This window comes from Citrobacter sp. Igbk 16 (genome assembly GCF_028069755.1).
Lineage (GTDB): Bacteria > Pseudomonadota > Gammaproteobacteria > Enterobacterales > Enterobacteriaceae > Citrobacter.
Window position 1 is genome coordinate 1 of record NZ_JANEWJ010000034.1, and the last position, 48,721, is coordinate 48,721.

58 protein-coding genes, 3 tRNA genes and 1 pseudogene are annotated in these 48,721 nt (G+C 51.0%); 31 read left to right on the forward strand and 31 right to left on the reverse strand.

Annotated features, from left to right (window positions below; translation table 11 throughout):
- Nucleotides 1–214: 214 nt before the first annotated feature.
- The 3 genes from NNO03_RS18765 (at nt 215) to NNO03_RS18775 (ending at nt 2,848) form a co-directional block, all read left to right on the forward strand.
- On the forward strand, nt 215–910 hold the full coding sequence (locus tag NNO03_RS18765) for a phosphohydrolase (protein WP_271450213.1): 696 nt from the start codon (nt 215–217) through the stop codon (nt 908–910).
- 89 nt (nt 911–999) lie between these two features.
- Entirely contained in the window at nt 1,000–2,400 is a 1,401-nt protein-coding gene (locus tag NNO03_RS18770; protein WP_271450214.1) for a DNA cytosine methyltransferase, read from the forward strand.
- Nucleotides 2,381–2,848 carry a very short patch repair endonuclease gene (locus tag NNO03_RS18775; RefSeq protein ID WP_271450215.1) on the forward strand — a complete coding sequence of 156 codons (468 nt, stop codon included), beginning with the start codon at nt 2,381–2,383 and terminating at the stop codon, nt 2,846–2,848. The genes NNO03_RS18770 and NNO03_RS18775 overlap by 20 nt, the downstream gene beginning before the upstream one ends.
- On the opposite strand, the gene yedA is transcribed toward NNO03_RS18775, so the two are convergent.
- Nucleotides 2,840–3,760 carry a drug/metabolite exporter YedA gene (yedA, locus tag NNO03_RS18780; RefSeq protein ID WP_271450216.1) on the reverse strand — a complete coding sequence of 307 codons (921 nt, stop codon included), beginning with the start codon at nt 3,758–3,760 and terminating at the stop codon, nt 2,840–2,842. The genes NNO03_RS18775 and yedA overlap by 9 nt on opposite strands.
- 178 nt (nt 3,761–3,938) lie before the next feature.
- Between yedA and NNO03_RS18785 the strand changes: the two genes are divergently transcribed.
- Both NNO03_RS18785 and NNO03_RS18790 read left to right on the forward strand, forming a co-directional pair.
- The gene (locus NNO03_RS18785) at nt 3,939–4,850 is read left to right on the forward strand and encodes a DUF808 domain-containing protein (RefSeq protein ID WP_271450217.1); all 912 of its coding nucleotides are present in this window, start codon (nt 3,939–3,941) and stop codon (nt 4,848–4,850) included.
- Nucleotides 4,851–4,927: 77 nt separating this feature from the next.
- Nucleotides 4,928–5,110 carry a YodC family protein gene (locus tag NNO03_RS18790; protein WP_061068109.1) on the forward strand — a complete coding sequence of 61 codons (183 nt, stop codon included), beginning with the start codon at nt 4,928–4,930 and terminating at the stop codon, nt 5,108–5,110.
- Between the two features lie 206 nt (nt 5,111–5,316).
- Here NNO03_RS18790 and yodD read toward each other — a convergent pair whose 3' ends face one another.
- Nucleotides 5,317–5,544 carry a YodD family peroxide/acid resistance protein gene (gene yodD / locus NNO03_RS18795; protein WP_271450218.1) on the reverse strand — a complete coding sequence of 76 codons (228 nt, stop codon included), beginning with the start codon at nt 5,542–5,544 and terminating at the stop codon, nt 5,317–5,319.
- Nucleotides 5,545–5,706: 162 nt separating this feature from the next.
- Between yodD and dsrB the strand changes: the two genes are divergently transcribed.
- On the forward strand, nt 5,707–5,895 hold the full coding sequence (gene dsrB / locus NNO03_RS18800; protein ID WP_005127768.1) for a protein DsrB: 189 nt from the start codon (nt 5,707–5,709) through the stop codon (nt 5,893–5,895).
- Nucleotides 5,896–5,949: 54 nt separating this feature from the next.
- On the opposite strand, the gene rcsA is transcribed toward dsrB, so the two are convergent.
- From rcsA to fliF, 14 genes are all read right to left on the reverse strand, one after another.
- Complete coding sequence (rcsA, locus tag NNO03_RS18805; protein ID WP_040232455.1) at nt 5,950–6,573, reverse strand: transcriptional regulator RcsA; 624 nt, start codon at nt 6,571–6,573, stop codon at nt 5,950–5,952.
- Between the two features lie 287 nt (nt 6,574–6,860).
- Entirely contained in the window at nt 6,861–7,646 is a 786-nt protein-coding gene (gene fliR / locus NNO03_RS18810; protein WP_137381522.1) for a flagellar biosynthetic protein FliR, read from the reverse strand.
- An 8-nt stretch (nt 7,647–7,654) separates the two neighbouring features.
- Nucleotides 7,655–7,924 (reverse strand): flagellar biosynthesis protein FliQ, encoded by a 270-nt coding sequence (gene fliQ, locus NNO03_RS18815; RefSeq protein WP_003030425.1) that lies wholly within the window; start codon nt 7,922–7,924, stop codon nt 7,655–7,657.
- A 9-nt stretch (nt 7,925–7,933) separates the two neighbouring features.
- A complete protein-coding gene (gene fliP, locus NNO03_RS18820; RefSeq protein WP_005127763.1) occupies nt 7,934–8,671 on the reverse strand; it encodes a flagellar type III secretion system pore protein FliP in 738 nt (245 codons plus the stop codon).
- Entirely contained in the window at nt 8,671–9,045 is a 375-nt protein-coding gene (gene fliO / locus NNO03_RS18825) for a flagellar biosynthetic protein FliO (RefSeq protein ID WP_271450219.1), read from the reverse strand. The genes fliP and fliO overlap by 1 nt, the downstream gene beginning before the upstream one ends.
- A gap of 2 nt (nt 9,046–9,047) precedes the next feature.
- The gene (fliN, locus tag NNO03_RS18830; protein WP_005127761.1) at nt 9,048–9,461 is read right to left on the reverse strand and encodes a flagellar motor switch protein FliN; all 414 of its coding nucleotides are present in this window, start codon (nt 9,459–9,461) and stop codon (nt 9,048–9,050) included.
- On the reverse strand, nt 9,458–10,462 hold the full coding sequence (gene fliM / locus NNO03_RS18835; protein ID WP_003030434.1) for a flagellar motor switch protein FliM: 1,005 nt from the start codon (nt 10,460–10,462) through the stop codon (nt 9,458–9,460). Before fliM ends, fliN begins: the two co-directional genes overlap by 4 nt.
- A 4-nt stretch (nt 10,463–10,466) precedes the next feature.
- Nucleotides 10,467–10,934, reverse strand: a complete 468-nt coding sequence (gene fliL / locus NNO03_RS18840) for a flagellar basal body-associated protein FliL (RefSeq protein WP_048211308.1) — start codon at nt 10,932–10,934, stop codon at nt 10,467–10,469.
- 104 nt (nt 10,935–11,038) lie between these two features.
- On the reverse strand, nt 11,039–12,256 hold the full coding sequence (fliK, locus tag NNO03_RS18845; protein ID WP_271450220.1) for a flagellar hook length control protein FliK: 1,218 nt from the start codon (nt 12,254–12,256) through the stop codon (nt 11,039–11,041).
- On the reverse strand, nt 12,253–12,696 hold the full coding sequence (fliJ, locus tag NNO03_RS18850) for a flagellar export protein FliJ (RefSeq protein ID WP_005127756.1): 444 nt from the start codon (nt 12,694–12,696) through the stop codon (nt 12,253–12,255). Before fliJ ends, fliK begins: the two co-directional genes overlap by 4 nt.
- A gap of 21 nt (nt 12,697–12,717) precedes the next feature.
- Nucleotides 12,718–14,088 (reverse strand): flagellar protein export ATPase FliI, encoded by a 1,371-nt coding sequence (fliI, locus tag NNO03_RS18855; RefSeq protein ID WP_005127755.1) that lies wholly within the window; start codon nt 14,086–14,088, stop codon nt 12,718–12,720.
- Complete coding sequence (gene fliH / locus NNO03_RS18860; RefSeq protein WP_271442392.1) at nt 14,088–14,795, reverse strand: flagellar assembly protein FliH; 708 nt, start codon at nt 14,793–14,795, stop codon at nt 14,088–14,090. Before fliH ends, fliI begins: the two co-directional genes overlap by 1 nt.
- Nucleotides 14,788–15,783: a flagellar motor switch protein FliG gene (fliG, locus tag NNO03_RS18865; RefSeq protein ID WP_135322317.1), complete on the reverse strand. Its 996-nt coding sequence runs from the start codon at nt 15,781–15,783 to the stop codon at nt 14,788–14,790. The genes fliH and fliG overlap by 8 nt, the downstream gene beginning before the upstream one ends.
- Entirely contained in the window at nt 15,776–17,455 is a 1,680-nt protein-coding gene (fliF, locus tag NNO03_RS18870; RefSeq protein WP_271450221.1) for a flagellar basal-body MS-ring/collar protein FliF, read from the reverse strand. The genes fliG and fliF overlap by 8 nt, the downstream gene beginning before the upstream one ends.
- A 216-nt stretch (nt 17,456–17,671) precedes the next feature.
- On the opposite strand from fliF, the gene fliE reads away from it, so the two are divergent.
- Nucleotides 17,672–17,986: a flagellar hook-basal body complex protein FliE gene (gene fliE / locus NNO03_RS18875; protein ID WP_271442390.1), complete on the forward strand. Its 315-nt coding sequence runs from the start codon at nt 17,672–17,674 to the stop codon at nt 17,984–17,986.
- A 54-nt stretch (nt 17,987–18,040) separates the two neighbouring features.
- Here the strand turns inward: fliE and yedF are convergent, their stop codons facing one another.
- Nucleotides 18,041–18,274, reverse strand: a complete 234-nt coding sequence (gene yedF / locus NNO03_RS18880; RefSeq protein ID WP_000790504.1) for a sulfurtransferase-like selenium metabolism protein YedF — start codon at nt 18,272–18,274, stop codon at nt 18,041–18,043.
- Nucleotides 18,271–19,524: a selenium metabolism membrane protein YedE/FdhT gene (gene yedE, locus NNO03_RS18885; RefSeq protein ID WP_323604746.1), complete on the reverse strand. Its 1,254-nt coding sequence runs from the start codon at nt 19,522–19,524 to the stop codon at nt 18,271–18,273. The genes yedF and yedE overlap by 4 nt, the downstream gene beginning before the upstream one ends.
- 137 nt (nt 19,525–19,661) lie before the next feature.
- On the opposite strand from yedE, the gene yedD reads away from it, so the two are divergent.
- The gene (gene yedD / locus NNO03_RS18890; RefSeq protein WP_271450236.1) at nt 19,662–20,075 is read left to right on the forward strand and encodes a lipoprotein YedD; all 414 of its coding nucleotides are present in this window, start codon (nt 19,662–19,664) and stop codon (nt 20,073–20,075) included.
- Between the two features lie 40 nt (nt 20,076–20,115).
- Here the strand turns inward: yedD and amyA are convergent, their stop codons facing one another.
- From amyA to fliD, 4 genes are all read right to left on the reverse strand, one after another.
- Nucleotides 20,116–21,603, reverse strand: coding sequence for an alpha-amylase (amyA, locus tag NNO03_RS18895; protein ID WP_271450222.1), 1,488 nt, complete (start codon nt 21,601–21,603; stop codon nt 20,116–20,118).
- Nucleotides 21,604–21,671: 68 nt separating this feature from the next.
- The gene (gene fliT, locus NNO03_RS18900) at nt 21,672–22,043 is read right to left on the reverse strand and encodes a flagella biosynthesis regulatory protein FliT (RefSeq protein ID WP_005127745.1); all 372 of its coding nucleotides are present in this window, start codon (nt 22,041–22,043) and stop codon (nt 21,672–21,674) included.
- Nucleotides 22,043–22,450, reverse strand: a complete 408-nt coding sequence (fliS, locus tag NNO03_RS18905; protein ID WP_222186500.1) for a flagellar export chaperone FliS — start codon at nt 22,448–22,450, stop codon at nt 22,043–22,045. Before fliS ends, fliT begins: the two co-directional genes overlap by 1 nt.
- 15 nt (nt 22,451–22,465) lie before the next feature.
- Nucleotides 22,466–23,866, reverse strand: a complete 1,401-nt coding sequence (gene fliD, locus NNO03_RS18910) for a flagellar filament capping protein FliD (protein ID WP_271450223.1) — start codon at nt 23,864–23,866, stop codon at nt 22,466–22,468.
- A gap of 255 nt (nt 23,867–24,121) precedes the next feature.
- Here fliD and NNO03_RS18915 point away from each other — a divergent pair, with 255 nt between their 5' ends.
- From NNO03_RS18915 to sdiA, 9 genes are all read left to right on the forward strand, one after another.
- A complete protein-coding gene (locus NNO03_RS18915) occupies nt 24,122–25,339 on the forward strand; it encodes a FliC/FljB family flagellin (RefSeq protein ID WP_271450224.1) in 1,218 nt (405 codons plus the stop codon).
- Between the two features lie 80 nt (nt 25,340–25,419).
- Nucleotides 25,420–26,616, forward strand: a complete 1,197-nt coding sequence (fliB, locus tag NNO03_RS18920) for a flagellin lysine-N-methylase (RefSeq protein WP_271450225.1) — start codon at nt 25,420–25,422, stop codon at nt 26,614–26,616.
- 195 nt (nt 26,617–26,811) lie between these two features.
- Nucleotides 26,812–27,531 carry an RNA polymerase sigma factor FliA gene (fliA, locus tag NNO03_RS18925; RefSeq protein ID WP_005127740.1) on the forward strand — a complete coding sequence of 240 codons (720 nt, stop codon included), beginning with the start codon at nt 26,812–26,814 and terminating at the stop codon, nt 27,529–27,531.
- 57 nt (nt 27,532–27,588) lie between these two features.
- On the forward strand, nt 27,589–28,140 hold the full coding sequence (fliZ, locus tag NNO03_RS18930; RefSeq protein WP_040232441.1) for a flagella biosynthesis regulatory protein FliZ: 552 nt from the start codon (nt 27,589–27,591) through the stop codon (nt 28,138–28,140).
- 214 nt (nt 28,141–28,354) lie between these two features.
- On the forward strand, nt 28,355–29,155 hold the full coding sequence (tcyJ, locus tag NNO03_RS18935; RefSeq protein ID WP_271450226.1) for a cystine ABC transporter substrate-binding protein: 801 nt from the start codon (nt 28,355–28,357) through the stop codon (nt 29,153–29,155).
- Between the two features lie 155 nt (nt 29,156–29,310).
- On the forward strand, nt 29,311–30,297 hold the full coding sequence (gene dcyD / locus NNO03_RS18940) for a D-cysteine desulfhydrase (RefSeq protein ID WP_271450227.1): 987 nt from the start codon (nt 29,311–29,313) through the stop codon (nt 30,295–30,297).
- A gap of 21 nt (nt 30,298–30,318) precedes the next feature.
- On the forward strand, nt 30,319–30,987 hold the full coding sequence (tcyL, locus tag NNO03_RS18945) for a cystine ABC transporter permease (RefSeq protein WP_061068102.1): 669 nt from the start codon (nt 30,319–30,321) through the stop codon (nt 30,985–30,987).
- The gene (gene tcyN / locus NNO03_RS18950) at nt 30,984–31,736 is read left to right on the forward strand and encodes an L-cystine ABC transporter ATP-binding protein TcyN (protein WP_271442797.1); all 753 of its coding nucleotides are present in this window, start codon (nt 30,984–30,986) and stop codon (nt 31,734–31,736) included. Before tcyL ends, tcyN begins: the two co-directional genes overlap by 4 nt.
- A gap of 230 nt (nt 31,737–31,966) precedes the next feature.
- A complete protein-coding gene (sdiA, locus tag NNO03_RS18955) occupies nt 31,967–32,689 on the forward strand; it encodes a transcriptional regulator SdiA (protein ID WP_137381532.1) in 723 nt (240 codons plus the stop codon).
- A 66-nt stretch (nt 32,690–32,755) separates the two neighbouring features.
- Here the strand turns inward: sdiA and NNO03_RS18960 are convergent, their stop codons facing one another.
- Together NNO03_RS18960 and NNO03_RS18965 are read right to left on the reverse strand one after the other, a co-directional pair.
- Entirely contained in the window at nt 32,756–32,980 is a 225-nt protein-coding gene (locus NNO03_RS18960; RefSeq protein ID WP_005127733.1) for a DUF2594 family protein, read from the reverse strand.
- Nucleotides 32,977–33,130, reverse strand: a pseudogene (locus NNO03_RS18965) (hypothetical protein). Before NNO03_RS18965 ends, NNO03_RS18960 begins: the two are co-directional and overlap by 4 nt.
- A 310-nt stretch (nt 33,131–33,440) precedes the next feature.
- Here NNO03_RS18965 and uvrY point away from each other — a divergent pair.
- From uvrY to NNO03_RS18995, 6 genes are all read left to right on the forward strand, one after another.
- Nucleotides 33,441–34,097, forward strand: coding sequence for a UvrY/SirA/GacA family response regulator transcription factor (uvrY, locus tag NNO03_RS18970; RefSeq protein WP_137381533.1), 657 nt, complete (start codon nt 33,441–33,443; stop codon nt 34,095–34,097).
- The gene (gene uvrC / locus NNO03_RS18975) at nt 34,094–35,926 is read left to right on the forward strand and encodes an excinuclease ABC subunit UvrC (RefSeq protein WP_271450228.1); all 1,833 of its coding nucleotides are present in this window, start codon (nt 34,094–34,096) and stop codon (nt 35,924–35,926) included. The genes uvrY and uvrC overlap by 4 nt, the downstream gene beginning before the upstream one ends.
- A 55-nt stretch (nt 35,927–35,981) precedes the next feature.
- Nucleotides 35,982–36,530, forward strand: coding sequence for a CDP-diacylglycerol--glycerol-3-phosphate 3-phosphatidyltransferase (pgsA, locus tag NNO03_RS18980; protein ID WP_003030490.1), 549 nt, complete (start codon nt 35,982–35,984; stop codon nt 36,528–36,530).
- Nucleotides 36,531–36,681: 151 nt separating this feature from the next.
- A tRNA-Gly gene (locus NNO03_RS18985) sits at nt 36,682–36,757 on the forward strand.
- Nucleotides 36,758–36,808: 51 nt separating this feature from the next.
- Nucleotides 36,809–36,882 (forward strand) — tRNA-Cys (locus tag NNO03_RS18990).
- Nucleotides 36,883–36,894: 12 nt separating this feature from the next.
- Nucleotides 36,895–36,981, forward strand: a tRNA-Leu gene (locus NNO03_RS18995).
- A 169-nt stretch (nt 36,982–37,150) separates the two neighbouring features.
- Here NNO03_RS18995 and NNO03_RS19000 read toward each other — a convergent pair.
- Nucleotides 37,151–37,495, reverse strand: a complete 345-nt coding sequence (locus NNO03_RS19000) for a hypothetical protein (protein ID WP_271450229.1) — start codon at nt 37,493–37,495, stop codon at nt 37,151–37,153.
- Nucleotides 37,496–37,715: 220 nt separating this feature from the next.
- Here NNO03_RS19000 and NNO03_RS19005 point away from each other — a divergent pair, with 220 nt between their 5' ends.
- On the forward strand, nt 37,716–38,186 hold the full coding sequence (locus tag NNO03_RS19005) for an SRPBCC family protein (RefSeq protein WP_271450230.1): 471 nt from the start codon (nt 37,716–37,718) through the stop codon (nt 38,184–38,186).
- Nucleotides 38,187–38,308: 122 nt separating this feature from the next.
- Here the strand turns inward: NNO03_RS19005 and NNO03_RS19010 are convergent, their stop codons facing one another.
- Complete coding sequence (locus tag NNO03_RS19010) at nt 38,309–39,328, reverse strand: patatin-like phospholipase family protein (RefSeq protein ID WP_271442695.1); 1,020 nt, start codon at nt 39,326–39,328, stop codon at nt 38,309–38,311.
- A gap of 319 nt (nt 39,329–39,647) precedes the next feature.
- Between NNO03_RS19010 and NNO03_RS19015 the strand changes: the two genes are divergently transcribed.
- The 4 genes from NNO03_RS19015 (at nt 39,648) to NNO03_RS19030 (ending at nt 42,275) form a co-directional block, all read left to right on the forward strand.
- Entirely contained in the window at nt 39,648–40,790 is a 1,143-nt protein-coding gene (locus NNO03_RS19015) for a transglutaminase-like domain-containing protein (RefSeq protein WP_271450231.1), read from the forward strand.
- Complete coding sequence (locus tag NNO03_RS19020; RefSeq protein ID WP_202038371.1) at nt 40,768–41,124, forward strand: mercuric transporter MerT family protein; 357 nt, start codon at nt 40,768–40,770, stop codon at nt 41,122–41,124. Before NNO03_RS19015 ends, NNO03_RS19020 begins: the two co-directional genes overlap by 23 nt.
- Entirely contained in the window at nt 41,121–41,402 is a 282-nt protein-coding gene (locus NNO03_RS19025) for a heavy-metal-associated domain-containing protein (protein WP_271450232.1), read from the forward strand. Before NNO03_RS19020 ends, NNO03_RS19025 begins: the two co-directional genes overlap by 4 nt.
- A 207-nt stretch (nt 41,403–41,609) precedes the next feature.
- Nucleotides 41,610–42,275: a YecA family protein gene (locus NNO03_RS19030; RefSeq protein ID WP_271450233.1), complete on the forward strand. Its 666-nt coding sequence runs from the start codon at nt 41,610–41,612 to the stop codon at nt 42,273–42,275.
- An 80-nt stretch (nt 42,276–42,355) separates the two neighbouring features.
- Here the strand turns inward: NNO03_RS19030 and tyrP are convergent, their stop codons facing one another.
- The gene (tyrP, locus tag NNO03_RS19035) at nt 42,356–43,567 is read right to left on the reverse strand and encodes a tyrosine transporter TyrP (RefSeq protein ID WP_202038372.1); all 1,212 of its coding nucleotides are present in this window, start codon (nt 43,565–43,567) and stop codon (nt 42,356–42,358) included.
- A 233-nt stretch (nt 43,568–43,800) separates the two neighbouring features.
- On the opposite strand from tyrP, the gene NNO03_RS19040 reads away from it, so the two are divergent.
- On the forward strand, nt 43,801–44,040 hold the full coding sequence (locus NNO03_RS19040; protein ID WP_005127720.1) for a YecH family metal-binding protein: 240 nt from the start codon (nt 43,801–43,803) through the stop codon (nt 44,038–44,040).
- Between the two features lie 45 nt (nt 44,041–44,085).
- Here NNO03_RS19040 and ftnA read toward each other — a convergent pair whose 3' ends face one another.
- Both ftnA and NNO03_RS19050 read right to left on the reverse strand, forming a co-directional pair.
- A complete protein-coding gene (gene ftnA, locus NNO03_RS19045) occupies nt 44,086–44,583 on the reverse strand; it encodes a non-heme ferritin (protein ID WP_005127719.1) in 498 nt (165 codons plus the stop codon).
- A gap of 192 nt (nt 44,584–44,775) precedes the next feature.
- Complete coding sequence (locus NNO03_RS19050) at nt 44,776–45,111, reverse strand: YecR-like lipofamily protein (protein WP_271450234.1); 336 nt, start codon at nt 45,109–45,111, stop codon at nt 44,776–44,778.
- 269 nt (nt 45,112–45,380) lie between these two features.
- On the opposite strand from NNO03_RS19050, the gene NNO03_RS19055 reads away from it, so the two are divergent.
- On the forward strand, nt 45,381–46,019 hold the full coding sequence (locus tag NNO03_RS19055; RefSeq protein ID WP_061068094.1) for an RpiB/LacA/LacB family sugar-phosphate isomerase: 639 nt from the start codon (nt 45,381–45,383) through the stop codon (nt 46,017–46,019).
- 38 nt (nt 46,020–46,057) lie between these two features.
- On the opposite strand, the gene NNO03_RS19060 is transcribed toward NNO03_RS19055, so the two are convergent.
- On the reverse strand, nt 46,058–47,479 hold the full coding sequence (locus NNO03_RS19060) for an MFS transporter (protein ID WP_271450235.1): 1,422 nt from the start codon (nt 47,477–47,479) through the stop codon (nt 46,058–46,060).
- Between the two features lie 131 nt (nt 47,480–47,610).
- Here NNO03_RS19060 and NNO03_RS19065 point away from each other — a divergent pair, with 131 nt between their 5' ends.
- Nucleotides 47,611–47,862: a DUF2766 family protein gene (locus tag NNO03_RS19065; protein WP_005127709.1), complete on the forward strand. Its 252-nt coding sequence runs from the start codon at nt 47,611–47,613 to the stop codon at nt 47,860–47,862.
- An 80-nt stretch (nt 47,863–47,942) separates the two neighbouring features.
- Here NNO03_RS19065 and NNO03_RS19070 read toward each other — a convergent pair whose 3' ends face one another.
- Nucleotides 47,943–48,446 (reverse strand): non-heme ferritin-like protein, encoded by a 504-nt coding sequence (locus NNO03_RS19070; protein WP_271442707.1) that lies wholly within the window; start codon nt 48,444–48,446, stop codon nt 47,943–47,945.
- Nucleotides 48,447–48,721 lie beyond the last annotated feature (275 nt).

The window sequence follows — 48,721 nt, forward strand, 5'->3', positions numbered from 1 at the left end:
TATATATACATATAAATATATTAAATTGGCGTAATTTATGTGTTTTGGATGGTGTGTGTAATTAACGGGTGGTTTGGTTGTTTGAATTGACAACTGACGGACTCTTATATCAAAAGAGATTGAAACATTTATAATAATGGTGAATCTGAGACTGGCAGTGGTCTGTGATGAAAATTGTTGCTAAGGTGGTTCTCTTTCTGCACAGAGAATAAGCGTGAAACTACAATACTGGCAGTCACAATTTGAAGCATGGCTGCGTGAGAATCTTGCAGGGCAAGATGCCGCCCATGACATCTTTCATTTTCGCCGCGTGTGGATGACATCGCAAAAGCTGAGTACTGCTGCAGGTATTGACTGGCTGGTCGTACTGACTGCGTGTTATTTCCACGATCTTGTCAGCTTACCGAAAAATCATCCGGAACGTCATCGTTCATCGGTACTGGCCGCGCAGGAAACCTGTCGCGTACTGTCACAGGACTTTCCTGAATTTCCTCAGGATCGGCTACATGCGGTGAGTCATGCTATCGCTGCGCATAGTTTTAGCGCAAAAATTACGCCCACGACCCTTGAAGCCAAAATCGTTCAGGATGCCGATCGACTTGAGGCGCTCGGTGCCATCGGTCTGGCGCGTGTGTTTGCCGTTTCTGGCTCGCTGGGTGTGGCATTGTTTGACGCGGAGGATCCGTTTGCCCGGCAGCGCAACCTGGATGATAAACAGTACGCGCTCGATCATTTCCAGACCAAACTGCTGACGTTGCCACTGACAATGCAAACCGAACAAGGGCGGCATCTGGCGCAGCATAATGCTGACTTCTTACTGACGTATATGGCGAAACTCAGCGCAGAATTAAAAGGAGAATATGAGATGTTGGATCTTGCGGCGATTCAACCCCTTAAAGCATATCAGTAGTCATCATTGCTGAAACGTCAATCGCGCCAATTTATGTTAACCTGTCGACTATCCAACGTATGCAGGATTATTTTTCAGTAGCAGGCTCCATGAAACCAATGACAGATGATACCGGAGTTACCGTTCAGGTGATTTTGGCTAAGTTGCTTGAAATATATGATGTGAAAACGCTGGTTGCTCATCTCAATGGCGTCGGCGAAAACCACTGGAGCCCGGCCATCTTTAAGCGTGTGGTCGCCAATGAAACATGGCATCGCCTTAGCGATCGTGAGTTTGCTCACCTGCATTCTTTACTCCCGACGCCGCCTGTACATCATCCGCATTATGCCTTTCGGTTTATCGACCTTTTTGCCGGAATAGGCGGGATTCGCCGTGGTTTCGAAGCGATAGGTGGGCAGTGTGTGTTTACCAGTGAATGGAACAAACATGCTGTTCGCACCTATAAAGCAAACAACTATTGCTCTCCTGAGCAGCACCATTTTAATGAAGATATTCGCGATATCACTCTCAGCCATCATGAGGGGGTGAGTGACGAGCAGGCTGCTGAGCATATTCGTCAACACGTTCCCGAACATGATGTCCTACTGGCCGGCTTCCCTTGCCAGCCATTTTCTCTGGCGGGTGTATCAAAGAAAAACGCGTTAGGACGCGCCCACGGTTTTGCCTGCGATACACAAGGCACACTTTTTTTTGACGTGGTGCGAATTATCGACGCGCGGCGACCGGCTATATTTGTGCTCGAAAACGTCAAAAATCTGAAGAGTCACGACCAGGGAAAAACCTTTCGCATCATCATGCAAACGCTGGATGAACTGGGCTACGACGTGGCAGATGCAGCAGATAATGGCCCGGATGACCCGAAGATTATCGATGGGCAACATTTTTTACCCCAGCATCGTGAACGTATCGTGCTCGTCGGCTTTCGGCGGGATCTGAACCTGAAGTCAGACTTTACGTTGCGTGATATTGTCAGCCGCTACCCTCATCGCCGAACAACGCTCGCAGAGCTACTTGAACCGACCGTTGATGCAAAATATGTGCTGACACCGGTTCTGTGGAAATACCTGTATCGTTATGCGAAAAAGCATCAGGCACGGGGAAATGGGTTTGGTTACGGTATGGTCTATCCCGGCAACCCCGATAGCGTAACGCGCACATTATCCGCACGTTACTATAAGGATGGGGCAGAAATTCTGATAGACCGTGGCTGGGATATGGCGCTGGGTGAACAGGATTTCGATGATCCTGCCAATCAGCGACATCGCCCTCGTCGATTAACGCCAAGAGAGTGTGCGCGCCTGATGGGGTTTGAGTCTCCTCAGGGTTACCAGTTTCGCATTCCGGTATCCGATACCCAGGCTTACCGCCAGTTCGGTAATTCGGTGGTCGTCCCGGCATTTGCGGCGGTAGCCAAACTGCTGGAGCCGAAGATCAAACAGGCTGTTGCGCTACGCGAGAAAGAACAGCAGCATGGCAGACGTTCACGATAAGGCGACACGCAGTAAAAATATGCGGGCGATAGGGACCCGCGATACGGCGATCGAAAAACGCCTGGCCGACATCCTGACGGAGCAGGGGGTAACGTTTCGCGTGCAGGATGCAACGTTGCCCGGTCGACCCGATTTTGTGGTGGATGATTATCGCTGTGTTCTCTTTACCCACGGCTGTTTCTGGCATCAGCACAATTGTTACCTCTTTAAAGTTCCGGCAACCCGCACGGCGTTCTGGCTGGAGAAGATAGGAAAAAACGTGGTACGTGATAAGCGGGACTGCGAAAAATTGCAGTCGTTGGGATGGCGAGTCTTGATTGTCTGGGAATGCGCCCTGCGTGGGCGTGAGAAACTGGGTGACGAGGCACTGTCTGAGCGGGTTATCGAATGGATCTGCGGCGGCGGAGCCACCGCGCAGATCGACACTCAGGGCATTCATTTACTGTAATGATTTTTCCGATGGGGTTGCGACCGCGTCCGCTTTAACAGGGAATAAGTATTTCCCCAGCGTCACCAATACCACGGCAAAAACAATGACCCCGAGTGCCAGCCACTCAATCAACGCCAGGCTTTCACCTCCCAGGCCCGTACCTAACAGAACCGCCACCACCGGGTTGACGTAGGCATAGCTGGTGGCCAAAGCCGGGCTTACATTACGAATAAGGAACATATAAGCGTTAATCGCAATAATTGAGCCGAACAGAGCGAGGTATGCCACCGCCATAAAACCGGAGAAGGTTGGCATCGTGGTCAGCTTTTCTCCACAGAGCAGCGATGCGCACATCAGCACAATACCTGCGGCTAACATTTCAATGGCACCGGCCATCATGCCAACGGGTAAGGTGATGCGTGAGCCGTACACGGAGCCAAATGCCCAGCTCATTGAACCAATCAGGATTAATACCGCCCCCCAGGGATTACCACTTAAGTTACCCCCGCTGTTAAGCATGATGATCCCAGCGAGTCCAATTGCGATCCCCATCCATTCCAGTTTGCGTGTTTTGATGCCAAAAAAGTGGCTAAAGCACAAGGTAAACAGCGGGACGGTAGCAACCACCACCGCGGCAATGCCGGAAGGGACGTTTTGATGTTCTGCGACGGTAACGAGGCCGTTGCCCACCGCCAATAGCAGGATACCAATCAGTGCAGCATTCAGGAGTGGGCGCAGTGGCGGCAGCTTATGTCCGCGAATAAGTAAAAATGCGGTTAATAAAATGCCTGCAGAGAGAAAGCGCACGCCAGCCATCATCAATGGCGGCCAACTTTCAACACCAATGCGAATAACGAAGTACGTGGAACCCCAAATGATATACAGCGCGAAGAGCGCACTGAAAAGTGGTAACAATTGCCTTAAACGCATAATCCCTCACGGTGGAAATAAAAAGGTGCAACATAGTAAACGTCAAAACTATCATGCTGGCGAGATTTATAATTGCCTGCCGTTGTTAAATATTTGTTGACCAGAAAGGTCTGTTTCAGCATGGCGTGTTTTACTTCATACTTATGACGGCAAAAAAATAATATTGAGGGTTAAAATTTTGGCAGGAAGTAGCTTACTCACCTTGCTTGATGACATCGCCACGCTTCTGGACGATATCTCTGTGATGGGAAAACTGGCCGCGAAAAAAACGGCGGGTGTGCTGGGAGACGATTTGTCGCTTAACGCGCAACAGGTATCGGGTGTGCGGGCGAACCGCGAGCTTCCGGTGGTCTGGAGTGTGGCCAAAGGATCTTTCGTCAACAAAGTTATCCTGGTGCCGCTGGCGCTATTGATCAGCGCCTTCATTCCATGGGCGATCACGCCCTTATTAATGATTGGTGGGGCATTCCTCTGTTTTGAGGGCGTGGAAAAAGTGCTTCACACCCTGGAAGCGCGAAAACACCAGGAAACACCGGAAGAACGACAGCAGCGTCTGACATCTCTTGCCGCACAGGACCCGCTGACGTTTGAGAAAGATAAAATCAAAGGGGCGGTACGTACCGACTTTATTTTATCTGCGGAGATTGTGGCCATTACGTTGGGTATTGTGGCGGATGCGCCGTTGTTGAATCAGGTACTGGTTTTGTCGGGTATTGCTTTGGTGGTGACCGTTGGTGTGTATGGTCTGGTCGGTATTATTGTGAAGCTCGACGATATTGGCTACTGGCTGGCAGAAAAGCGCAGCGCACTTGCTCAGGCGCTGGGTAAGGGATTGCTGGTGGTGGCTCCCTGGCTCATGAAATCACTTTCCGTGGTTGGTACGCTGGCGATGTTTTTAGTTGGCGGCGGCATTGTGGTACATGGCATTGCACCCCTGCATCATGCGATTGAGCACTTTGCCCAGCAACAGAGTTCATTCATTGCCTTCATGCTTCCGACCCTGCTTAATCTGGTGCTCGGCTTTATTATCGGTGGGATCGTGGTAATGCTGGTAAACATGGTTGCCAGATTACGCGGAGTTTCGCACTAATTGTCGCGTGGTAGATTACGCAAAACGTCTCTTTGTCGTCTAAGGTGAAAAGGTTTCTCTTGATACAGGAGGCAGGTATGGTCTTTTCTGTCAGTGAGGAAGTCACCGCGAAAGAGGGTGGCCCACGCATGATCGTTACCGGGTATGCCAGCGGAATGGTGGAGTGCCGCTGGTATGACGGTTTTGGCGTCAAACGGGAGGCATTTCGTGAAGATGAACTGGTTCCTGGCGAACGCAGTCCGCTACGCCAGGATGCCTGAATATCACTGGCTGGCGTAACCTGGTGATCTCTCAACCATTAGTTATATTTATCATTTTGGTGAGAATTATTTACTTGTCAGGCAAAAAAATTGCAGATAAGGTTGGTTTCGCATCAGATTTCCTGGTGTAACGAATTTTCAAGTGCTTCTTGCATAAGCAAGCTTGATCCCGACCCGATAAGGGCCGGGATTTTTTTCGCCCAAAGTCAGCGATTGATCTCCGTCACGCTAAAATCATGGATATCAAGCTCGAACGCGTCGGCCAGCTCATGCCATGTATGATAATCCCGGCCATCAACGCTGACGCGATCGGGGTCATCATGGCTGCGGTGAATTTCGCTCTCGCAGATTTCGTTGATAGCTTTCAATAGCGCGTCCACATCGACGCCGACTTCACGTTTGGCCGTATCGCTGTACTCTTTCGCGGTTTTCATCCTCATACCTCTCAACCGTTAAGGATACCGGGGCACGTATCAGAATCTCTGATGCGTACAAGTTAAGTATAGACCGTCGAGAAAACCCGCAATCACGCGAGCAGGGCGCTGCCAGGAAAAGGAATTTGTTCTACACTGGCACAAAGCCACAGGAGGAAAACGATGAAGGTGAATGATCGGGTTACAGTCAAAACGGACGGCGGGCCGCGTCGGCCAGGCCGGGTACTGGCGATTGAAGAGTTTAGTGAAGGCACCATGTACCTGGTTTCTCTGGAAGACTACCCGCTCGGTATCTGGTTCTTTAATGAGTCAGGCCATCAGGATGGTATCTTTGTGGAGAAAGTGGAGTAATCCAGGTTCCAGGTGCTGATTCTGACTGGTGGCGAACCCACCAGTCAGAACGTCCTAACGCATATTCACAAAGATACCATTGGTGACGTTATCTGTGAGTCGTACAACGTGATAGATAACTTGCTTATTATGTGTCTTGATCTTTCGTTTTATATTCCCCTTATGGGATGAGACTGTCTTCGCCTTGATATTCATTTGATCGGATATCTGTATTGTTCCCTGACCGGCCATCCACATACGTAGCATGCTGGATTCGGTGCGGCTTAATGATAGTGTTGGCAGGTTAACATCAATGACAATATCCACTTCCTTTTTCAGAATATCGCCAAGAAGTTCATCCAGCGAATCTGGTTTAATCGACTTAGAACTGATTAATAAATTTTTTCTTACTAAGAGATACTCATCAAAATGGACATTGGCAATTGCCATAAATACAATAAATAAAGTACTGGGATGTTGATTAATGATTTGCTTAATTCTCTGGCTGTTATCCGGATCGTGAATAAAGCAGTCTTCATTAATAAACACCACAGACGGCTGCAGTGAGACACAGGCGATGCTGAGTTCATCAACGCTTGAAATATCGTTGATTTCCCTTTTCTTCACCCCCCGACTTACCAGATATCCGGTCAACCCTAGCCGGGTGTAACTGCATAAATCCATAATAATCGTTGACATGACATACCCTCACTCAATGCGTAACGATAATTCCCCTTACCTGATTATTTCATCACAACTAAACGGAATAATAACGACCCAATATGACGCTTTCGCTGTTTTCAGGCGAATTTACTATCCCGTAAAGTTGCGTATAATTTGCCAGGAAACATCTTAAAGTAAAGTAAATGTTGCGTTATGTGAGTGAGGCAAAAACAAATAAACCGCGACAGCGTTATCCTGGTGGATGTTGCCTGTATTTGAATTTAGGACAATCCTTAGTAAAACAGGATAAAAAATAAGGGTTATTATTTTGAAGGCATTTCACTGATGATGTCAGCCAACAAATTAAAAATCTCACTGAATAAACGCTCACAGAAGGGGGCAATTAATGGCATGAGCGCAGCCATTAATGAAATACCCACGGTCAGGGTGAGTGGGAAACCAATGACAAATATCGATAGCTGTGGCGCCATACGGTTTAACAAACCGAGTGCGAGGTTGAGTGTGAGCAGCAGCGTCATCACCGGCAGAGCCAGCATCAGGCCATTGAGGAAGATGAGCCCGCCCGCCCGCGCCAGTGCGAGAAAGGCATTGCTATTCACCGGATGGCCACCGATAGGCAGAGTATGGAAGGTATCCACCAACAGCGAGATAAGCCACAAGTGACCATTAAAGGTGAGGAACAGCAGCATCGCCAGCAAATCTATCAGACGTGCCAGAACGGGCATATTCAGGCGGCTGCCCGGGTCGAAGAAAGTTGCGAAGGAGAGACCCATTTGCAGCCCGATGATTTCCCCGGCGGTACGCACTGCGGCAAACGCAAATTGCATGGTGAACCCTAACGCGATGCCGATCAGGATTTGCTGCATCGCCTGCCATATCGCGCCGACAGAAAAGATAGGCACGTTTACGGGAGGAAGCAGCGGCGCGATAACCATGGTAATCATCAACCCCAGCCCCAGTTTTACTCGCTTGGGGATGGCTCGTTCGCTGAGTATCGGCGCCGTTGAAATGAGCGCCAGTATGCGCAGTAGGGGCCAGAAGTAAAGATTCAGCCAGTGGAGCCATTCAACGCTGGTCACCTGCAACATAGCGTCGTTTACCCGATGATGTAGGGGATATTGCTGAACAGCGTACGCACGTAGTCGAGCAGCAAGTTAAGCATCCACGGACCGGCAACGATGATGGCAATAAAGACCGCGACAATTTTCGGAATGAAGGACAGCGTCATTTCGTTAATCTGGGTTGCTGCCTGCAGAATACTGATGATAAGACCCGTGACGAGGGCAACCAGCAACAAAGGTGCGGCAAGGGCAAGGGCAACTTTCATCGCCTCAGTGCCCATCATCATGACCGATTCAGGAGTCATTTCGCGCCTCTAACTGTAAAAGCTTTGTGCAAGCGAGCCGACAAGCAGCTGCCAGCCGTCAACCAGCACAAACAGCATCAGCTTGAATGGGAGTGCAATGGTGGCAGGAGGCACCATCATCATCCCGAGCGCCATCAGGACGCTGGCGATAACCAGATCGATTATCAGAAATGGAATGAAAATGGTAAAACCTATCTGGAATGCCGTTTTCAACTCACTGGTGACATAAGCCGGCAGCAAAATGCGCATCGGCACTGCTTCAGGCCCCTGTAACGGGCCGCTGTTTGCCAGGCGGGCGAACAGCGCCAGATCGGCCTCACGGGTCTGACGCAGCATAAACTCACGCAACGGCTGTGCACCTTTCTCCATGGCTTCCTGCATGGAGATCTTCTCTTCGCTGAAGGGTTGATACGCATCAACGTAGATTTTGTCGATCACCGGCGACATGATGAAAAAAGTCAAAAACAGCGCCAGTCCAAGTAAAACCTGGTTCGGCGGTGCTGACGGTGTTCCCAGCGCATTACGTAACAGACCAAAAACGATGATGATGCGGGTGAAGCTGGTCATCATCAGCAAAATAGCAGGCAGGAACGTCAGCGAGGTGATAAACACCAGCGTTTGGACGGGCAACGTCCAGCTTTGTCCGCCACCGGGTAGCGGTTGGCTAACCAGACCCGGTAGTTGGGCCAGGGCGGCTGGGCTGAAAAGCCACAGACCCGTCAGCGTGAGGGATAACAAACGGCGCATCAGGATCTCCCAGGACGCTTCAGCAAACTCTTCATCATGGCCTGGAAATCCGCAGGGGAGGCCGCTTTTTCTTCTGCACCGACAGGTGCCGGGGGGAGGGTATGCAAAACGTTGATCTGCGACGCTGTAACGCCCAGCACCAGACGCGCGTCTTCGACCTCAACAATCACCACCCGCTCACGTGGACCTAATGAGGTACTGGCCGAAACTTTCAGTCCACGCGTACTGACGCTTTTGGGGGCAAATCCCAGGCGCTTAATCAGCCAGGCGGCTCCCAGGATCAACACAATGATTGCCAGAAGCGCGCCGCTGACCTGCACTAATGGTGAACCGGGTACAGCAGCGGGCTGAGAGACGGTGGCCTGGGTATTCATCGTTAACGGCTCAGACGGCGCATACGTTCAGATGGGGTAATAATGTCAGTAATACGGACACCGTATTTATCTGCGACTACCACAACTTCACCCTGAGCAATCAAATAACCGTTGATCAGAATATCCAGCGGCTCGCCCGCCAGACCGTCCAGCGCGACGACCGAACCCTGCGTCAGGCGCAGCAGTTCTTTGATGGTCATGCGAGTGCGGCCCAATTCAACGGTCAGCTTGACCGGAATATCCATGATCAGGTCGATATCCTGCAGCGCACCGCTGACGTCGCCGCCACCTAACTGCTGGAATACCGCATCGGCCGCACTTTTGGTGGTCGTTGTTTTTTGCTCGTTTAACGCGTCAGCCCACAGATCGTCCAATGCACCAGTGTTTTCATCGGACGGATTATTCATGTCACTCATTTGGGCTGTTCCTCATTCAGCGAATTCAAAATCGGGTTTATCAAATGTTCTACGCGTAACGCATACTGACCATTTACGGTGCCATATTGGCTGGTCAGCACAGGTACGCCGTCCACATGAGCAATAATGCGGTCGGGTTTTTCAATCGGCAGTACATCGCCGGGTTTCAGCTTCAAAATCTGGGACAGCCGCAACGGAATGTCAGCAAAGTTTGCTACCAGTTCCAGCTCAGAATGCTGAACCTGACGCACCAGATTATTGCGCCAGTTCTGATCTTCATTACGCGAGTTTTCCAGCGGTGGGTTTACCAGCAGTTCGCGCAACGGTTCAATCATGCTGAATGGCAGACAGATGTTAAATTCACCGGTCAGGTTGCCGATTTCAACGTGGAATGGGGTGTTCACCACGATGTCGTTCGGGGAAGTGGTGATATTGGTAAACTTCACCTGCATCTCGGAACGGACATATTCCACTTCCAGCGGGTTGATAGCCTTCCACGCGTCGCTGTAGCTTTCCAGCGCCAGTTTCAGCATGCGGTTGATCACGCGTTGTTCAGTGTGTGTAAATTCACGGCCTTCGACTTTCGTCGGGAAACGACCATCACCGCCGAACAGGTTATCAACGGCGATAAACACCAGACTCGGTGAGAACACCACCAGACCTGTCCCGCGTAGCGGTTTAAGGTGGATTAAGTTCAGGTTGGTCGGAACCGGTAAGTTACGCGCAAACTCGTGGTATGGCTGGATACGGATCGCGCCCACGGTAATATCCGGGCTGCGGCGTAGCAGGTTAAATAACCCCATACGGAACTGGCGCGCAAAGCGTTCGTTAATGATCTCCAGCGCCTGCAAACGCTCACGAACGACGCGGCGCTGAGTGTTGGGATCATAAGGACGAATATCGCTTTCTTTTGCGATACCGGAAATGGGTTCGTCTTTAGTTTCGCTATCGCCGTTAAGCAATGCGTCGATTTCAGCCTGAGAAAGAATACTGTCGCCCATGTCTTTACCGCAGAATAAAAGCTGTATAAAGAACGTCGGTGACAACCTGTTTCGGCTGCCCGACAACGAGCGGAGTCGCGAGCGTCTCTTTGATAGCGGCAATCAGTTGCTGTTTGCCTTCTTCTGTTGCGAGCGTGGCGGCGTTCTGGCGAGAGAACAATAACAGCAGACGGCTGCGCACTTCTGGCAGATATTCGTTAAGACGCGAGCGTGTCGCCTCGTCCTTCATGCGCAGAGTGATACCGATATACAGCACGCGATCCGCATCACCTAAATTGACGGTAAACGTATCCAGTGCAAAGAACACTGGGGCTGGTGGTGGAGCCGGTTCCGCTTTTACGCTGGCGGACGGCTGCTGTTGCATGCGCCAGTAGCTATAGCCCGCAGTAGCGAGGGCGGCGAGCGTAATTAACACCAGCAGAGGGATCCAAATAGCGCGTTTACTCTTTTTGTTAATCGCGGAGTCAGTCATCAGATACGGGCTTCCTGTTTCGGTACAGCTTATAGGCTGATTATCCCGTGTCCTGACCACGACAAAGCGTGGAAAAGACGCGGATAATCATGCTACCTCTGGCGTTAGGCGAAGATGTCTACTGCACCATCACCGCGAGCCGCGGCTTGCAGTGCTGCAGGTGTGGCCAGAACAGCATCATCTTCGGGAGCAAAAATATCTTGTCCATGCGCACGCCCAGCCTGTTGTTGCTGTGAAGACGACTGTTGCTGACCCGCGAAGCTTTCGCTACTGATACTGCTTTGCCCCAGTTGGATCCCGCTTTCAGCCAACTGCGTGCGCAGCATGGGTAATGCCGCTTCCAGCGCCGCGCGAACGTGGCTATGAGGCGAGACCATCTGCAGTTGCGCCATGTTGTCATCGAGCTTGAGGGAAATCTGCACTTGCCCCAGATCCTGCGGATGCAAGCGCAGTTCCGCACTTTGCTGACCCTGACGGGTGAACAGCGTGACGTGCTGACTCAGTGATTGCTGCCATTCATGGCTTCCCAGCGGGGCGCTCAATACCGGTGCCGCGGCAGTTGGTAACGGCTGCGCATGTGTCTGTGTGCCAGCCAGCGGAGCTATTGTTGCGCCAACACTGGTTGGGGACGGTGAACTTTCAATCTCCGCGCGCGTGGCTGCCGCTGCCGTTAATGGGGTTAAACCCGCATTGTTGGTCTGATCCGCGCCACTGGCATGCATCGCGGCATCTGCTTTACCTTTTTTCCCTTCACCGGTCAGTAATTCACTGGCGCTATCGGCGGTCGTGTTGGCGGTATTACCACGTAACAGTACTGACAGCGTCGCATCCGCCGGGGCTGGAGTAGCATCAACCGCCGGAGTGGTTACCTGTTGCCCCGGTAGCATAGCGAAAAGCGCACTCAGGTTAGCGAGATCGTCATCGCTCAGATGGGCTATTTTTTCATCCTGCTGTGCGGTTTTGCCCAGTGTCGTCAGGGCATTAACCTTCAGTGAGGGCGTGAGCGCAGACAGCAACTGTTGTGCATCAGTCAGGTCGGCTAGCGACGCCTCGGTTTGGACCTCTTTTTGTGCCAGCAGATCGGCTAATTTTACCGTCTGCGCGGTATCACCATTCTTTTGCAATAACCCTTTTTGCAGTTTGCTACCAGCCGCCTGTAAATCGGCCAGCGATAGCGGGGCACCTTTACCCTGTGCATCGCCTGCACCTAATGCACCTGCCAGCAACGCTAAAAAATCCTCAGGGGAATCTACCGCTTTGCCTGACTGAAGACCTGCGGCTACGTCGGTGTCGGTGGTAATCAGTTGGGGTAACGTAATCATTCGGGTTTCCTCATAGCTGCACGCTGAGCAAATTCATCCATTTTTTTCTGATCCAGACGGTTTTCAGCCAGTAAAGCGGCTGTGGTTTGCCTGTCCTGCAGAGTCTGCCATGCCTGCAGTCGCTGCTTTTTATCGCGCCAACTGCTCAACGCCTGGTCTACTTTCTGCGTCCATTGGTTGAGTTGTTGGCGATGTTGCTCAATCGCTTTTTCCAGCGTCTGAATAAATTGTTGATAGTTAATCCAGCGATTACTGGTAATACCCTGACCCATATCGCTATTAAGGTTGTTGCGATATTCATGCTGATAATCGATCAGCATCTTTAACTGCTCTTCCGCCTGCTGACATCCGCGGCGCATCTCGCCTAATAAGATTGCCGCATCATCGACTTCTTTTTCAGCCAGGTCTTTAAGTGTTGCCAGCGCACCATGTTGTGCCATGACCTATGCTCTCCTGCTTAATCACACACCAGGGAAAATCAAATCCAAAGCCTGCAGGGAGTCTTCCCAGTCGGCTCGTTCAAAGATGCCTTGCTGTAAAAATGCTTCCAGCTGTGGCCATAAGGCAATGGCTTTATCCAACATGGGATCGCTGCCTTTGGCGTAGGCGCCTACGCTGACCAGATCGCGGTTACGCTGGAAACTGGACAGTAGCTGCTTAAAGTTGCGTACCCGCGCATAATGTTTCTCGCTGATTAAGGCGGTCATTGCGCGGCTGATTGAGGCTTCAATATCAATGGCTGGATAGTGACCCGCTTCTGCCAGATGACGGGACAGGACTATGTGGCCGTCGAGAATGGCGCGGGCGGAGTCAGCAATAGGGTCCTGTTGGTCATCGCCTTCGGTCAGTACGGTATAAAATGCGGTCACGGAACCGCCGCCATGAATACCGTTGCCGGCCCGTTCAACCAGTGCGGGTAATTTAGCAAACACCGACGGCGGATAGCCTTTCGTTGCAGGAGGTTCGCCGATCGCCAGTGCAATTTCACGCTGCGCCATCGCATAACGGGTGAGGGAGTCCATAATCAGCAGCACGTGCTGACCGCGGTCGCGAAAATCTTCGGCGATGCGCGTGGCGTAGGCGGCACCCTGCATACGCAACAGCGGGGAAACGTCCGCCGGGGCGGCAATCACTACCGAGCGTGCACGTCCCTCGGCGCCAAGAATATTTTCAATAAAATCTTTAACTTCGCGCCCACGCTCGCCAATCAGACCGACAACAATGACGTCAGCCTGGGTATAGCGTGCCATCATACCGAGCAGAACGCTTTTACCCACACCGGAACCGGCGAAAAGACCCATTCGCTGACCGCGACCGACGGTTAACAGCGCATTGATAGGCCGTACGCCAGTATCCAGCACGTGTTCAATCGGGGTACGTTGCAGGGGGTTAAACGGCGGTGTGATTAGTGCCCCTGTTTCCGTGGTGTCGGGAGCAGGCAGCCCATCAAGCGGCTTCCCGCTGCCATCGAGAACACGCCCCAGCAAGGCAGGGCCCAGCGGTAATTGTTTCCCGCTTTGCAGCCCTTCGCCGGCGATGTTTTTCGCGTAAACGCGCGCACCTGGCAGAACGCCTTCGACCTCTTCGAGCGGCATCAGAAACAGGCGTTGACCATTAAAGCCAACCACTTCGCTTTCGACTTCCTGGGTTTCGTTGCCATCCTGACGCTCAATAACGCAGGTGGCACCCAACGGTAACTGCAGGCCCGTGGCTTCAAGGACCAGCCCGGTGGCGCGGGTCAGACGCCCGTAACGGCGCACCGCAGGCAGCAGCGACATTTTCTCTTCGAAGTTGTCCAGCGTGTTGAGCCAGCGAGTCAGGCGAGTGGTCATTACACGACTCCCGGCGCTGCCAGACGGCAGAGCTCTTGCCAGCGGGTGGCAACACTGGCGTCCAGATCGCCTTCGTCAGCAGAGACTTTACAGCCACCATGATGCAGCGTTGGATCGCCGCGCAGTCGCCAGCCGTGCAGGCTGAGGGTCGCCCCCAGCATCTCTTCCACTCGTTGCAGATCGTCCGGATGGACGCGCAACTGCGGTTTACCGCTAAACAGCGGTTCCTGTTGCAACAGCTGTTGGATTTGCTTAATGAGTGCAGCATTATCCACGATGGGTGTCTGGCCGATAACCTGGCGCGCCGCTTCCAGTGCCATTTGCATCAGGCGCGATGCAATGACGCTGTCCAGGGCATCCAGTGTATTCTGAAACTCACTGACCAGTTGCTGCATGCGGGCATGAATCGGCGCATGTTGGGCGCGAGCCTGGTTCTGGCCTTGTTCCAGCCCCTGGGCCAATCCGTCCTGATAACCTTGTTCGTGTCCTTTTTGCCGACCTTCAGCCAGGCCGGCGTTATACCCTTGCTCATGGGCCTGGAGCTGCAGTTGTGCCAACTGCTGCTCAAGCTGTTGTTCAGCAGATAGCTGTGGCTCTTCTGTCTCGTCGGACGGCTGATCGTCGGTATGATCGGCCAGTACGAACTCCGCCATTGGCGGAGCGAGGTCGTCAGGCGTCCAGACTTTCCATGGCAGATCGTTAGACATAGGTATCCTCGCCGCTGCCGATCACCATCTCGCCGGTTTCGGCCAGACGACGTACGATAAGCAGAATCGCTTTCTGTTCGTTTTCCACCTGCGACAAACGTACCGGACCGCGGTTGGCAAGGTCGTCGCGCAGGATATCGGCGGCACGCTGCGACATGTTGCGCAGGAACTTCTCGCGCAATGGTTGCTCGGCACCTTTCAGGGCTATCAGCAGCGATTCGGAATCCACTTCCTGCAACAGGCGCTGGATGCTGCGATCGTCGACATCCACCAGATTTTCGAACAGGAACATCTCGTCGATAATTTTCTGCGCCAGCTCGCCGTCGAATTCGCGCACTGCGGTAATAACCGCTTCTTCCTGCTGCGTCTTCATCAGGTTGATAATTTCTGCTGCTGTTCTCACGCCGCCCATTTTGCTGCGCTTGAGGTTCTGACCGTCGAGCAATCCGTTCAGCACTTCGGTCAGTTCTGCCAGCGCGGCAGGCTGTACGCCGCCGAAAGTAGCAATACGCAGCATGACATCGTGGCGTAAACGCTCGTCGAACAGCGCCAGAATATCGGCCGCCTGGCCTCGTTTGAGGTGCACCAGAATGGTAGCGATAATCTGCGGGTGCTCGTCGCGAATAAGATCGGCGGCGCTTTGTGGCTCCATAAAGTTGAGCGTTTCAATGCCGCTGGTGGTATCGCGCGTTTCCAGAATGTCTTCCAGCAGGCTGGAGGCTCGTTCTTCGCCCAGCGCTTTTACCAGCACGGAGCGCAGGTATTCGTTGGCGTTGATGTTCAGTGCGGCAAACTGCTCGGCTTCTTGTTCAAATTCGGCCAGAACCTCCGTCAACTGCTTGTTGGAAATCTGACGCACGTTAGCCATTGCCGTACTGAGGGTCTGCACTTCGCGCGTGGAAAGGTGCTTAAAGACCTCCGCCGCGCGATCTTCGCCAATGGTCATCAATAAGATGACGCTTTTATCGGTGCCGCTAAGATTACTCATGTTCGTTATTTATCCACTGGCGAATGACCAGCGCCACGACGCGCGGATCGTTATCAGACATTTCACGGATACGCTGGCTCATGACTTCAGCACCCAGACGCTGGTTGTTACGGCGTTGCTGGGTCTGCTCGTCTTTGCTGAGGCGAACTTCAACCGCTTCTTCCGTTTCCTGGCGAATACGTGTTTGTTCTTGTGCGGCTTTGACCTCTTCGCTGCGACGCATCAACTGCGGACGCACCGCTTTACGCCACAGGATCCAGGCCACCAGCAGAACCAGTAACCAACGACCGGCTACCATCAGCTGTTCAATAAAGGACTGCTGCTGCCAGAACGGAAGCTCTCCGCCCGTGTCATCACTCGCGGTGAAGGGGGAATTCACGACATTCAGGGTATCGCCGCGTTTTTCAGAGAAGCCCATGGCCTCGCGGGTCAGGTCCTCAATTTGTTTCATTTGGTCAGCGGTTAGCGGCAGCGGTTTGCCATCCGGTAACGTTTTATAGTTGACTACTACCGCCACCGACAGGCGCTGTACATCACCCACATTCATCTTGGTGTGACGAATGGTACGGTCAACTTCATAGTTGCTGGTTTCGTTACGCTGCGTGCTGCGCGGGCCGGCATTGGCGTTATTCGCCGTTTGCGCGGTTTGCGCATTCTGCGCATTTTGCTGATTAGCCGGTGGCGTATTAATCGGGGCCGTATTCGCCGGGGCGGGTTGGTTAGACAGTGCGCCCGGTACGCCGCCAGGTGCTCCGCTTCCTATCTGTTCGCTGACGTTAAGCTGGCGTGAACGCAGAACAGCCTGTGAGTCGTCGCCATTTGGGCTGTACTTTTCTTCGGTTTGCTCTTTGTTGGCGAAATCCAGCTGTGCAGTAACCTGCGCGTGTACGTTGCCGTTACCGACAATTGGCGACAGGATTGATTCAATACGACGCTGTACGCGACCTTCAACATCGCTGGCATATTTCAGCTGCGCATCGTTCAGGTCGCGGCTGCTGGTGTTTGACTGGGTTAACAGATGTCCTGCCTGATCGACCAGCGTCACGTTGCCCGGCGGCAAGCCTGCGACAGCGCTGGAGACCAGATGCGTTACCGCGCTAATCTGACCTTCGTCCAGTGCCCGACCCGGTTCCAGGTTTACCGTGACGGAGGCAGAAGGGGCCTTTTGTTCACGTACGAACAGTGATGGTTTGGGCATCGCAAGATGGACACGGGCGCGTTTTACCGGTCCCAGGGTTTCAATGGTACGGGCTAATTCGCCTTCCAGCGCTCGCTGGTAATTGACCTGCTCGCTAAACTGGCTGATACCAAACTTTTCCTGGTCCAGTAACTCAAAGCCCACCGCGCCGCCTTTCGGCAGCCCTTGCTGTGCCAGACGTAAACGCAGTTCGTGAACTTTATCAGCAGGGACTTCAATGGCGCCGCTTCCCTCAGTGAAACGATAAGGAACGTTCATCTGCGTCAACTGCGTGACAATCGCGCCACCGTCCTGATCGGATAAGTTACTGAACAGTGTGCGGTAGTCAGGTGTTTTGGCCCACAGGACCATCGCAACGATGATAGCGACGGCAGCGGCACCAGCCACAATCAGAGGGATTTTGGGATTCGCGCGCAGGCGATTTAACCACTCGAGAGGTTTCAGTTGGGTTGCAGTCGATGCTGTCGCACTCATCTCGCACCTCGTGGCTTATCGTGGACGGCGTTTTTTGCAAAGTGGAACAAGACTCACTCCCGGGTCAGCAAACTCGAAAAATTGACGGTCTCATTATTTGCGGTTTCGAATTTTTCTATGCGTTAAAAACCGAGGTTTTTTATCGTTATTTAGCGCCTTTATCTTATTGACGAACTGGTAATCTCTGCTAAGTAAAAAATCATCCAGGGGATCAGAATGTCGGCAATACAGGGGATTGAAGGGGTTATCAGCCAGCTACAGGCCACGGCGATGTCAGCGAAGATGCAGGATGTGCAGCCACAATCGACCGTGAGTTTTGCCGGACAGCTGCACGCGGCATTGGACAGAATCAGCGAGGTGCAAACCGCCTCTCGCGTTCAGGCTGAAAAATTTACCCTGGGTGAGCCAGGCATTGCGCTAAATGACGTGATGACCGATATGCAGAAAGCGTCGGTTTCGATGCAGATGGGCATTCAGGTGCGTAACAAACTGGTATCAGCCTACCAGGAAGTGATGTCGATGCAGGTGTAGGTGTAACGTGCAAAGAATGTTTGCCGGATAAGCGCAGCGCTATCCGGCTTACACTTATTTTTGAATCAGATAGCGAATAGTTGGCCCATCCTGCTGAATATCCAGCACCGTATACCCATGGTTACGCGCATCCAGCGGAATATTGTTGATTGACTGCGGGCAATCGCTGACCACTTCCAGAATTTCACCTTTCTTCAATTGCGGCATCGCTTCCAGTGTGGCAACAGCCGGGTAGGGACACGGTTCACCGACCATGTCGAGGCGATAATCAGGGACGATATTTTTCATGCGGATTCCTTAGCAGGCGTCAGCCCGGCGCGGCGGAAGAAACGTTTTTCCCAACCGATGATGAGCATCAATGCGATAAACAACAGCAGATAAGTCACCAGTAGCCCGCCGAGCGGCCCAAAGGTGTCGAGCAGATTCACTTTATCCCAGCGAGTGGCCAGGGCAGGGGCAAAGTCATCCCAGTAGTACGCCAGAATGGTCGAACCGATAACGTTACCCAGTCCCACCCACCAGTAATGTACCTGGCCCTCAACCGCACGGTACATCCAGCCGGTCTCACACCCGCCCGCCAGCACGATACCGAAACCAAACAGTAAGCCGCCGATCACTGCATTTGGACCGGCCCACATAATCTTCGGCTCAACGCCCAGTTGTACATAGCTAAAGATACCAATGGCGCTCACCGCCATCCCGAAGATGATGGCTTTTGCCATATGGGTACGCCCGGAAATCCACAGATCGCGGAAGGCTGAGGTAAAGCAGATTTGCGCCCGTTCAATCAGCAGGCCGAACCCAACGCCAAACAACATGGCCAGACCCAGCTTCGGCTTGTCCATTGCGGTCAGTAGCGCCCAGCCGATCATGCCGATAAATACCAGCATACCGAGGCGGAAACGACGACGCGCTTGTTCCGGTTTTTGCGTCAGCGGGGAGGCGGCGGAAACTTTCTGCATTTTGACCGGAATACGAAACATTGGCAGCAGGGTAAAGCGGGCGCCAAACCATGAGCCCATTGCCGTCGCCAGCGCGAAGAACCAGGCATGCAGCGAGAACTGTGGAATGCCGGTAAAAAACGCGGCCAGGTTACAGCCCATTGCCAGACGGGCGCCGAAACCGGCGATCATCCCGCCGACCACCGCCTGCAGAATGCGGATCCGGCTGCGCGGCATACGTAATTTGACGTTGTTGGCCCACAGCGCGGCAGCGAAACAGCCACCGAACATACCAAGGATCATCATCCCGTCAATACGGGTCAGGGGCGAGCCTTCGAGGTGGATCAGTTTATAGTATCCCCACTCTTCGGCGTGCACGCCAAACAGTTGCAGGATTTGCCCACCCCAGCGGGTAAATTCGCCGGTAACGGCCCAGAAGGTTCCCGTAATGCCGAAATAGTAAGTGGAGAGAATACCCGCTGCGATAACCGCAGGGGCAGGGGCCCAAAATTTAATTAACCAGGCCTGTTTGAAGTGTTGCCATGACATGCGTTGTGCCTCTGAACTCAGAAGGTATGTAACAAGAAGCGTGGATATTACACCTGTCAGAATTTTTGACTATGAGTAATAAGAGGTAATACCGTCTGGATCAATCTTTCTCCGAGCTGCCGAAAGGCTGGCGACATCAGGGCTTTAATGCCACAATCCCCTTTTCTTCGCATGCAGGATGAATGATGAAAAAATTAGCAATTGTGGGTGCATTGTTGGTGCTTGCCGGCTGCGCCGAAGTACAAAATTATAATGACGTGGTGAAAACACCAGCCCCTGCCGGTCTGGCAGGTTACTGGCAGTCGAAAGGTCCGCAGCGCGCGCTGGTGAGCCCGGAAGCGATCGCCAGTCTGATTGTCACCAAAGAGGGGGATACGCTGGATTGCCGTCAGTGGCAGCGAGTGATTGCCGTCCCCGGAAAATTGACCATGCTCTCTGGTGATCTCACCAACGTGACGGTGAAACGCGAGCTGTATGAAATCGATCGCGATGGCAATACGCTGGATTATGACGGTATGACGCTGCAACGGGTAGATCGCCCGACGCTGGAGTGTGCCGAAGTGTTAAAGAAAACGCCGTTAGCCACACCACTGCCATAAGCGTTTCACCCCGGTAGCCTGTCGCCACCGGGGTTAAGTGCTACAACACGTCTTCAATCACCCACACGCTGACGCTGCCGCCATCACAGAAAAACGTCGCCACGCCATTTTCATCGGTCACTACGCTTTCTTCACGATTTCCCAGACAATCACGCCAGGTTTTATTGCCGTAATTTGTGCCAAGCGCGATGCTCTTTTCACCGTCATCGCCATTGGACAGCACGACGACGCACCCGGGGTCATCGTCCGTACCACTGCGACTAAAGGCGATACAGTTTGGATGATCAAAATAGAGCGTCTGTACGCCGTGGGCGAAGCGTTGGCGGGCCAGGATCAATTCATCAAGTTGTTCAATAATCGGCATATCGATGGTGTAGGTTTCGCCATCACCGCCAGTATCTTCATAATGTGCACCGTAGAGATCGGGGTAGAATACCGACGGCACGCCGTTTTCGCGCAGCAGGATCAGCGCGTAGGCCAGCGGCTTAAACCATGCCTCGACCGGGGCTTCCAGCGCCTGTAACGGCTGGGTATCATGGTTCGCAACCAGCGTCACCGCATGAAAGGGATCGGCCTCCACCAGCGTATCGGTGAAAATCTGGCTCATGTCATAATCGCGCCCCTGGCGGGATGCTTCGTGAAACTTCATTTGCAAAGGGGCATCAAACAGCATGGTTTTCCCCTCGACCTGGTTAATATAGGTTTGCAGTTTATCGACCTCATGGGACCAGTATTCCGCCACGATAAACAGCGGCTTCGGGGCGACTTCCTGGACGTGCTCGATCCACTCTTTATAGAACCATGCCGGGATGTGTTTGACGGCATCCAGGCGAAAACCATCGCAATGGGTTTGATCCATCGCCCAGCGTGCCCAGTATTTGAGCTCTTCGGTGACGGCATGATTGCGAAAATCGATATTTTCGCCCATCAGGTAGTCAAAGTTGCCCAGTTCGTCATCGACCTGGTCGTTCCAGCCTTCGCCAGTATAATCATTAACGATTTTAAAAATGCCGTCCTCGGTGGGATTTTCAATATGATCGATGCCGCTGAAGCATTTGTAATCCCAAATGAATTGAGAGTACTGACCCGCACGGGCGGGGAAGGTGTAGCGGGTCCAGGCCTCGCATTCGACGATCTCATCGTCAATCTGCGTGCGGTCATCGGCGTTGACGCGCTGAACCTGAATGTGCTCTTTCTCATCGGCACCCATTTTATGGTTGACCACCACATCCAGCAGTACCGCGATATCGTTGTGCTTTAACGCGTCGATTGCCGCCAGTAACTGATTTTTATCGCCGTATTTGGTGGCAATAGTACCTTTCTGGTCGAATTCGCCTAAATCAAACAGATCGTAGGAGTCATAGCCAACGGAGTACCCGCCGGACGCACCTTTATAGGCGGGAGGCAGCCATACCATATTGATGCCGATATCATTAAGTCCGTCCGCGCGTGCGGCGAGTTCCGGCCAGAGCTGGCCGCCATCAGGGTAATACCAGTGGAAGTACTGCAATAGGGTGGGATTTTTCATCTTCCGTGCTCCAGAAGCCGTTTGGCCGACCTCTGGAGTATGGAAGATTATTCAGACGTAACGGGAAATTATTGTGGGGCAGTTGGGGCATCCGGAACCAGCAACATACCGGAAAGCCGGCCGTAGGCGTTATTTAGCGTCTTCTGGCGGGTTGACTGACCGATCAGTGTGCTGAGTTCATCCAGACGCTGCTGCAGTAATGCTTTGAGCAACTGTTCGTTATCCAGCGTCTGTTTAATATACCCGGCAATCAAATCCTGAACGCTTCGCGTAATGCCTGATGGAGTTTGTTCTTCCATGACCACTTCAATACTTTGCAGATAGGTAACTTCCTGTTCCAGTAAAAGGTCCCATTCACCTCGCTGTGCCAGTTCCAGCAGCGAGTGACTGAGCAGCGCAATGCGCTGCCAACGGTTGATAAACTCCACGGCTGAGGTCATTAACGGGACTCCTGGGACGACGCTTTTGGTGAGATCTGTTTCCAGGCATCCGCAATGTTTCCGAGTAACCCTTCGACTTCTTCAATCGCCTGACAATCATTACGCAAATTCGCTTGCAGCAGACGGCGGATCATATAGTCATACAGCGATGACAGATTAGTGGCGATTTCACCACCATTTTCCTGATCCAGGCCCGCTTTAAGACCATTATCAATAATGTTAATAGCTTTGCTGAGGGCTTCACCCTTGGCGACAATATCGCCCTGTTGCATAAACAGGCGAGCGCGCACCAGGGCGCTGTTCGCGCCATCAAACAACATTTCGATCAGCTGATGCGGGTTGGCGCTCATTACGGCGCTCTCCACACTGACCTGTGCATAGGCTTTGGTACCGCTCGCGGTATACATGCTTACCTCGTGTTATCAGGATTTATTCATCGCAGTAAATTGCTGACCCAGATAGGTACTGGTGTTATTCAGCTTGCTCATCATGCTATCCAGCTGGGTAAACTGGGCGGTGTAACGCGCAACCATGTCGTCGATACTGGCGCTCACGGACAGGTACTGTTTGGTCAGTTTTTTCAGCGTGGCATTAATGCTGTCTTGTGCGCTGTCGATAATACCGTCATCAGCCAGATAACTTTTCACTTCAGCGGCAATCTTGGTGGTAATACCGGTTTCTTTACCGTCGCCCGCCAACAGTTCACGTACTGAAGCGGTATTTTCGTCCAGTGCTTTTTTCAGCTTGGTATTATCGATGGTCATCTTGCCGGTTGTGCCATCTTGCTTGATGCCGATTTCATTCAGGGTTTTAAAGGCCCCTTCGCTACCGGAGTTGGCAAACTGAGCGCGAATACCGGTCTGAATGGTACGTACCACGCTATCGCCCACCAGCGCGCCGTTATCTTTATCCTGACCTTCAGCCCCGGCATCGACTGCCTTATACTTGGTCAACGAATTAAAGGTATCAATCAGCGAGTTATAAGCATCAACCCAGCCTTTAATGGCTTCTGTCGCTTTGTCATTGCTTTTGGTCACGGTTACGCGGGCATCAGTGACCTTTTTGGTCAATTGCAGCGTCACGCCCTGCGGCGCATCGGTCACTTTGTTGCTCTGACGCTCAATCGGGATCCCGTTCATTGTTAACAGAGCGTTTTGCGCGACTACTAACTCGCTCATTTTACCGGTACCGGTATTGCTGTCATAAGCCAGCAGGTCGCTAAGCTTGCTGTCGCCGTCTACCGAGATGGTCATCTTACTGTCCAGACCTTCGGCGGCGGTCAGTACCAGTTTAAACTCGCCGTCTTTCACCTTGACGATACTGGCAGAGATACCGCTATCGGAATCGTTGATCGCCTTACTGATATCGTCCAGCGTGGTTTTGTCCTGCGACAGTTTAATTTCAAGCGGCTCTTTGCGGCCCGGCTGCTCAATTTTGATGGTACGGGTGGCAGAACCGTCACCGAGAGCGTCTTTGCTTGAGTCAACCGTTGCAGTACTTAAAGATTGTGCCTGCGCCAGCTGTGTAACGCTGATGGTATAAATACCTGGAGCCGCGCCGGCTTCTGTAGTGACTTTCAGGTCTTCGGTGCTGCTGGTGACATTACTGCTTCTGAACAGTTCCGGTTTATTTAATGCCGTATTGGCCGTCTGGAATTTTTCCAGCGCACTCTTTAACGTACCGTAGGCCGTCAGGCGGGCGTTATTATCGCTCTGTTGCTGAGTAATTGGATTTAAACGTTTTTTCTCAGCAATAGTCAGGTTGTTTAGCAACGTATCCAGTGGTAAGCCTGAGCCTACGCCCAATGATGTAAATGAAGCCATGCCCGATTCCTTGTAATTGCAAACAATTGTTATGCGGGTTATCGGCAATCTGCGCGCAAAGTTTAATGATAGTTTGGTGAAAATAATGCGCAGAATAGTGGTGCATATAGAGGGTATTTCGCGGGCTAAGAAAAAAAACGACAGAAACTAAAAATTTTCTAAAGTTCGAATTTACGGTGCCGATACATGGGTTACGGTCAGAAACCGTGGGCAACAGCCCAATAACATCGAGTTGTAATTGATAAGGAAAAGATCATGGCACAAGTCATCAATACAAACAGCCTGTCGCTGTTGACCCAAAACAACCTGAACAAATCTCAGTCCGCTCTGGGCTCCGCTATCGAACGTCTGTCCTCTGGTCTGCGTATCAACAGCGCGAAAGACGATGCTGCTGGCCAGGCGATTGCCAACCGTTTCACCGCTAACATCAAAGGTCTGACTCAGGCATCCCGTAATGCCAACGACGGTATTTCTATCGCGCAGACCACTGAAGGCGCTCTGAACGAAATCAACAACAACCTTCAGCGTGTGCGTGAACTGACTGTGCAGTCTCAGAACGGCACCAACTCCAGTTCTGACCTGTCCTCCATTCAGGATGAAATCAAACAGCGTCTGGCTGAAATTGACCGCGTTTCTGCTCAAACCCAGTTCAACGGTACCAATGTTCTGTCGAAAAACCAGACCCTGTCGATTCAGGTTGGTGCTAATGATAATGAAACCATTGATATCAAACTGAGCGAAGTTACAGCAAGTACATTGAAACTGGCTGGTTTTAACGTCTCTGGCCCGAACGGTGATACAGCCGCTATTGGCACTGCTGATTATGCTGGATACGCTGATATTTGGGGTAAAACAACTAAAGTCGCAGATACTGAAATTAAAGGTTTGTCTGATGCTCAAGTAGCAAAAGCAACGGGCGTAGCTGTTGCTAATATTGATGACCCGTCGGCAGCAGCGTCAAAAGCAGTTGTAGACAAAAATGGTAATTTGTTCGCAGAGGTTTCGTTTAAGGCTGGCTTAACTAAAGCAGATGTAGAGGCTGCTGCGAAGAACGGTTTAACGCTTGAGGAAGGTAAAGCGCAGAAAGTTTATATTGCATTGAATCCTTCAGATGCAGTCGTTGATATGACTACAGGAAAAGCAACATTTACCCTTGATGGTGCAAACCTTGATGCTAAGACCATGAAAACTGGTAGTACAGCAGACCCACTGAAAGCAATTGATAAGGCGCTGGCTGAGGTTGACAAACAGCGTAGCTCATTGGGTGCGGTACAAAACCGTTTTGAATCTGCAATCACCAACCTCGGTAATACAGTAAACAACCTGTCCGCCGCTCGTAGCCGTATCGAAGACTCCGACTACGCGACCGAAGTGTCTAACATGTCTCGTGCGCAGATCCTGCAGCAGGCGGGTACCTCCGTTCTGGCCCAGGCTAACCAGACCACGCAAAACGTGCTCTCTTTACTGCGTTAATCTGACGATAGCTTTTCAAGTCAGTGAGTACAATCAAGGTGGCGAAAGTCACCTTGATTTTTTTTACCGGAGCAAACGTAATGAAAGAAATTATAATTACTGAACCTGCCTTTGTCGCGGCGTTCAATTGTGTGGGAAGCGATTGTCGCGACCATTGCTGTAAAGAGTGGGAAATCGCAGTTGATAAGCCAACGGTAAAAAAATATCTAACGAATAAAGATCTATTAATCCAGACCATTGCGAAAGAAAGCATCCAACTGGTAAAAAAGGATTCGCTCAACTGGGGAAAGATGGTATTTCCACCTGAATCCGACAACTGTCCATATTTTGGTGATGATAAGCTATGTATGGTGCATAAACGGTTAGGGGCGAATGCACTGAGTAAAACCTGCGCTATTTATCCCCGTTTTTATCGTACCTATAAGAATGATGTACACCATTCACTGAATATTTCATGCCCGGAAGTGGTCAGGTTATTGCTCAGTGAACCGGATGCGATGAAATTTAATGAGCGCCTTACGTTGCAACAAAAGTCCAATGCCGCGAAACCGCTTTCGGCAGTGCACCGGGTACTGAGCCTGTTTTGCCTGGATCTGATTGGACGGGCCGAAGTTGAGGTTGAACCCGCACTTTTCGCCGTGGTGAAGTTCCTGCTGTTCCTGGAAAAAGTTGAAACGGTTGATGAATCAACAATTGGGCAGATTGAATCTGTTCATGCACAACTGGTACAACAATTGCAAAATGGCGAGATGATGGGCGATATTACGGGCGATTATCGTGTTAAAGCGTCGATGACCGTTCTGATGCAAAATTATTTCCGTACGAAACGTCTTTCTCGTGGTGGAAAAGTATTAACACAATATATTGATTCTCTGCTGAGGGTATTGGCGGCAGACAATACGCTGACGTTTGAAGAAAAAACTGCCAGTCTCGAACAGGTGTGGAGAAATATTGTTCTGCCCGAATTAGGGAAAACACAGTTTGCGCTTAAAAACTATATACTTTACAAATTCTGGCAAAATGATTTTCCTGATATGACCTCGGGAACACCGCTGCGCAGCCTGTATATTATCGTGGCGGAATATTATTTCATCAAACTGCTGGTGGCGGGCCATGCCAAAGAGCAGGGGGCGGTGCATTTGGATGATCTGATCAACGTCATTTATAGCTTTCACTCTTCAAGCCAGCATAACAAGTCAGTGACAGAGGACTTTTATCGCTACATTGAGAATGTGAGAATGGGAGATGATTTGTCTCTGGTCTCTTTGCTGGTATAGCATGTTGCCGGGAAGCATTAGACAGAAGCTTCTCGGCTTAATCGTTTGATTTTTAATGGTTTTGCATTCCTGGGCTTTGTTTGTAGCGTTACAAAAGTCAAATAACCCTTCTTTTATAGCCTTATTCCTCCGATAGAACCCCCTGCAGAAACGGATAATCATGCCGATAACTCATTTAACGCAGGGCTGTTTATCGTGAATTCACTGTATACCGCTGAAGGTGTAATGGATAAACACTCGCTGTGGCAGCGTTATGTACCGTTGGTGCGTCACGAAGCATTGCGCCTTCAGGTGCGCTTGCCGGCGAGCGTGGAACTGGATGACCTGCTACAAGCGGGCGGCATCGGGTTATTGAATGCAGTTGACCGATATGACGCTTTGCAAGGAACGGCATTTACCACTTACGCAGTGCAGCGTATTCGTGGGGCTATGCTGGATGAACTACGCAGCCGGGACTGGGTGCCGCGTAGCGTTCGGCGTAATGCCCGCGAAGTGGCACAGGCGATGGGGCAACTGGAGCAGGAATTAGGGCGCAACGCGACGGAAACAGAAGTGGCGGAGCGTCTGGGGATCCCTGTACAAGAGTATCGTCAGATGTTGCTTGATACCAATAACAGCCAACTCTTCTCATACGACGAGTGGCGGGAAGAGCATGGCGATAGTATTGAGCTGGTGACAGAAGAGCATCAGCAAGAAAACCCGTTACAACAGCTTCTTGAGGGGAACCTCCGTCAGCGCGTGATGGATGCGATCGACGCATTGCCGGAGCGCGAGAAGCTGGTATTGACGCTGTACTATCAGGAAGAGCTGAATCTGAAAGAGATTGGTGCTGTTCTGGAAGTCGGCGAATCACGGGTCAGTCAGTTGCACAGCCAGGCTATCAAACGTCTACGCACCAAGCTGGGTAAGCTATAAGGGGTAATCTTTGCCCCTGAACAATGCCGCATAACGTATTGACTACCAGGAGTTCTCATGACGGTGCAGCAATCAAAAAGACGGCCACTAAGCCGCTACCTCAAAGATTTCAAACACAGCCAGACGCATTGCGCCCATTGCTTTAAGTTGCTCGACAGGATCACGCTGGTTCGCCGCGGGCAGATTGTGAATAAGATAGCCATCTCCCGCCTGGACACGTTGCTTGATGATGCTGAATGGGCGCAAGAGAAAAAAGAGTGGGTGGCGTTGTGCCGTTTCTGCGGTGATTTGCATTGCAAAGAGCAAAGCGACTTCTTTGACATTATCGGCTTTAAACAATTTTTGTTTGAGCAAACCGAAATGAGCCACGGTACGGTGCGCGAATATGTTGTTCGCCTGCGTCGTCTTGGCAATCATCTGACCGAACAAAAAATTTCTCATGACCTGCTGCAGGAAGGGTTCCTCGACGAAAACCTCGCCCCGTGGCTGCCAGAAACCAGCACCAATAACTACCGCATTGCGCTACGTAAGTATGAGCAGTTTAAAGCCCATACGCATATGGGGCATATGCAGAAATCCGCCTGGACAGCCAGTTCTGATATATATTAAAAACGAATAAGGTGTAACAGAGTCGTGTTTGTGAATTACGGCGAACGTTCTACACTACGCTCATACACACGTCATCCTTCAAGCTGTCTCTGCGTTGGCGCCCCAGTCACTTACTCTGGTAAGCTCCTGGGGACTTACTCGCTTGCCGCCTTGATGCAACTCGAATGATTTTGTGGATAAATAGCAGTCACTAATGACAATATTCGGGGTAACTATGAAATTAGCACTTCTGGGACGTCAGGCGCTGATGAGTGTAATGGCTGTTGCACTTGTCGCGGGTATGAGCGCAAAAACATTTGCGGACGAAGGTCTGCTTAATAAAGTGAAAGAGCGCGGCACGCTGCTGGTGGGGCTGGAAGGGACTTATCCCCCGTTTAGTTTCCAGGGTGACGACGGCAAACTGACCGGTTTTGAAGTGGAATTTGCCGAGGAGCTGGCTAAACATCTGGGTGTGAAAGCCTCGCTCAAGCCGACCAAATGGGACGGTATGCTGGCGTCGTTAGATTCCAAACGTATCGATGTGGTGATAAACCAGGTAACCATTTCTGACGAACGTAAGAAGAAATACGATTTCTCTACCCCGTATACGGTTTCTGGTATCCAGGCGCTGGTGAAGAAAGGTAACGAAGGCGTGATTAAGACCGCCGCGGACCTGAAAGGTAAAAAAGTCGGTGTTGGTCTGGGGACCAACTACGAAGAGTGGCTGCGTCAGAACGTGCAGGGCGTAGATATTCGTACCTATGATGATGACCCGACCAAATACCAGGATCTGCGCGTAGGCCGTATCGATGCCATTCTGGTTGACCGTCTGGCCGCGTTGGATCTGGTGAAGAAAACCAAAGACACACTGGCCGTGACCGGTGAAGCGTTCTCCCGCCAGGAATCTGGTGTGGCGCTGCGTAAAGGCAATGAAGATCTGCTGAAAGCTGTGGATGCCGCCATTGCCGAGATGCAAAAAGACGGTACGCTGAAAGCCCTGTCCGAAAAATGGTTTGGAGCGGATGTGACGAAATAATCATCATTCGGATAAAAAAGGCGCCTTTAACAGCGCCTTTTTTTATTCCATTGCGCCTGAACGTGCATAATAAAAAGAACATCACAACAACTTCTACTCTCAGGCTTTTGGGCTGCTTGTCGCCCACAGGATGATGAGTAAACACCGGAGGCTCTATGCCACTGCATAACTTAACGCGCTTTCCCCGTCTGGAATTTATTGGTGCGCCAACGCCGCTCGAATATCTCCCGCGTTTCTCTGATTATCTCGGTCGCGATATTTTTATTAAACGCGATGACGTCACGCCGATGGCGATGGGCGGCAATAAACTGCGCAAACTGGAATTCCTGGCGGCGGATGCACTGCGTGAAGGCGCAGACACACTGATCACCGCAGGGGCTATCCAGTCGAACCACGTGCGTCAGACGGCGGCGGTCGCGGCGAAGCTGGGGCTTCACTGTGTGGCGCTGTTGGAAAACCCGATCGGCACGACTGCGGAAAATTACCTCAGTAACGGTAACCGCCTGCTGCTCGATCTGTTCAATACCCAGATTGAAATGTGTGATGCGCTGACCGATCCGAATGCGCAGCTTCAGGAACTGGCGACACGGATTGAAGCGCAGGGGTTCCGCCCGTATGTGATCCCGGTTGGCGGTTCTAACGCGTTGGGCGCATTGGGTTATGTCGAAAGCGCGCTGGAAATTGCTCAGCAGTGTGAAGGTGCAGTAGAACTTTCATCCGTCGTGGTGGCGTCGGGCAGCGCAGGAACGCACGCCGGGTTGGCAGTAGGGCTGGAACAATTGATGCCGAACGTTGAGCTTATCGGTGTCACCGTTTCACGCAGCATTGCTGACCAAAAACCAAAAGTCGTTGCGCTTCAGCAGGCGATTGCCAGTGAGCTGGAACTGACCGCGGCGGCAGATATTTTACTGTGGGATGATTATTTTGCGCCGGGTTACGGTACGCCAAATGAAGAAGGCATGGAGGCGGTAAAACTGTTGGCACGTCTGGAAGGCATCTTGTTGGACCCGGTGTATACCGGTAAAGCGATGGCAGGCCTGATTGACGGCATCAGCCAGAAACGCTTTAAAGATGAAGGGCCAATCCTCTTTATTCATACCGGTGGGGCACCTGCGTTATTTGCCTACCATCCACATGTATGACAACCAGGTAGAAAAATACTAATGCAAGAAAGTATCCAACTGGTCATTGATTCGCTGCCGTATCTGCTGAAAGGGGCGGTATTTACGCTCCAACTGAGTATCGGCGGGATGTTTTTTGGCCTGGTGCTGGGGTTCATCCTGGCGCTAATGCGTTTGTCATCACTGTTACCTGTGCGCTGGCTGGCGCGCTTTTATATCTCTATCTTTCGCGGCACACCGTTAATTGCCCAGCTGTTTATGATCTACTATGGTCTGCCGCAGTTTGGTATTGAGCTGGACCCGATCCCGGCTGCAATGATCGGTCTGTCGCTGAATACCGCGGCTTACGCGGCAGAAACGCTGCGTGCGGCCATCTCCTCCATTGACAAAGGGCAGTGGGAAGCTGGGGCGAGTATCGGTATGACGCCGTGGCAGACGATGCGCAGGGCGATTCTACCGCAGGCTGCACGCGTGGCATTGCCGCCGCTGAGCAACAGTTTTATCAGTCTGGTGAAAGACACATCACTGGCCGCAACCATCCAGGTACCGGAACTGTTCCGCCAGGCGCAGCTGATTACTTCACGTACGCTGGAGGTGTTTACCATGTATCTGGCGGCCTCGCTGATTTACTGGGTCATGGCGACGGTGCTTTCTGCGCTGCAGAACTATTTTGAAGAACAGCTCAACCGCCAGGAGAGAGATCCGAAATGAGTGCTATTGAAGTCAGAAACCTGGTGAAAAAATTCCACGGGCAAACGGTACTGCACGGCATTGATCTGGACGTTAAGCCTGGTGAAGTTGTGGCGATTATTGGGCCGAGCGGTTCAGGCAAAACTACGTTGCTGCGCAGTATTAATTTGCTGGAACAACCAGAGGCGGGCACCATCAAGGTCGGAGACATTACCATTGATACCGCACGTTCCTTAAGCCAGCAGAAAGGACTGATTCGCCAGTTGCGCCAGCATGTGGGGTTTGTGTTCCAGAACTTTAATTTATTTCCACATCGCACAGTACTGGAAAACATTATTGAAGGTCCGGTCATTGTGAAGGGAGAACCGAAGGCGGAAGCGACAGCGCGCGCGCGTGAACTTCTGACAAAGGTTGGGCTTGCGGGTAAAGAGAGCAGCTATCCACGGCGGTTATCCGGCGGTCAGCAGCAGCGTGTCGCCATTGCCCGGGCGCTGGCTATGCGTCCGGAAGTGATTCTTTTTGATGAACCTACCTCCGCACTTGACCCTGAACTGGTTGGCGAAGTACTTAATACAATTCGTCAGCTGGCGCAGGAAAAACGCACCATGGTCATTGTGACACATGAAATGAGCTTTGCGCGTGACGTTGCTGACCGGGCGATATTTATGGATCAGGGCAAGATAGTGGAGCAGGGGCCTGCAAAATCCTTATTTACTCATCCGCAGCAACCGCGAACCCGTCAGTTTCTTGAAAAGTTCCTGATGCAATAAAAGGTTAGAGAGCACTCATCGAAATAGTTTTTTGGTGAGTGCTCATTGCATAACTATTTATAATTACTGCTTTATTATTATTGCTTCATCCTGCCAGCATTGTGGGCTGTTACGTTACACTCAAGTAATTTCTTATTTGTCCGATAATTTGCATATATAAAATACATTTATGTGTTAGCTTGTTTCATACATTTGGATGATTATCAATCTCAGGGGCATTACCACTTAGTATGCAGGATCATGATTTCTTCACCTGGCGACGGAGCATGCTGTTACGCTTTCAGGAAATGGCGGCGGCAGAGGATGTCTATAACGAATTACAACATCAGACGCAGCACTTAGAGTTCGACTTTTATGCGCTCTGTGTCCGTCATCCCGTACCCTTTACCCGACCTAAAACGGTACTTCATACGACGTATCCCAAAGCATGGGTTGCACATTATCAATCAGAAAATTATTTCGCTATCGATCCGGTACTGAAACCCGAAAACTTCAGTCAGGGCCACTTACCGTGGGATGATACCTTGTTCCGTGACGCACAGCCGTTGTGGGACGCCGCGCGTAATCACGGTCTGCGCAAGGGGATGACGCAGTGCTTGATGTTGCCAAACCGGGCACTAGGCTTTTTGTCTGTGTCTCGCGCAAGTTTGCGTAATGGCCGCTTTGCGCAGGATGAAGTCGAGCTCAGGATGCAACTGCTGGTACGAGAAAGTCTGTCAGTACTTATGCGGCTGGAAGATGACATGGTCATGGCGCCGGAGATGCGTTTTAGTAAGCGCGAAAAAGAGATTCTGAAATGGACCGCTGAGGGGAAAACCTCTTCCGAGATAGCAATGATTCTGTCGATCTCTGAAAATACCGTTAACTTTCATCAGAAGAATATGCAGAAGAAGTTTAACGCGCCAAACAAAACACAGATTGCCTGTTATGCCGCCGCAACGGGGCTTATCTGAATAAAATGTCGTTCTGAGTGTCAGACGCAAAACCGGCTGAGAGCATCGCTGTCAGCCGGTTTCTTATCACTGACGATAGGCCTGTTTAATTTGTTTAACAGTGCTGGTAAATACCGCGGCCTGTGTTTCGTCCTCAATCAGCGCGATCTGTTTTTCCATTTTAAGAATCACGCGTCCTGCATCGGCTTGTCCCATTGCCTGCAGCATCAGCGTTAACATGGCCTTCAGGCAGGTGACTTCATTAGCCAGTTCTTGATTATTCTCAGCAGTGGAAAAATCAGGCGTACTCATTTATTTTCCTCGTTATGTTTCAATGAAAAAGTGCGATGGCAAACGTCAAGGCGGCGGAGTATACCATAAGCTCGGCTAAAAATATCTGAGGTTGTTTTTTGCGCAAACAAAACCCAATGAGATTAAAATAAACAAGATGTTGCGGTGCATATATTTTCTCCACTCTTTGTTTATTCCGAGTATTTTACTCGTTAATTATTGTTACAAGCTTACCTTCCTATTTAGCATTCGGCGTAAGAATATGAATTTTTTGTCACTATTCTGAAACAGCTATGCAGATATAACCGCTGGCAAAAGCCCTTCAGCCATGAAAGTTTCCACGGTTCGTACAATCTAATTTCCAAAAACGAGAGCAAAATCGAAAGTCGGGTGTTTTTTAGATTTCAAAGTTGAGATAAAACCCGTTAACATAGGACCGATTAACTATCGGTAGCGTTATCCCTATTCTGGAGATATTCCTTTGATCAACGTTTTTCTTGTTGATGACCACGAACTGGTGCGCGCAGGGATACGACGCATTCTGGAAGATATAAAAGGCATTAAAGTTGTCGGCGAGGCGTGCTGCGGCGAAGATGCGGTCAAATGGTGCCGCGCTAACGCCGTCGATGTTGTGCTGATGGACATGAATATGCCCGGTATTGGCGGTCTGGAGGCAACCCGCAAAATTGCGCGTTCCTCGGCTGACATTAAAGTGATCATGTTGACTGTTCATACCGAAAACCCGCTGCCGGCAAAAGTTATGCAGGCGGGAGCCGCGGGCTATCTCAGTAAGGGGGCAGCCCCTCAGGAAGTCGTGAGTGCGATTCGTTCGGTTTTTTCCGGACAGCGCTACATTGCTTCCGATATTGCTCAACAAATGGCGCTTAGCCAGATTGAGCCAGAGAAAACGGAAACCCCGTTTGCCAGTTTGTCTGAACGCGAGTTGCAGATTATGCTGATGATCACCAAAGGCCAGAAGGTCAATGAGATCTCAGAGCAACTGAATCTTAGTCCCAAAACAGTGAACAGCTATCGCTATCGAATGTTCAGTAAATTAAACATTCATGGTGATGTGGAGCTGACTCACCTGGCAATTCGCCATGGCCTGTGTAATGCGGAGACATTAACAAGCCTGTGACCGATCAGTTCGATGCTAAAGCGTTTCTGAAAACTGTGACCAGCCAGCCTGGCGTCTATCGTATGTACGATACCGCCGGGACGGTTATCTATGTCGGTAAAGCGAAAGACCTGAAAAAACGGCTCTCCAGCTATTTCCGTAGCAACCTCGCGTCGCGTAAAACCGAAGCGCTGGTGGTACAAATTCAGCAGATTGATGTCACGGTGACGCACACCGAAACTGAAGCATTATTGCTTGAGCACAATTACATCAAGCTGTATCAACCGCGCTATAACGTATTACTGCGCGACGATAAATCCTATCCCTTTATTTTCCTGAGTGGCGATACCCATCCGCGTCTGGCGACGCATCGCGGTGCGAAGCATGCTAAAGGTGAATACTTTGGACCATTTCCTAACGGTTATGCTGTCCGTGAAACACTGGCGCTGTTGCAGAAAATTTTCCCAATACGTCAGTGCGAAAATAGCGTTTATCGCAACCGTTCACGCCCCTGTTTGCAATATCAGATTGGCCGTTGCCTTGGGCCGTGCGTCGCCGGCCTGGTGAGTGAAGAAGAGTACGCGCAGCAGGTTGACTATGTACGGCTGTTTTTATCCGGCAAAGACGATCAGGTGTTAACGCAACTGATCGCCCGGATGGAGAAGGCCAGTCAGAACCTTGAGTTTGAAGAGGCCGCGCGTATCCGCGACCAAATTCAGGCGGTTCGCCGTGTCACTGAAAAACAGTTTGTTTCCAATACTGGCGACGATCTGGATGTCATCGGCGTGGCATTTGATGCCGGGATGGCCTGCGTACACGTCTTGTTCATTCGTCAGGGCAAAGTGTTAGGCAGTCGCAGCTATTTTCCTAAAGTGCCAGGGGGAACGGAGCTGGGCGAGGTGGTTGAAACCTTCGTTGGGCAGTTCTATTTACAGGGTAGCCAGGTGCGTACCTTGCCTGGTGAGATCCTGCTCGATTTCAATCTTAGCGATAAGACGCTGTTGGCTGACTCTTTGTCTGAGCTAGCCGGGAGGAAGATTAACGTCCAGACGAAGCCGCGAGGCGATCGCGCCCGATATCTGAAGCTGGCGCGTACTAATGCGGCTACGGCGTTAACCACCAAACTTTCCCAGCAGTCCACGATTACCCAACGTCTGACGGCGCTGGCATCCGTGCTGAAACTGCCTGCGGTGAAACGCATGGAGTGTTTTGACATTAGCCACACGATGGGGGAGCAGACCGTTGCCTCCTGCGTGGTTTTTGACGCTAACGGGCCGCTGCGCGCAGAGTATCGTCGCTATAACATTACGGGTATTACGCCGGGTGATGATTACGCGGCGATGAACCAGGTACTACGTCGGCGTTACGGTAAGGCAATAGAAGAAAGTAAGATCCCGGATGTTATTTTGATCGACGGTGGTAAAGGCCAGCTAGGGCAGGCGAAAGCTGTTTTTGCTGAACTGGACGTGTCCTGGGATAAACAGCACCCTCTGTTGCTGGGGGTGGCAAAAGGGGCAGATCGCAAAGCCGGCCTGGAAACTCTGTTCTTTGAACCGGAAGGTGAGGGGTTTAGCCTGCCGCCGGATTCCCCTGCGTTGCACGTGATTCAGCATATCCGCGATGAGTCTCACGATCACGCCATCAGTGGACACCGTAAAAAACGGGCGAAGGTGAAAAGCACCAGCACGCTGGAAACCATCGAAGGCGTTGGACCTAAGCGCCGACAAATGTTGCTGAAGTATATGGGGGGTTTGCAAGGGCTTCGTAACGCCAGTGTCGAAGAAATTGCAAAAGTGCCGGGTATTTCGCAAGCTCTGGCAGAAAAGATCTTCTACTCGTTGAAACATTAGGCCCTCTGTAGCAACATAGGGGTAATTTCACTGACAACAGATAGTTATCCGTCATATGCAATTTAATATCCCTACATTGCTCACGCTGTTTCGCGTCATTCTGATCCCATTCTTTGTATTGGCGTTTTATCTGCCATTCACCTGGGCTCCCTTCGTTTGTGCGCTGATTTTCTGTATCGCAGCCGTTACCGACTGGTTTGACGGTTTTCTGGCGCGCCGCTGGAACCAAAGCACGCGTTTCGGGGCGTTCCTCGATCCGGTGGCTGATAAGGTCCTGGTGGCTATCGCGATGGTGCTGGTGACGGAGCACTACCACAGCTGGTGGGTGACATTGCCTGCCGCCACGATGATCGCGCGTGAAATTATCATTTCAGCACTGCGTGAATGGATGGCAGAACTTGGCAAGCGTAGTAGCGTGGCGGTGTCGTGGATCGGTAAAGTCAAAACGACATCGCAAATGGCTGCACTGGCATGGCTGCTGTGGCGTCCAAATATCTGGGTAGAGTATGCCGGGATTGCACTTTTCTTTGTCGCCGCGATTCTGACTTTATGGTCAATGTTCCAGTATTTGAGCGCTGCACGGGGAGATTTGCTTGATCAGTGATCGTTTCGCCGCAAATTTCAGCAAACGATCGTCAGTGGTGAAAAATATCGTTGACTCATTGCGTCAGGTAAGTAGAATGCAACGCATCGAACGGCAGCACTGATTGCCAGACGATAACAAAATCAAGTGATTAACAAAGTTACTTGGTGATGCGGGAATAGCTCAGTTGGTAGAGCACGACCTTGCCAAGGTCGGGGTCGCGAGTTCGAGTCTCGTTTCCCGCTCCAAATTTAAAACATCGGCATTTGCGGATGTTTGGCTGAAAGCCAGAAGATTTCGGCGCGTTAGCAAAGCGGTTATGTAGCGGATTGCAAATCCGTCTAGTCCGGTTCGACTCCGGAACGCGCCTCCAATTTCTTCCCGAGCCCGGATGGTGGAATCGGTAGACACAAGGGATTTAAAATCCCTCGGCGTTCGCGCTGTGTGGGTTCAAGTCCCACTCCGGGTACCATGGGAAAGAATAGAATAATCAAAGCAATAAGCAGTGTCGTGAAACCACCTACGGGTGGTTTTTTTGTGCCTGAGATTTACTGACAGCAAGTAGCTTGTGTCGCAATACCCCTCCAGTAAAGCAAAACCGCTAAAACGTCCAATTCACCAACATGATTTAGCCCATTCGTTTATCGGCGTATAGGCGTGTTCAGCATAAACCCTCCCCGGGCCGGGTTGTTCATGAACCCATCACGGGCGGGGTTATCGTTGTGGTTCTGAAAACCGCTCATTATGAGGGGATCGTTAATGCCATCCTGAATCGCAAAGGGTCTGTGGATCCGGTTACGGGCTCTGAATGTAAACGCAAAATCATCTGCTCCGCCAATCACGATAACGCCATTGCCGGCAGCTAACGCAGCACTCAACTCTTGCTCTCTTTGAGCCTGACTTTGCAATGTACCGGCTGCAACAGATGAAGACGCCAACAGCAGTAGTGCAAGGACGGCGCATGAAAATACCTGTGGCAGTTTCATGATAAATACTCACAAATAATATGGCTATTAAAGTATAGCGTTTGATGACGCTCTTATCCGGGCGCTAAACAACCATTTTCTGGCAGCTGAGGCGGTGATTCTGGTGGGCCTGGCCGGTGTAATTAAGCACTATAATAAAAACAGCTCACAGGTGATTATGCCTGTTCGTAGCACAGGCAGGTGCCGCAGATTTTTCACCCCATAGGGGAGAGAGAAGGCGATGGCTGACTATCAGTTTTCCACACTCTGGCGGGTTGAGGCTTCACTGCAGGATGTCTGGGATGTTTTCTCTCACCCGGATCAGTGGCCAGAATGGTGGAGCAGCCTTGAGCGTGTTGTTGAGATCAAGAAAGGCGATATACAGGGGGTCGGAGCGTTGCATCGTTACACCTGGAAGGGTGTGCTTCCGTATCGTTTAACCTTTGATATCAATGTATTAAATATTTCGCAGTACTCTCTTCTTGAAGGTGCTGCCAGCGGCGAGGTTGAAGGGCGCGGGGTATGGTCTTTTATTGATACCGGTAGGGAAACTGTTGTCAGGTACGACTGGAATGTACGAACCACGATTCGCTGGATGAATATACTTGCCCCACTGGCGGCACCGGTATTTCGTTGGAACCACGATACGGTAATGCGCGAGGGGGCGAAGGGATTAGCCCGTAAACTTGGCACCCATGTGTATATATCCTGATTCAGAGCCTATCCCATTAGGGCTATTTTGCTTGCCATTTCGCCGCTGGGCAGTGCTCAAACTGTTTGCGCCAATGACGTCTGCTGGAATAGGTTCTTAGTCCTCTGTTCTCAGAGGCAGTTTTATCCCTGAAAATTAAAAATCCCGCCGTTGCTAACTAACAATGCGGCAATTTCATTTAACGTGTTGTCGAATGCCGCGGCATTTTGCAGTCCTGCGTTATGCAGCAGTTCTAAATTCTCACGCGATGCGTTATCCAGCGTTGGATCGGCACCATATAATTCGGGTTGAAGCCTGTAATATTTCGCGTTTTTTACCGTTGAGGCGATTTGTTGTAAATAGTAGGCAGTCATCTGCGGGCCGCCTTCGAGCGCGATATCGATAGCAGGTTTCGCCCAGCCAAAGGGGCCCCAGTCTTTAACCTCTGAATATGAATAACCCTGCAGCTTTTTACCGGTACCCAGAGAGACAATGATCATGTCTTTGATGCCAGCGACGTTTGAAAACTTAATCGCCTCGGAATAAGCACACAGTGCTGGATCATTTGCCACGACACCACCATCGACCAGAACATACTTTTGCGGTAATGGGGGAAGTGAGTAAATACGTGCTGCTTCGAAGTACGTTGGTGCTGCGGAGGTACCACGTAAAACATCTCGGACCAGAAAATCCCGTTTTTTGGCTACGGCAGAGTGTTGTTTGAAGATCACCGGAAGACGACTGCTGACATCATAAGCAACAAAGCAGGTTGGTTTTAATAATTCACTCAGTTTTGTATCACCGAAGGCTGTTTTTAATACTCGTTCCAGTTCCGTTGCCGAGTATTTTTCATCACTTACACCGCCTAATGAGCTGATGGTTTTCCAAATACCGACGTCAAAAATCTCATCGCCGTCCTGAAGATAGAAGTTGACGGCTTCCTGAGCGGAAAATTTGGGGTTTCCTGTCGCGTCGGGACACACATAGGCAGAACAGAGGATGGCGCCAGTACTGGTGCCTGCGACTAAATCGAAGTAATCAGCGATTCTTGCTGTCGGTTTTTTTGCTCTATCTTGTAACTTCTTTTCCAGTGCGACTAATAGCATACCTGGCAGGATGCCTCTGATGCCACCGCCATCAATAGACAGTATTCTCATCGCCATTTTGACTTCCTCTCAGTGTATGAAACATGAAAGCGGGAGACTATATGTGAAGTGCCTGCGTTTAAATATAGACAGGTTTTCGGCGGTGTTTCCTTAATAAGAATGAGGGATCTTCATGTCGTCATTACTGTACTTTCTCGCCGGTAAGTGGCTTAATGGCGGCCACATAGTTTCTTATTTCATTCACAGTTAACAGGTCTGTTATTGATGAATAACCTCCATCGACTCGCCTTTTTATGTCAGCGTCTGTCTGCTGTGATGATCGCCTACGGTTTGTTATTCCGCCGCCGCTCAACTCTCATAACATGGACAGACAGCAATGCAACGTCGACAATTTCTCAAAAATAGCGTTCTCCTTTCCGCCGCAGGTTTAGTCGGCCCTTCGGTTGTTAGCCGGACGGTACAGGCTGCTGAGCCTGCAATCATGCCGGTGGCACGTCGGCGCTTTGTGCTATCGCAAACGTATAAGCTCAACCCACCAAAGGGTTCAAGTGGTGTCGTGAAGTTGTGGATCCCTTTGCCAGTCGATACCGCATTCCAGCAAATGATAAACCTTGCTTTTAGCGGCAATTATAAGCAGGCGTATGTCACAACCAACAATGTCTATGGCGCAAAAACGTTGTTTGCCAGTTGGCCTGACTCGCAGGGAGAACTGCTGATCAAGGTTGATATCGACATTGAGACAGCCGATTGGGAACCGCTGCAGCATGACGCGTTAAAAAACTGGCAAGCACCGGAACAGATTACTTACCCGCTGGATGCAAAACCATATTTGTTACCAACAACGCACACCCCGATTGATGGGCTGGTCCTGGAAACAGCGCGTAAAATTACCGGTAATGAACAAGACCCGCTGAAAAAAGCTCGCCTGATTTACGAGTGGGTGAGCAGTCATATGGAGCGTGATAATGACGTTATCGGCTGCGGAACCGGGGATGTCGCGGAGATTTTAAAAAGCGGGAAGCTCAAGGGCAAATGCACCGACATGAGCTCTGTTTTTGTCGCCCTGGCCCGAGCCAGCGGCATTCCTGCACGTGAATTGTTCGGGATTCGTCTTGGGAAAGCAAACAAGCTGGAGCGTTACTCAAAAAGTGCTTTTGGCAAAGCCGACAGTGCAGGTGTTGCCGATGTAAGCGGGGGGCAGCACTGCCGCGCGGAGTTCTACCTGGCTGGCTACGGCTGGCTACCGTGTGATCCGGCCGATGTGACCAAAATGCGTCTGGCAGAGAAAAAAACACATCAGGATGCGGACGTCCAGGCGGTGAATACCTATCTGTTTGGCAACTGGGAAATGAACTGGGTTGGCTTCAACTATGGTCGTGACTTTGAACTGTACCCGGCTACTGAGCAGGGCGCGATGAACAACTTTGGTTATCCGTATGCTGAAGTCGACGGTGACCCCATCAATTTCTATGACCCGAAAGCGTTCTCTTACCGCTATGTCGCAACAGAACAACGCTAAAGGGGCGGGATTGACCCTACTGACGGCCGCCGCGGCTGCCGTCACTGCTGGCTTATGTTGCGTGGGACCGCTGCTATATCTGCTGTTTGGTATTTCGGCGGCGAGCTTTGCCGTGTTCACTCAGTTTGAGTTTCTGCGCATTCCCCTGATGTTGCTGTCCTTAGGGTTATTGTTACGCGTTTTCTGGCGACTCTACTTTTCTAAAAAACTATGGTGTTCCGGATGGCTGTCCCTGAAGCAAGCGCGCGTTCTGTACTGGTGTGCGTTGGCGCTGATTCTGCCCGTGCTGTTTTACCCCACGATCGTGGCCTGGTTTTATGAGGTGTTTGAGTGAAGATTGTTACGTTAATCGCATGTCTACTGTTGCCATTGTGGACTCAGGCTGCCAATCAGAAAGTGGTGCTGGATATACAAAATATGACCTGCTCGCTATGTGTCATTTCGGTTAATCAGGCGCTACGTGAAACGGATGGGGTGATTAAAGCCAAATCTTCGCTCAAAACCCGGCAGGCAGAGGCTATCGTCCCGGAGGGATTTTCTACCGATACGCTCCTTAACGCGGTGGCGAAAACGGGGTATACCGCAACGTTGAACCGTATTGAGCCACAATAAACCACCTTCGGGTGGTTTTGTTCTGTTTTCCGCGTATGATGCCCGGCGGCTGATGCTCCCTTTTGTGCGTTAACTACCGGAATTCCCCTCGTTTCCTGTTAACCTGAATTGGCGGTACCTGTAAGCCGCTCATGCCCATTTGGATCTGTTATCCCACCAGCCATGTAAGATAATCACAGGCAAGAATTTTTACTAAGGAAAAGCGTTATGAAAACGGGACCACTAAACGAGAGCGAACTGGAATGGCTGGATGATGTGCTGACTAAGTACAATACGGACAAGTCTATTCTGGATGTGTCAGAGCTGGATGGCTTACTGACGGCGGTGCTCAGTTCACCGTATGAGATCGAGCCGGAGCAGTGGCTGGTCGCTATCTGGGGTGGTGCGCAGTATGTTCCGCGCTGGTCCTCCGAAAAAGAAATGGCGCGTTTCATGAATCTGGCGTTCCAGCATATGGCGGATACGGCCGATCGTCTGGATGAGTTCCCAGAGCAGTTTGAACCGCTGTTCGGCCTGCGTGAAATTGAAGAACATGAGCTGACTATCGTAGAAGAGTGGTGTTTTGGCTATATGCGAGGCGTCGCGTTATCGGATTGGTCAACGCTACCTGATTCACTGAAACCCGCTCTTGATGCTATTGCGTTACACGGGACAGAAGAAAACTTCGAAGTGGTGGAGAAACTGACACCAGAGGCATTTGAAGAGAGCGTGGATGCCATTCGTCTGGCGGCTCTGGATCTGCATGCTTACTGGATGGCACATCCGCAGGAAACACCGGTTAACGTCCCGGTAAAAGTTGATGCCAAAGTGGGGCGCAACGACCCATGCCCGTGCGGCAGCGGTAAAAAATATAAACAGTGCTGCCTGCATTAAGTAAAAGGGGCGTAAGCCCCTTTACTTTACAGAGCCAATAGTAGGCCTGATAAGCGTAGCGCCATCAGGCAAAATCTTCGTTAACCCACTTCAGGCAGCAGCCCTGCGGCTATAGAAAATTGCACTGCTATCACCACGATGCCGCAAATAAAGACCAGCGCCAGCGCCGGCGTGCCACCCATTACGCGGTAGTTTGCCTGCGGGTTGTGTTTTCTGCTCCGCCAGGCCAGCATGGAAGGGATCAACAGAGCCAAAACGGCCAGGGCAACGCCTGCATATCCCAGCGCCATGACAAAACCTCGCGGATAGAAAAGAGCAAATGCCAGCGGTGGCAGGAACGTCACGACACCAGTTTGCATTCTGCCGGCCACAGTATTACGGCGCTGAAAGAGATCTGCCAGGTAATCAAATAACCCCAGTGCCACACCGAGGAAAGAGGTGGCCAGTGCGAGGTCGGCAAACAGATGCACGGCCAGTTCGACGTGCGGTGAAGCCACGACTTCACGTAATGCCTGTAACAAACCGTTTAAGCCAGCGTGATTGGCTAAAAGTCCCATAAACGTTGACGAGTTAATGCTACCGAGCGTGGCCAGTTGCCAGAAAATATAGGCCACTAACGGGATGGCGCTACCGCTGATAAACACCCAGCGCAGTTTACGGATGTTGCCGTTCATGTAGCTGACGATGCTGGGTACGCTACCGTGAAAACCAAATGAGGTAAAAATAACCGGGATCGCGGAGAGTGCCAGGCCTTGTTGAAGCGGCAGGGTAAGCAGGTTCACCTTATGAATATGCGGCATCAACAGCGCGAGCATTGCCACCAGGAAGATGATTTTGGCGCTAAACAACAGACGATTGAACAAATCAACCAGTGAGGTCCCGACGCACACCACGCCACCGGCAACAAAGGTGAACAGCAATACGCCTGTGGTGGGCGAGATGCTGGTTCCGGTCCAGTCACTGATGCTGGAGGCCAATAGCTCGCCTGCACCACTGATGTAGGCGGCGGTCAGGGCATACATCAAGAACATCATGCTAAAGCCCGTTACCCACTGCCCGTATCGGCCAAGATAGCGTTTTGCCAGTGTGCCAAGCCCGGTGTCTGCCGGTACATGCTGGTACACTTCAAGCAGCAACAGCGCGGTGTAGCACATCAGGGCCCATAGCCCAACCAACAATACCAGCGTGACGCTAAACCCCACGCCTGCCGCCGCCAGCGGCATTGCCAACATACCGGCACCAATCGTGGTTCCCGCCACGATAAAAATACTACCCAGGGTTCTGTTTTTCACGCTTTCCTCTGTCCCAGAGATAATCAACGGTTATATCTGCGGCGCAGGTTAAGGCATAACGCTATTTTCGTCAAATCACCGTTACAAGTGCTGTATATTAATATTTACAGATGCTGAGGCTTAAGATGTATTAAAAATGATATTTATCTGCTCTCTGCCCGCATAAACCTGCGTTAGCGCAAAGCAGCGTTGTGCGGTTCACATTAGGCTACGGGCTTTATTGAGGAGGTAGTATGGAATCTATTCACGGTCACGAAGTGCTCAACATGATGATTGAATCTGGTGAGCAGTATTCACATGCCAGCCTTGAGGCGGCGATTACCGCGCGGTTTGGTGAGCAGGCACGTTTTCACACCTGTTCAGCAGAAGGCATGACGGCGGGCGAGTTGGTCGCATTTTTAGCGGCGAAGGGGAAGTTTATTGCCAAAGAAGACGGCTTCTCTACGCATGAAAGCAAGATCTGCCGCCACTAAGATTCTCGAATAACGGTGGCAAACTGCCACCGTTACCCAACAGCATTAATTCTGTGTATCAAGGGTTGCCAGTTCTTTATCGATGAAATAAAGACCTTCGCCACTTTTACCGGCCAGCGATAACTTATCGATGACAGATTTAAATAATTTCTCTTCTTCATGCTGCTCAGCAACATACCATTGCAGGAAATTAAAGGTCGGATAATCCTGGTGGGTCATTGCCGCATGCGCCAGTTCATTAATTTTTTGGGTGATCAATTGTTCGTGCTCATAGGTTACACGGAACAGTTCATCCAGGGAGGCATATTCTGCAAACGGTGAAGAAACAGTATTAATACGCGGCAGGCTGCCGGTATCCGTCAGGTAATCGAACAAACGCTGCATATGCGTCATTTCTTCCTGGGCGTGACGACGCAGAAACGCGGCCGCACCTTCGAAGCTGTGATAGCTGCACCACGCACTCATCTGTTGGTAGAGCAGGGATGAATATAATTCAAGATTCATTTGCTCATTCAGTTTATCGATCATTTCTGTTTTCAGCATGGTTCTGCTCCACGAACGTTATTATATATTGACGTGGCGCCACTATAATTTGTTATTTAATTATTTGCAAAAGGTAAAATAATAAATTTATTTATTAAAAATGCGAATGGGAATAAAACGCATTAACGCTATTAAATTGATGATATAAATTAAAATAGAATAGATGACCAGCAGGTGTGCTGGTCGGAATGATTAATAATGGAAAGTGGAAGTTTGTGGTACGGCAACACCGTGACACTGCCAGGACAGCGTGATTTTGGTATTCAAACACAGAGAACCGGCATAAACGCTGCAGGTCGCAACTGGCTGGCCAAATCCGACTGCACTGGCATAGCCCATGCGCTGACATTCTTTTGTCGCAGTTCCCTGAGCAACATAGTCGTCGGTACGTGCTGTTTGTAGCATGGCCTGGTTGTAAGTCAGACGAACCACGCCGGTAATGCTGCTGGCTTCGCTGACCTGAGCCTGCTTAGTGATGGTGCATCCCGTCAGCATGAGCGGTAAGAGGGCAAGAATAAAGGTCTTCATGAAATCGCTCTGAAAAATCGGTGATACGCTATCCTGACATACATCACGGCTAATCAATGGCCTGAATAGCCAGAAGATCACCTGCGATTAATCACAACGACACCCTGTTTATGAGTCAAATCTGAAGGCTGGCGCAAAAACCGTGAGCATCTCGATATTTTATGAAACTTTATTTCATAAAAATTGAAAGCTGATTTGCTAAATAGTAATGTGACTGAAATGTCATGACTTACGGCGGGCCCCCCGCGGCGCATTCAGGAGAGTACACAATGAAAATTGCATTGATGATGGAAAACAGCCAGGCAAGCAAAAACGCGATCATTCACCATGAACTTAAGTCTGTCGCGGATGAAAAAGGTTTTCCTGTGTTCAACGTCGGGATGAGCGACGAAAATGATCACCATCTGACTTACATCCATCTGGGCATCATGGCCAGCATTCTGCTCAATTCAAAAGCGGTTGATTTCGTTGTCACGGGCTGCGGTACGGGTCAGGGAGCCATGATGTCACTGAATATTCACCCTGGTGTGGTGTGCGGCTACTGCCTTGATCCCGCGGATGCGTTCCTGTTTGCGCAGATCAACAACGGTAATGCGCTCTCGCTGGCCTTTGCGAAAGGGTTTGGCTGGGGGGCTGAACTGAACGTCCGGTATATGTTTGAAAAAGCGTTTACCGGTCGTAATGGTGAAGGTTATCCGCCAGAGCGGAAAGACCCGCAGGTGCGTAATGCGGGGATTTTGAACCAGGTGAAAGCGGCAGTAGTAAAAGAAAATTATCTTGATACCCTGCGCGCTATCGATCCTGAACTGGTGAAAACCGCCGTTTCAGGTCCACGTTTCCAGCAGTGTTTCTTTGAAAACTGCCAGGACAAAGCGATTGAAGCCTTTGTCCGTGAAGTTATTGGCTAAACCCGGTTGGCCCGATAGTGTGAACTGAACTATCGGGCTTATCGACGCTTATTTGATACAGCGCTTCCTGCATCGCGGGTAAGCCGCAGCGTATCAACCATTCCTATCAGGCAAATCATGGCGATAGCGACGAATGCCAGCCGGAAACTGATGCCGGGTATCGCCCCCAGTGACCACCATTCACTCACTTGATCCCCGATGCGGATCCCGATAGCCGCCAACGAAATCCCTAATCCAACAGCCAGTTGCGTCGCTGTACTAAACAGCGTATTTGCATAGCTCATCTGTGATGCAGGAACATCCGCAAATGCCAACGTGCTGACACCGGTAAACTGAATTGAGCGAAAAACGCCGCCCAGATACAGCACCAGTAAAATTACCCATACGGGAGTTTGCGGCGTGATCAGCGCACAGGCCAATAGCGCCAGCACATTAAGCGCGCCGTTTATCAGCAGCAGCTTTTTAAAGCCTAACCAGCGTATTAACGGGGTAGTCGCGGGTTTAATCGTCAGGTTGCCAACAAACACGGCCAATACCAGGGAACCGGCATGAAAAGCATTCATACCAAAACCAACCTGAAACATCAGTGGCAACAGAAAGGGTACCGCACTGATAGAAGCACGAAACAGAGAACCGCCGTACATCGTGACACGAAATGTAGGAACGCGCATGGCATCCAGACGAATCATCGGCCACGCGGTTTGGCGAAAATGACGCAGGGCAAACAGGAACGTGGCGATTCCAAGTACCAGAAGTCCCGCAGTTAACCAGCCCTGCGGCTGTTGGGTTCCCAGCAGTTCCATCGCATATACCAGACTGACCATCGCGACCGATGTGGCAATAAAACCGGGAAAATCGAACGGGCGACGTTCGTCATCATGAATATCCGGGATAAAACGCAGCGCCAGCGCTATCGCCAGCAACCCCAGTGGCACATTAATAAAGAAGATCCAGCGCCAGTTGGCATAACTGGTAATAAATCCGCCCAAGGGGGGGCCAATTATGGGGGCCACTAAGGCAGGCCAGGTCAGGGTGGCGATCGCGGTGATCAACTGATGTTTAGGCGTGGTACGCAGAACGGCGAGGCGGCCGACCGGCACCATCAGTGCCCCCCCGACACCCTGTAAAATGCGCATTGCCACAAAGCCTTCAATGCTGGTGGCGAGTCCGCATAAGACTGAGGCGAAGGTAAAGATCGCCAGTGCCAGGGTAAACACTTTTCGGGCACCAAAACGATCGGCAATCCAGCCACTGGCAGGGATGAGAACCGCCAGCGTAATCAGATAAGCACTGATGCCGATGTTCAGATCAACGGCCTGCACGCCGAAACTTTTTGCCATATCGGGCAGGGCCGTCGCAATCACCGTGCCATCGATGAACTCCATAAAGAAGGCCCCGGCGACCAGTAGTGCAGCCGGAGAAAGACCCCGCTTATTTTCAACCGCTAAATGTTCACTCATGTTGTGCTTGCCATCTCAAACGAAATTAACTGGAGCTGTTTTTTTATTTTCAGCGCGGCTGTACTGCTTTCGCCGCTACCGTTTCGAGCGCTGAATGGGTACTATGACGACCTTTCTATAAGGAGCTCACTATGTCCCAAACACTGAATGCCGATCAGGAACTGCTCTCGGACGTTGTTGCCTGCCAGTTGGTTATCAAGCAAATCCTGGATGTTATTGATGTTATTGCCCCGGTAGAAGTTCGGGAAAAAATGTCCAGTCAACTGAAAAGCATCGACTTTTCCAGCCATCCCGCGGGGGCTGATCCCGTTACGATGCGCGCAATTCAAAAAGCGGTTGCGTTGATCGAGCTGAAATTCACCCCGCAGAATGAGTCTCACTAAAATAAACCGTTGTTTCAGGTTTTAGAAAGGTTTTTTTGCGCCTCTCAGAACGGGAGGCGCAGATTTGTCGCGATCGGGTATCAGTGATGTTGGTAGTTTACGACGTTTAGCAAATGCTTATCCGTTTGCGCCATACACAATCCAGCGCGTTTAGCGCTACGAACTTCATCAAGAATCGTTTGTAACAGCACGCCATCCTGCTGCTGTTCTTTTTCCAGATCATGAAGAAAATCAACGGTTGGCGCGTCGTTCAATGCTTCGGCTTCATCCGTCAAACGCGACAGCGTACGCGAACGCTGTTGATAATCTTCCAGCGTTTTCTGAAACAGTTCTTCAAGCGAAGTTAGCTCATCACCGGGAACATCGATGGCCTTGACGATGGGGTTAGCCCCTGCGCTTTTCATAAAATTAAACATACGCATCATTTGCGTCACGTTACCCTGCGCCTGAGTGCGCAGAAACGTCGCGGTGCCTGTCAGGCTGTGTTCGTAGCACCATTCACTGAGGTGAAGGTAGAGATTCGATGCGTAAAACTCAAGGTTCATTTGCGTGTTGAGTTTGTGAACAATTCCAACTGCAGCCATATCAATATCCTTATTTCCAGAAAGGAGAAGTACGTCACCAACGCCAGTACAACGGGCTGCCGTTGCACTTCACATCTACGTACGAGTAATACTGTTAGCAGAAAAAATCCGTTCCGCCGGTCCTTTAGATGATCACGAATTATATTCGCTTCCGATCGTGAATCAGCATAGCGCGTGCTTGGCATTAAGAAAATCCTTAAAACGGCCTATTTATGTTTTTTTACATATTGGTATAGCAATATTCTTGGCTATGCCATTTGTGTATATAATGTGTG

Excerpts from the sequence above, each read along its gene's own strand:
- fliG (WP_135322317.1), bottom strand. The coding sequence starts at position 15,783 with ATGAGTAATCTTAGCGGCACCGATAAAAGCGTCATCTTATTGATGACC.
- fliF (WP_271450221.1), bottom strand. The coding sequence starts at position 17,455 with ATGAGTGCGACAGCATCGACTGCAACCCAACTGAAACCTCTCGAGTGG.
- NNO03_RS19015 (WP_271450231.1), top strand. The coding sequence starts at position 39,648 with ATGCAACGTCGACAATTTCTCAAAAATAGCGTTCTCCTTTCCGCCGCA.
- fliE (WP_271442390.1), top strand. The coding sequence starts at position 17,672 with ATGTCGGCAATACAGGGGATTGAAGGGGTTATCAGCCAGCTACAGGCC.
- fliT (WP_005127745.1), bottom strand. The coding sequence starts at position 22,043 with ATGACCTCAGCCGTGGAGTTTATCAACCGTTGGCAGCGCATTGCGCTG.
- yedA (WP_271450216.1), bottom strand. The coding sequence starts at position 3,760 with ATGCGTTTAAGGCAATTGTTACCACTTTTCAGTGCGCTCTTCGCGCTG.
- fliL (WP_048211308.1), bottom strand. The coding sequence starts at position 10,934 with ATGACTGACTCCGCGATTAACAAAAAGAGTAAACGCGCTATTTGGATC.
- NNO03_RS19030 (WP_271450233.1), top strand. The coding sequence starts at position 41,610 with ATGAAAACGGGACCACTAAACGAGAGCGAACTGGAATGGCTGGATGAT.
- fliN (WP_005127761.1), bottom strand. The coding sequence starts at position 9,461 with ATGAGTGACATGAATAATCCGTCCGATGAAAACACTGGTGCATTGGAC.
- rcsA (WP_040232455.1), bottom strand. The coding sequence starts at position 6,573 with ATGTCAACGATTATTATGGATTTATGCAGTTACACCCGGCTAGGGTTG.
- NNO03_RS18790 (WP_061068109.1), top strand. The coding sequence starts at position 4,928 with ATGGTCTTTTCTGTCAGTGAGGAAGTCACCGCGAAAGAGGGTGGCCCA.
- sdiA (WP_137381532.1), top strand. The coding sequence starts at position 31,967 with ATGCAGGATCATGATTTCTTCACCTGGCGACGGAGCATGCTGTTACGC.
- NNO03_RS19070 (WP_271442707.1), bottom strand. The coding sequence starts at position 48,446 with ATGGCTGCAGTTGGAATTGTTCACAAACTCAACACGCAAATGAACCTT.
- dcyD (WP_271450227.1), top strand. The coding sequence starts at position 29,311 with ATGCCACTGCATAACTTAACGCGCTTTCCCCGTCTGGAATTTATTGGT.
- fliJ (WP_005127756.1), bottom strand. The coding sequence starts at position 12,696 with ATGGCACAACATGGTGCGCTGGCAACACTTAAAGACCTGGCTGAAAAA.
- ftnA (WP_005127719.1), bottom strand. The coding sequence starts at position 44,583 with ATGCTGAAAACAGAAATGATCGATAAACTGAATGAGCAAATGAATCTT.
- fliQ (WP_003030425.1), bottom strand. The coding sequence starts at position 7,924 with ATGACTCCTGAATCGGTCATGATGATGGGCACTGAGGCGATGAAAGTT.
- yedD (WP_271450236.1), top strand. The coding sequence starts at position 19,662 with ATGAAAAAATTAGCAATTGTGGGTGCATTGTTGGTGCTTGCCGGCTGC.
- NNO03_RS19050 (WP_271450234.1), bottom strand. The coding sequence starts at position 45,111 with ATGAAGACCTTTATTCTTGCCCTCTTACCGCTCATGCTGACGGGATGC.
- fliR (WP_137381522.1), bottom strand. The coding sequence starts at position 7,646 with ATGTTGCAGGTGACCAGCGTTGAATGGCTCCACTGGCTGAATCTTTAC.
- NNO03_RS18775 (WP_271450215.1), top strand. The coding sequence starts at position 2,381 with ATGGCAGACGTTCACGATAAGGCGACACGCAGTAAAAATATGCGGGCG.
- fliS (WP_222186500.1), bottom strand. The coding sequence starts at position 22,450 with ATGTATACCGCGAGCGGTACCAAAGCCTATGCACAGGTCAGTGTGGAG.
- NNO03_RS18960 (WP_005127733.1), bottom strand. The coding sequence starts at position 32,980 with ATGAGTACGCCTGATTTTTCCACTGCTGAGAATAATCAAGAACTGGCT.
- yodD (WP_271450218.1), bottom strand. The coding sequence starts at position 5,544 with ATGAAAACCGCGAAAGAGTACAGCGATACGGCCAAACGTGAAGTCGGC.
- NNO03_RS19060 (WP_271450235.1), bottom strand. The coding sequence starts at position 47,479 with ATGAGTGAACATTTAGCGGTTGAAAATAAGCGGGGTCTTTCTCCGGCT.
- fliH (WP_271442392.1), bottom strand. The coding sequence starts at position 14,795 with ATGTCTAACGATCTGCCATGGAAAGTCTGGACGCCTGACGACCTCGCT.
- fliP (WP_005127763.1), bottom strand. The coding sequence starts at position 8,671 with ATGCGCCGTTTGTTATCCCTCACGCTGACGGGTCTGTGGCTTTTCAGC.
- NNO03_RS19040 (WP_005127720.1), top strand. The coding sequence starts at position 43,801 with ATGGAATCTATTCACGGTCACGAAGTGCTCAACATGATGATTGAATCT.
- tcyN (WP_271442797.1), top strand. The coding sequence starts at position 30,984 with ATGAGTGCTATTGAAGTCAGAAACCTGGTGAAAAAATTCCACGGGCAA.
- NNO03_RS19065 (WP_005127709.1), top strand. The coding sequence starts at position 47,611 with ATGTCCCAAACACTGAATGCCGATCAGGAACTGCTCTCGGACGTTGTT.
- NNO03_RS19000 (WP_271450229.1), bottom strand. The coding sequence starts at position 37,495 with ATGAAACTGCCACAGGTATTTTCATGCGCCGTCCTTGCACTACTGCTG.
- NNO03_RS19020 (WP_202038371.1), top strand. The coding sequence starts at position 40,768 with ATGTCGCAACAGAACAACGCTAAAGGGGCGGGATTGACCCTACTGACG.
- fliO (WP_271450219.1), bottom strand. The coding sequence starts at position 9,045 with ATGAATACCCAGGCCACCGTCTCTCAGCCCGCTGCTGTACCCGGTTCA.
- NNO03_RS19005 (WP_271450230.1), top strand. The coding sequence starts at position 37,716 with ATGGCTGACTATCAGTTTTCCACACTCTGGCGGGTTGAGGCTTCACTG.
- fliI (WP_005127755.1), bottom strand. The coding sequence starts at position 14,088 with ATGACCACTCGCCTGACTCGCTGGCTCAACACGCTGGACAACTTCGAA.
- fliB (WP_271450225.1), top strand. The coding sequence starts at position 25,420 with ATGAAAGAAATTATAATTACTGAACCTGCCTTTGTCGCGGCGTTCAAT.
- fliK (WP_271450220.1), bottom strand. The coding sequence starts at position 12,256 with ATGATTACGTTACCCCAACTGATTACCACCGACACCGACGTAGCCGCA.
- tcyL (WP_061068102.1), top strand. The coding sequence starts at position 30,319 with ATGCAAGAAAGTATCCAACTGGTCATTGATTCGCTGCCGTATCTGCTG.
- yedF (WP_000790504.1), bottom strand. The coding sequence starts at position 18,274 with ATGAAAAATATCGTCCCTGATTATCGCCTCGACATGGTCGGTGAACCG.
- NNO03_RS19055 (WP_061068094.1), top strand. The coding sequence starts at position 45,381 with ATGAAAATTGCATTGATGATGGAAAACAGCCAGGCAAGCAAAAACGCG.
- fliD (WP_271450223.1), bottom strand. The coding sequence starts at position 23,866 with ATGGCTTCATTTACATCATTGGGCGTAGGCTCAGGCTTACCACTGGAT.
- fliM (WP_003030434.1), bottom strand. The coding sequence starts at position 10,462 with ATGGGCGACAGTATTCTTTCTCAGGCTGAAATCGACGCATTGCTTAAC.
- NNO03_RS18915 (WP_271450224.1), top strand. The coding sequence starts at position 24,122 with ATGGCACAAGTCATCAATACAAACAGCCTGTCGCTGTTGACCCAAAAC.
- amyA (WP_271450222.1), bottom strand. The coding sequence starts at position 21,603 with ATGAAAAATCCCACCCTATTGCAGTACTTCCACTGGTATTACCCTGAT.
- dsrB (WP_005127768.1), top strand. The coding sequence starts at position 5,707 with ATGAAGGTGAATGATCGGGTTACAGTCAAAACGGACGGCGGGCCGCGT.
- fliZ (WP_040232441.1), top strand. The coding sequence starts at position 27,589 with ATGACGGTGCAGCAATCAAAAAGACGGCCACTAAGCCGCTACCTCAAA.
- pgsA (WP_003030490.1), top strand. The coding sequence starts at position 35,982 with ATGCAATTTAATATCCCTACATTGCTCACGCTGTTTCGCGTCATTCTG.
- NNO03_RS18770 (WP_271450214.1), top strand. The coding sequence starts at position 1,000 with ATGAAACCAATGACAGATGATACCGGAGTTACCGTTCAGGTGATTTTG.
- tcyJ (WP_271450226.1), top strand. The coding sequence starts at position 28,355 with ATGAAATTAGCACTTCTGGGACGTCAGGCGCTGATGAGTGTAATGGCT.
- NNO03_RS19010 (WP_271442695.1), bottom strand. The coding sequence starts at position 39,328 with ATGGCGATGAGAATACTGTCTATTGATGGCGGTGGCATCAGAGGCATC.